This window comes from Parafrankia sp. BMG5.11 (genome assembly GCF_004337455.1).
This window is the reverse complement of record NZ_SJXI01000078.1, coordinates 1-57671: the sequence shown is the minus strand read 5'-3', so window position 1 is coordinate 57671 and position 57671 is coordinate 1. Positions and strand designations below refer to the sequence as shown.

Below are 57671 nucleotides of genomic sequence, written 5' to 3'. Positions count from 1 at the left end.
ACGCGCGGCGTCGGCCGGATCGGGTGTCGTCTCGGCCACCTCGAACGCGCCGAAGATGCGCCCGCGCAGCTCCAGCGCGTCATCGATGCTCTTCATACCGGGTGCGTGCTCGGCGAAGTGGTCGTTGCCGAAATAGGACTGACCGGCGCCGGCCGCGACGATGAGACTGTCATAGTGCTGTACGTCCGTGCGCCCGAGCAGGTTGGACGTCACGGACTTCGTCGCGAGGTCAATGGACACGACCTCGCCGAGTTCCACCTTCACGTTCTCCTGGCGGCGCAGTACCTCACGCGTGGTCGGGGCGATCTCCCCCTCGGACAGGATGCCCGTCGCGACCTGGTACAGCAGCGGTTGGAACAGGTGATGTGTGGTCTTCGCGACGACAGTCACCTCGACGGGCTCGCGCCGCAGGGCCTGCGCGGCGAACAACCCGCCGAAACCCGAGCCGATGATCACGACCCGGTGCTTTTGGTGTTCGTCGCTCGTAGCGGTCACAATCGCTCCCCACGTGCCGATGGGTGTCTGACGGAAGTGGTGCACGGTCCGTCCGCCTCTCCATCTTCCGCCGTGAAGCCGGGGGGAGATCGTGTTGATACTCACGTCACGACGCGCGGCCTTCCGGACGGCCGGCGGCACACTCGTCCTGAAGTGTTGTGTCTATCCGGGCCGGGCTGGTGGCCGACGGCGTCAGGCAGGCCTTTCCGGACAGCCAACGGCGAGCATCAGGTCGGGAGATATCCCGGCAGACCGCCCGGACGGCGCCGCCGGCGTAGCACCACTCGGCGGGTCCCATCGGGGTAGATGCGGGAGCGTTCGAGCTCCCAGTCCCCGAACTCGGCGTGCAGGGTGAGGATCGCGACCGCGGTCCGGCGGTCGGTGCCCGGCGGCATCGTCAGCCGCTGGTACTCGAGCTCCCTGTCGGCCAAGGCACATGCACCTCCTGGTCGCCGGCCCGGTGTGCCGGCCGCCCTGCCGCCCCCGCGCGGCTTCGTCCGGCGGCCGTCATCCGGTCGCCAGCCGGCTCGCGCGGGCGCGGACCTGTTCCGCGAACCCGCGCCCACCTTGACGAACGACGGGTGTCCCGTGGGAAAACCTTGGCGTAACGGCTCATCGAGCACAAGCCATCATCAGCCGCGGGCCCGGCTTGGACGAGGCGGAACCGGTCAGCGAACGCGGGAACGGTCAGCGAACGCGGGAACGGTCAGGGAACATAGGACAGCGTGAACGCCAGTGTCGCGTACACGGTCATCGCCGCGGTCGAGACGGTGATCACCAGCATCCACACCTCGCGCCGTGCCGTCACCAGCGCGGCGACGAGCAGGAACGGGAAAGCCCCGTACAGGTATCGCTCCGACGAGTCGAGGTTGCTGCCCGTCAGCACCGCGGCGAGCACCAGGGCCGACCACACGGAGTAGGACACCGGCAGGGCACGGGCCATGACGACCAGCGCGACGAGCGCCAGCAGCAGCCAGGGAACGTGCAGCGCGGTGCCGAGCTCGCCGTGCAGGGCGCCCTTCGCCGCGTCGATGACGGTCAGCAGCGGATTGGCCGTGCTGCCGTGGCGGGCCGCGTCCCGCTGCATGGTCAACGGAGCGAGGCCGTCGCCGTGGATGGCCGCCGACCACAGCAGGTAGATCCCCGCCCCGGCCACGGGCGCGGCGACCGCGCACAGCCGCGCGAGCGCCTCCCGTGCGGCGGCGCGCGGTGCCGACGGGGCACCGAGGTCTTCCGGCTCAGCCGGACCGAGGCGGTCCGGCTGCGGGGCACCGAGGCGGTTCGGTGGTGGGGCGCCGAGACGCCGGGCCAGGGGTAGCGGCAGCCCCCGCGCGGCCTCGATCGCGACGGGGACGGCGAGAAGCAGGCCCAGCGGCCGGCACAGGCCGCCGAGCAGGCCGGCGACCACCGCCAGCTCCCAGCGCCGCGTCCGCGCGCCCAGGAACGCCGTGACGGCCAGCAGCCCCGCCAGGGCCTCCGCGTAGCCCATCACCAGGACGAACGCCGGGGGGGCCAGCGCGGAGATCCAGATCACCCGTCGCACCGTGTCGTCGTCGAACCCCTCGACCCGCGCGATGCCGACCAGAGCGAGGGCGAACACGACAGCGATCAGGTTCACCAGGACGAGCAGCACCTGGCCGCCGTGGCCGCCCAGGCCGGGCAGGGCGGTGAAGAGCCGGACCAGCAGGGGGAGCAGCGGGAAGAAGCGGCGGCTCTCGGCGCCGGCCGCGTCGTAGCCGTTGTCGGCGATGTTGAGGTACCAGCCGGCGTCCCAGCCGAGCAGGTCGGTGGTGTCCAGCGTGGCCCCGTTGTCACCGGCGACGGTGTCCGCGACGAACCTGGTCAGCGCCAGCGCCGCGCCCACCACGGCCCGCGCCGCGATCCAGGCGATGAGCACGTCCCGCAGGTACCAGCGCTGCGCCCAGGCCATGGCCGCCTGGGCTCGGGTCGGCGTGCCCGCGGATGTCGCCGGCCGGCCGTCGGTGGCGCCGTCCGGGCCGCGCGCGGACCTGCGCCGGCTGCCGCGGGCGTAGAGGCGTTCCTGGAGCGGGCCGGTCCGCCCGACCGGATCGAGGGCCGGCCCCGTAGCAGTCTCGAGCGGTTCCGGGGCTGCTGTGGCCGGTGCCGGTGCCGGTGCCGGTGTCGGTGGTATCGGAGCCGACGGCTCGGACGGCTCCGACGGCCGCGGGGACCACCGGTCAGACGTCCACCGGTCAGGGGCCCATGAGTCCGGTACCCATGCCGTCGCCTGTGGGCCCGGTCCCAGCGGGTCCAGTGCCTGCGGGTGTGGTGCCGGCGGAGCTGCCGCCCACGGACTCGCTGTCCACGGACTCGCCGCTGGCTCGTCCGCGATTGGCGGTCCCGCGGACGCCGGCTCCGGCGACTGGCCCGGCTCCGGCGAGGCGGGGGTCGGCGTCGACGGGGTGGGCAGGTGCAGCGCCGGGTAGCTGGGACGTCCCGGCTCGAACCAGGAGCTCCCGGAGGTCGGCGCGTCCGCCCGGTGCGCCGCCGGCGGGACGGAGTACGCGGGCGGTGCGGGGTGCGTGGGTGGCGCGGTGGGCTCGGCGGGCCGTGTGGGTTCCGCCGCGCCGGACGAGGCCTCGTACGCCGGCCCGGCGAGGTAGACCGGGCCGATGCGGGGGCCGTCACCGCTCCCGGCGCCCCCGGCCGGCCCCGGTGGGGGCACCGCCGGCCCTGGCGGGAGCACGGCGGGCAACGCCGCCGGGCCCCCCTCCGGGTGCGGCGGGCCAGCGGCGTCCGCCTCGCCCGGAGCGGGCTCGCGCCGGCCCGGATCCGGTCGACGTCCGCCCGGGTGCCAGCCGCGCGGGGTGGTCACGACGCCCGGAACCGCAGCAGGGCGTAGTTCTCGTAGACCTGTGCCGGCAGACCCTGCTCCATCACCTCGTCGGCCACCGGCCGCTGCGTCTGCAGTGTCGCCCGGACCTGGGTGCACAGCTCCTCGTAGGTCCGGTAGGCGCCGGAGCCGGCCATGAACACGGTGTTCGTCCCGGCCTCCGCGATCGCCCGCTGGGCGATCGCCACGCCGTTGGCGGACTCGTTGCGCTCCTCGTAGTCGACCCAGTCGACCCGGTCCGGGGCGGCGTAGGTCGGCACCACGTACACCTTGAGCCAGGACGGCACGGTGCGCGCGAGGCCCGGCCCCAGCTGGTCCGGGCACACCAGCAGGATGTCGCCCGGCCTGGACAGCCGGGTGAGGACGTCCGCGGCCTCGCCGGCCTGGGACCGTTCCCGCCGGACGTCGCTCGTCCCGGCGATGACACCGACGAGCGCAGCGACCGCGACCACGCCGTGGAACACCCGGCGGTCGGCCAGCATCGTCGCGCCCAGTCCCACCACGAGCAGGAACGGGACGAACGCCGTCGCGGTGTACCGGTCGGCCCACGCGTTGCCCACCAGCTTGCCGGCCGCCACGGCGACGATCAGCGTCCCGGTGGCCAGGAGGAACAGCGTGCGGCCCGGCTCGAGGCCCTTCAGGTCGAGCAGGACGAACCGCCCGCCCAGCGGACGGCCGGCGATCCCGGCGGCGACCAGGCCGGTGATCAGGAACAGCAACAGCCGGCCGAGGGTGGTCGGCCCACCGGCCCACTGCCCGTACGCGTGGCTGACGGCGGCGAAGCTCGCCGGCTCGCCCCAGGGCGTCCCGGTGTGGGCGAGCTGGGAGCGGAAGTTCGGCAGCCACGGAGCGAACACCAGGCCGCCGGCGATGATCCCGATCATTCCGGCGAGCGGGCCGCGGGGGTGCCAGGTGGGCACGGCCCGCCGCGCGCCGCCGGCGGCGTCGGCGAGCAGCTCGGGCGCGGCCGTGGGCTGCTCGGACGCGTCCGCCGGCGCCGGCGCGGCCGGACGGCGCCCGCCACGCGAGTGTGCCCCGGACCGCCCGGCGCGGCCGCGCCGGGCGGTCCGCGCCGCCGCCACCCGGGGCCGGACGACGACGAGCCCGACCAGCCACGCACCCACGGTCACCAGCAGGTAGAGACACCAGTAGTGGGTCAGGGCCAGGCATCCCGACGCCACGGCCAGCAGCACCATGTTCTTCACCGACGGCACCCGCAGCACCCGCTCCAGGGCCAGCCCGCCGAGCGCCGTGAGCAGCACGATCAGGCTGTACATCCGGGTCTCGGTGCCGAAGTACAGTGCGAACGGCGAGGTGAGGTACAGCACCACCGCGACCTTCGCGCCGCGGTCACCGACGAGCCGGCGTCCGAGATAGAACACCGGCACCGCGGAGCCCAGGTTGATGACGGCGGACATCCCGCGCACCGACGCGGTGCCCTCGCCGAAGACGCTGATCCACAGGTGCAGCAGGATGTAGTAAAGGGGCGGCGAGCCGTCCTGGAGGAGCCCGTCCCACATGGTGGGCGCCGCACCGGACAGCGGCAGGCGGGCGATCGCCACGCTCTGTGCCTCGTCGAGCCACAGCGGCTGGCGTGCGATGAAACGCACCACCACCGCCGCGGCGATGATCAGCACCAGCGCGCCCCGGAAGATCCGGTGCTCGCGGTCGGGTCGAGCTCCGACCCTGTCGACCGGCTCGGGGGTGTGTTCCGCCGGCCGCACCGCGACGTCGGTCACGGTCAGTCCCTTCGGTACCGGGGGCACGACTGCGACGGCGAGGTCCGCGGGTGCGGACGCCCGGCGCGTGTTCGCGCCCGTTGCTGCAGGTGAACGCGGACACGTCCACGGGTGAAGCCTGGTCTTGACCGGTCCCGCGGCGGCCGCGCCGGCCGGGCCGGGACCACGCGCTCCAGGACGCTCGGGGGACGGAGCGCTGTCGGGACGGCATGTTCCTGGAACAGTGCACTGTCTGGGACGACCCGCTCCGGATCCGTGGAGTCGGGGACCGCGCGGCCACTGCCCCCGCCGCCCGCCCGTCCCGCGCCGGGTGGGCGTGGGACGGGGCGGACGGGGCGGACGGGGCGGAGGGTCGTGACGCGGAGCGGGAGAGGGCGGTGGACGGCGGGTGTCAGGGCCGGGAGGCCGGCCCCGCTACGACCGGCCCGGGGAGGAGACCTCCTCGTGGTAGTCCTCCTCGACGTTGACCTCCCACACGTCGTGGCTCTTCCCGTCGATGATGTTCTCGACGGTGAGCATCGCGGTGAGCATCGAGTGGTCCTGGTTGTTGTAGCGGTGCATTCCGTTACGGCCGACGGGGTGGACGTTGGGAGCGTAGTCCTCGAGCCAGCCGCGGATGATGTCGACGTTCTTCTTGTAGTCCATGTCGTAGTACGGGTACGCCTTGGGCATCCGCACGACATAGCCGCGCTCGACCTGGTCCGCCTGGACGAGGCCCAGCTTGGCGAGCTCCTTGGTGCCGAGCGCGATCAGCTCCTCGTCCGAGGAGTTCCACATCTCGTCGCCCTCGAAGACGAAGTACTCCAGGCCGAGACAGGTCCGGCCGTCCTTCACCAGGAACGGCGACCAGGACGCGAAGTTCTGGATGCGGCCGACCTTGACGTCCGGCGCGTGGATGTAGATCCAGTTGTCCGGGAATCCGGCCGATTTGGGAACGACCAGCGCGACGGTGAGGAAGTCGCGGTACTTCAGGGCGTTCGCGGCGGCCAGGACGCGCGCCGGGACCGGCGGGTCCATCACGCGCACCAGCGACGAGAACGACATCGAGGAGATGAAGTGGTCGCCGGTGTACTGGTACTCGGTGCCGAGGTCGTCCCGGGACGACTCCGGCGCGCCGGCGCCCGGCCCGTAGCCGCCGGTGACCACTGTCGTGACACCGGTCGCGCGGCCGTTCTCGTGATGGATCTTGCGGACCTTCTCCTCGAAGACGATCCGGCCGCCCTGCTTGACGATCTTGTCCGCGGCCGTCTCCCACATCATTCCCGGCCCGAACTTCGGGTACTGGAACTCCTCGATGAGAGAGGTGATGTCCTTCTGGTTCCGCTTGGGCAGCACCGCGTTGGTGATGGCGTTCATCAGCGAGAGGCTCTTGATCCGCTGGGCCGCCCAGTCGGACGGCATATCGCTGACCTTCACACCCCAGAGCTTCTCGGTGTAGGTCTTGAAGAAGGTGCGGTAGAGCCGCCAGCCGAACCGGGCGACCAGCCAGTTCTCGTAGTTCGACTGGTCCTTCGGCGGGCGCAGCTTCGCCAGCGCGTACGAGCCGATGCAGCGTGCCGCCTCGGCGACCCCGAGCCCGCCGAGGGCGTTACCGGCCTTCAGCGGGTAGTCGAAGAACTTGCCGTTGTAGTAGATGCGGCTCGACCGCGGCCGGAGCAGGAAGTCCTCGTCCGGCAGGATCTCGTGCCACAGCTTCTCGACCTCGGGGACCTTGGTGAAGAAACGGTGGCCCCCGATGTCGAAACGCCATCCGTCCCGCTGGGCCGTACGGCTGATTCCGCCGACCACCGAGTCACCCTCGATAATCGTCACGGGGATCTCCCGCTTCATCAGCTCCCAGCCGGCGGAGAGACCGGCCGGCCCGGCTCCGATGACGACTACCTCTGGCTTTTCGGTCACTGTGCCGGACCTCTCCTCAACGACAACGTCCGTGGTCTGTAGGGGGGTGTGCGCGCGGCGAGATTTCGCGCCCGCGACTGGCAGGACCCCTCCCGGTGCCGGAACCTTCGCATCCGGCCTCGGGGGGCAGTCTCGCATGACAGTTACCGTCGCTTCACCGGACCCCCCGGCGCGGACGCCGCGCCGGGTTCGGCGTATGGCGTCCCGTCACCGTGACCGCATGTGGCCCGTTGGCGCCGACCTGGCCGCCGGCGGGGTGCGCGCGGGCCGGCGTGACGGCCGCTCTGGCATCGTGCGGGCATGTCCTGCGCCCTACCCGACTCCCCGGAGTCGAAGTCGGCCGAGCCGGGCCGGTCGCGCGACCACCCTCCCGGGGGGACCGCCGCGCCGGCCCGTGCATCAGGCGCCGGGGGCGTGGCGGGGGCCTCGCCCGGCACGGTGGCGCTCCTGCTGGGCTGGTGTGGGGTCGCCGTGGGGATCAGCCTCTCCGACGGCCGGTACAGCCCGCTCGCCCTGGTCATGGTGCTCCTGGGGTGTCTCGCGGTGGCCGTCGCCGTCGCCGTCGCCGTGCCGAGCGGCTGGGGTGGCCGGGGTGGCCGGGGCGGCCCGCGGGCCCGGGCCGGCCGCGGCCGCCCGCGGGGCCTTCCGCTGCGGACCGCGGGCGTTCGGCTGGCCTGCGCGTCGTGCGGGATCGTGGTCGCCGCCGGGCCGATCCTGCGGCACCCGCGCTACTACGCCCACGGCCCGGCCGCGACCGCCGCGGACGCGCTGGCCGCCGCCGCCGGTCTGCTCGCCGGCCTGACGCTCCTGCGCTGCGCCGTGCCACCCGGCGGACGGTGGGCGTACGGGCCCGCACACGGGCGGGCGGCGGGCGGCCGGGTGTTCTGGGCCGTGCTCGGCCTCGCGCTCGCGGCGGGTGTCGCGACTGTCGCGGCCGCCCCGCAGCCGCGGATCGACGTGTTCCATCTCCTCCAGGTCTCCACCTCCGGGCTGGCCCGGGGCACGAACATGTACCGCCAGCAGTGGGCGCCGGATCGGGCCGGCTACACCGCCGGCGGGCTGTTCGACGTCTACCCGTACCTGCCGGGGACGTCCCTGCTGCTCGCGCCGTTCCGGTGGGTGCTGGGGGACGTCCGCTACGGGCTGCTGGCCGCGCTCGCCCTGGCGGCGGTGGCCGGCCGCGCGCTCGTGCGGCGGCGGGACGTCGCCAGGGTCGACGCGGTGGCCGGCCACGGCTCCGGCGTCGAACCCGACAGGTGCGTCGAACCCGACACCGACCCGGATCTCCGCGTCGGCGATCCCGGCTTCGGTGTCGGGGGGCATGGCGGGGCGGCGGTCGCCGCCGGTCTGCTCCCACTGCTCGTCGTCGTGTTACCGGAGTCCATGTACGCGCTGCAGCAGTCCTGGACCGAGCCGCTGCTGGTCGCGCTGCTCGCGGTGATGGTCTGGGCGGTCGCCGCGGGCCGGACGGCGCCGGCTGTCGTCGCGTTCGCGCTGGCCCTCGCGAGCAAGCAGCACGTGGCGTTGCTGGTCCCGCTCGCGGCCTGCTGGCCGGCGTTCGGCCCGCGCCGCACCCTGGCTGCCGCCGGTCTGGGGGTGGCCGTCGTCGCGCCCTGGGTCATCGCGGCTCCGGGCGACTTCGTCGACGACGCCGTGCGCACCAACCTCGGCTACGAGGTGCTGAACCACTCGCTGTCCATACCCGGCTGGGCGCACCATTTCGGGATCACCCTCGGCTTCGGCGCGACCGCCGTCGTGCTGGGCGCGGCCTACCTGCTGGCCTGGCGAGCCCGCGGCGGGGCGGCCGGGTTCTGCGCGGGGTCTGCGCTGGTCCTCCTCGCTCTCGACGTCATGAACAAGCAGACCTTCTTCAACCACTACACGCTGCCGATGGGGCTGCTCGTGCTGGCGGTGGCCGCGGGCGCGGCGGCCCCGCCTCAGCGCAGGGTGGAGAACCGCTCGAGGGAGGCACCCTCGTAAAGATCGCGCTTCTCGACCTGCAACGCCCGGTCCCGCAGGGACGCCAGCTGGTCGGAGAGCACCGCGCACGCGCCCTCCAGAAAGCGGTACCCGTCCGCCCGGACGAGCAGGACGGCGTGATCGGGCCCGGCCAGGTCGTTGACCTCGGCCGCGAAGGCCGCCCCGTTCGCGCGCTTCATCCGGTCGGCGTAGTCGACCCAGTCGACCAGCGCCGGCCCGGCCTCGTCGGCGTAGACGATCTCCCGGATGTCGATGTCGCCCCGGCGCTGGATCGCCCGGTGCACGGCCGGGCCGAGCTGGTCCGGGCAGTAGGCGACGACGTCCCCCGGCCGGGCGAGGTCGGCGATCCGGTTGGCGATCTCGCCCGCCTGGGTCCGCTCCGTCCGGGCGAGCTGGTACCCACCGAGCAGGCCGCTGATCGAGGCGACCACGACCACCGCCACGAACGCCCGGTGCACCGGCAGCTGCGCTATCCCGAGCGCCGCGAGCAGCAGGCAGGCGGGCAGCGCGATCCCGGTGTAGCGCTCCGCGTAGGCGCTGCCGCCGAACATGTTGACGAAGTACGCCAGCACCAGCGGCGCGAGCCAGATCGCGGCGAGGTACCTGCCCGGCGCCCGCCCGGAGATCTTGACGTGCAGCTCCCCGCCGAGCGGACGGGCCGTCAGCCCGATCAGCGCCCCGCCGAGCAGGATGATGCCCAGCAGCGCGCCGGTCGACTGCGGGCCGGCCCAGTCGAAGACCGTGTCGAGCAGCACCTGGGCCTGCACCCGGGGTGCCCAGGGTGTCCCCGTGTGCAGCATCTGGAAGAGGAACACCGGCATCCAGGGCGCGAACAGCACCGCCGAGGCGGCCATCGCGACGAACGCCCGCAGCGCCGGGCGGCGGTAGTGCTCCCGCCGCCGCGCCTGCAGGAGCAGGAACGCCGCCACGGTGAACACCACCAGGAACGTCCAGTAGTGCGTGTAGACCAGGGCGGCCGTCGCCAGCGTCAGCGCGGCGAGCCGTGGCAGGTCCGGCCGGTTCAGCGCCCGGACGGCGGCGAAGCCGAACACCAGCACGAGCAGGACGACCAGCGAGTACATCCGCGTCTCGCTGCCGTAGCGGATCGCGTACGGCGAGCAGGCGAACAGCAGGAGCGCGGCGAGCCCGACCCGCTGCTCGGCCGACGGCCCGCCGTTGCCGAGGGCGGTCGCCGCCCGGCCCACGTACCGCCCGGCGAGCCAGGCCAGCGGGAGTGTGGCGAGGGAGAGCACGCCCGACAGCGCCCGGACGGCGATGTCCCCGTCACCGAACACGCTGATCCAGACGTGCAGGAGCAGGTAGTACAGCGGGGGTGACCCGTCGTGCCGCAGCGCCTGCAGCAGGTCCGGCACCGGCCGGGACGCGATGCCGACGGTGAGCGACTCGTCGAGCCACAGGTGGCTCGGGGTGGCGAACCGCAGCACGGCACCGGCGGCGACGGCCAGGAGTGTCCCGGCCAGGAAGAACTGGTACGAGGCCGCGACGGTCCAGTCCCGGGCCCGGCGGAACCGGGCGATCAGCCGCGCCGGCTCGGCCCGCGATGGGTAATCGGTCCGCTGGGCGGGCACGGTCTGCTCACCCGGCTCCGCCTCCGCGGCGGGCGGCGCCTCCGCGCTCGGCTCGGTCTCCGCAGCGGTCATGGTCTGCGCGTCCGGCTGGGTCTGCGCGTCCGGCTGGGTCTCCGCGGGCAGCCCGGTGCGCGGGAGCCGGCCGGTCAGCACCGCATGGTCGTTCGGTGGGTCCTGCGCCGACCGCGGCCGAGGCGCCACAGCCGCGGCTCCCGGCCCCGAGGCTGCCGGCTCCGCGGTAGTGCCCGTGACCTGGCCGGTCGGCAGGTCGTCTGCGCTCACCATCCGCACGCTACCCATCCGCACGCTACCCATCCGCACGACGCACGATCTTGCCGTGGTGTCGTGTGCGGGTTGTCAAGGGGGTCATGGTCTGACCGGTTCCTTCGTGGCCGGCGCGAGAACGGCCGCCCCGGCGGTGGCACCGTCAGCGAGGCCGGCGCCGAAGCCGGCCTCGCCGGGTTGGTCGTCGGTGTCGTCCATCGGCCCGAATGGCTCCGCGGACTCGCCGGCCAGCAGCGCCGGGAGGAGGGTCGCCCGCCGCCGGCCACCCGCGTCGCGGACCGCGGCCCGCAGCGCCGGGCCGTTCACCGACACGACCGACAGGTGGCTGCGTGCCCGCGTCATCGCCGTGTAGATCAGCGGCCGGGTAAGCATCCGGCCGGCCTCCGGTGGGAAGACGCCGACCACGGCGGCCCACTCGCTGCCCTGGGCGCGGTGCACCGTGACGGCCCACCCGTGGCGCAGGTCCACGACGCCGTGCGAGGGGACGTCGAGCTCGCCGCCGGGGAAGGCGACCCGCAGGCCGCCCCGTTCGCCGAGCGCGACGACCACGCCGATCTCACCGTTGGCGAACCCCAGGTCAAGGTGGTTCGCGGTGGCCACCACCCGGTCGCCGACGTCGAAGCCGGAGACCTCGCCGCGGCCCGGGTTGAGCGCGTTCTTCAACGCCGCGTTGAGCGCGCCGGTGCCGGCCGGCCCGCCGTGCACGGGCGTCACCACCTGCACGTCCTCGGTGGGTATGCCCAGGGCCCGCGGAATCGAGTCGGTGACGAGCTGGACGACGCGGTGCGCGGCCTCGCCGGAGGAGCGCGCCGCCACGACGACGACCTCACGGCCCGAACCGGGTGGCGGCAGCTCACCGCGGCGGACCGCCGCGGCCATCGTGGCGATCGCGCCGCCGTCGGCCTGCCGGTAGAGCCGGGTCAGCTCGGTGACCGGCGCGACCTCCGCCTCCAGCAGGTCGGCCAGGACCTGACCCGGTCCGATGCTGGGGAGCTGCGCAGGGTCGCCGACGAGGAGCAGGTGGGTGCCGTCGGCGCAGGCGTCCAGCAGGGCGGCGGCGAGTTCGGCGTCCAGCATGGACGTCTCGTCGACGACGACCAGGTCGGCCTCGATGGGGTTGTGCTCGTCGCGGGCGAACCCGCCGCCGCGGCCCTGCGCGCCGAGCAGCCGGTGCAGGGTGCTGGCCGGCGCGCCACACAGCTCCTCGAGCCGTTTCGCCGCCCGGCCGGTCGGCGCGGCGAGCGCCACCTCGACGCCGGCGGCCTCGGCGAGCCGGACGACCGCGGCGACGGTGCGGCTCTTGCCCGTGCCGGGACCACCCGTCAGCACGCTCACGCCGACCTCGAGCGCGGTGCGGGCGGCTTGGAGCTGGACCTCGTCCAGCCCGGCCACGGCGCGGTCGGCCGCCGCGCCCGGTTCGGCGCCGCCGGGGACCGTGCCCGCGCCGCCGCCAGCCGCATCGGACCCAGCCGCGTCGTAGGCGGAGCCGGCCGCGTCGTTGCCGGGCGGCTCGTCGTCCGGTGCGTGGTCGTCCGGTACGTCGTCGTCGAACATCGACGTCGGCGCCGGCGGTTCGGGTGGCGTGGCGACTGCCGGCCGCTCCTCGCCCAGTCCGCTGCCGGCGCGCCGCCGGGCCCGCCGCCCACCGGCCTCGGGCCGGAACGGTTCGGCGGTCGCGAGCAGGCGCTCCACCCCGTCCGAGATCGCCTGCTCGGCCATCGCGTACCGCTCGAGGGCGAGACGGTCGTCGACCTGGATCACCCGGCCGGAGTCGAGCGCGGCGGACAGCGCGTCGAGGGGTTCGGTGACCCCCTCGCGGACCGCGGCCCGGGTCACCTCGGCGACCGGGGCGGCGGTGTCGCCGGCGCGGCTCGCCGCGCGACCGAGCAGGTGGATGAGGACCGCCGGCCCGCGGCGGGGGTCCGCCCTGTCCAGCCCGAGGTGGCGGGCGAAGCGATCGGCGTCGCCGAGTTCGGCCTCGCCTCCCTCGAGCAGCGACCAGGGGTCCGCGCGCAGCGCCTTGGCCACCGTGGGGCCGAGTGCGTCGGCCAGGCCGCGGGCAAGCCGCGCCGGCAGGCGCGCCGCGACCAGCATCTCCACCGCGGCGTAGGTGGGTTCCGCCGCGCGGAACGTGTCGAGCAGGCGGCGAGCCCGCGGCCCGGAGACACCCGGCACCGAGGAAAGGCGGTGCAGGTCGACGTGTTCGCGGTGTTCGATGCCGGCCTCCTCCAGCCGGCCCGCCGTCGTCCGGCCCAGGCCCGGCCACAGGCCGGCGCCGCAGAAGGCCTTGAAGACTACGGCGTCGTCCGGGGTTGGTCCCAGGCCGGACGACGGCGGGCCGGCGGCGCGGTCCTCGACCGCGGCGGCGGTCCGAAACGGGGAGTCGGCGGCGTCTTCGGGCATGGCGGAAGCGTAACGACGCCGGCCGCCGCCCCTAGCCCGCCCGCTCGGTAGCGTGGTGGGGCGGGTGGTCCGTGGGTAGTCCGATCGCGCATTTCGGTGCCAGCCGCCGAACGATCGAATCCAGGCGTTCGGCCAGGTCAGCGGGCCTGGCCCGGCCGGGTCGACCGGGCCGCGCGCGCCCCGGCACCCCACTTGCGGGCTGGCTGGTGTCGCCTGGTGGTACGCACCCGCAGGCCGGCCTGCCGCCACACCACGAAGGGAAGGTCCGAAGTTGACCACCGTCCTGCTGGTCCGGCACGGCCTCACCGCGGTCACCGGCAAGATCCTGCTCGGCTGGACCCCGGGCGTCGGGCTCGACGAGCGGGGCCGCCTGCAGGCCGAGGCGCTGGCCGGGCGGCTCGCCGGCATCCCGCTCGCCGCGATCGTGTCCAGCCCGCTCGACCGCTGCCAGCAGACGGCCGCGGAGATCGCCCGGCGCCGCCCGGAGGGCCCGTCCGCGCCCGCCGGGGTGCAGAAGATCGACACCGACGAGCGGATAGGGGAGTGCCACTACGGCGACTGGACGGGGCAGGAACTCGCGACCCTGGCGAAGGAACCGCTGTGGAAGGTGGTGCAGGCCCAGCCGAGCGCGGTGACGTTCCCCGGCGGGGAGGCGCTGCGTGACACCCAGTCCCGCGGCGTCACGGCGGTGCGCGAGTGGAACGAGCGCCTCGGCCCGGACGCGACCTGGCTGCTGTGCTCGCACGGCGACGTGATCCGGACCGTCCTCGCCGACGCCCTCGGCATGCACCTGGACATGTACCACCGGATCACCGTCGACCCGTGCTCGCTCACGGTCGTCCGCTACGGCGACCACCGGCCGTTCGTGCGCCGCGTCAACGATGTCGGCGGAGCCGTCGCCGACCTGCTGCCCGTACCGCCGTCGCCGGCGGGCGACGGGAAGCGTCCCCGCGAGGACGAGGTCGTGGGAGGTGGCGCCGGCGCCGAGCCGCCCGTGGACGGTGCCCGGCCGGGCACGGTCTCCGAGGCGGCCGTGCCCGGATCGGGCGGGGCCACCTCCCCGGTCGCGCCGCCGACGTCCAAACTGGAACCGTGAGCCTCTCCGCGGCCGGTGCCGACCCTGGGCGGCGTGCGCCGCTGGACCCGCTCGACAGCGGCGGGCTGGGCGTGAGCGAGGCGTTGGCGCTCCTGCGCACCGGCGAGCTGGAGATCACCGGGCGGCTGGTCGACGCCAGCAACGCCACGCTGCTGTGCGAGATCCGGGCCGACGAGCTCTGTGGGCGGTGCGTGTACAAGCCGGTGCGCGGCGAACACGCCCTGTGGGACTTCCCGGACGGGACGCTGGCGGCCCGTGAGCTGGCCGCCTACGAGGTCGCCGAGGCGATGGACCCGGGCATCGTCCCACCGACCGTCATGCGGGACGGCCCGTTCGGCGCGGGGATGGTCCAGCTCTGGATCGACGTCGACACGACCGTCGACCTCGTCGCGCTGACCCGGTCGGACGACCCGCAGCTGCGGCGTATCGCGCTGTTCGACGCCGTCATCAACAACGCCGACCGGAAGGGTGGCCACCTGCTCCCGGCGCCGTCCGGGCGGGTGCACGGCATTGACCACGGCGTGACGTTCCACACGGACGACAAGCTGCGCACGCTGCTGTGGACCTGGCGGGGCCAGCGGCTGGACGCGGCGGAGACCATGCTCCTGCAGGGCGTGCGCGACGCGCTGGGCGCGGATCTGGGGGAGCGGCTCGAGCCGCTGCTCACCACGACCGAGCTACGGGCACTGGGAGCCCGGGTCGACCGGCTCCTGGCCGAGGGCCGTTTCCCGTTGCCCTCCGGGGACTGGCCGGCCATTCCCTGGCCGCCGTTCTGAGCCGGCGGACGCGGCCCGACGGGGCCGCCGGCCGCGACACGCCCGGGCGGGGGTTGTGCCCTGCTCGTCGCCGGCCTGCCCGGCTTGTCCCGCGGCCGGCCCGGCCCCGGTTACCCTGACACGCATGCAGGCGTGGCCCTTTCCTCAGCTCCCCAAGCTTCCCGGACAGGGTCGCAACCTCCGCGTTCTCGACACGGCGCACGGCGGAGTGCGGACTCTGGACCTCGGGCCGACGGTCCGGCTCTACGCCTGCGGGATCACCCCGTACGACGCCACCCACCTCGGGCACGCCTTCACGTACCTCACCTACGACCTCGTCCAGCGCGTGCTGCGGGACGCCGGCCACGAGGTGCGGTACGTGCAGAACGTCACCGACGTCGACGATCCGCTGCTCGAGCGGGCCACCCGTGACGGCATCGACTGGCGCGACCTCGCCCGCCGCGAGATCGACCTGTTTCGGGCCGACATGACGGCGCTGCGCATCCTGCCTCCCGACCACTACGTCGGCGTCGTCGAGGCCGTCGGGCTCATCGTCGACATGGTCTCCCAGCTCGTCGAGCGCGGCGCCGCGTACTCCGTCGACGGCGATCTCTACTTCTCCGTCGCCGCGGCGCCGGACTTCGGCCAGGTGGCCCACCTCGACCCCGCGCAGATGCTGGTGTCCTGCGCCGAGCACGGCGGTGATCCCGGCCGGCCGGGCAAGAAGGACCCGCTCGACCCGCTGCTGTGGCGCGCGGAGCGGCCGGGGGAGCCGTCCTGGCCGTCGCCGTTCGGCCCGGGGCGGCCGGGCTGGCACGTGGAGTGCTCCGCGATCGCCCGGCACTATCTCGGCGCCACGATCGACATCCAGGGCGGCGGGAGCGATCTCGCCTTCCCGCACCACGAGTGCAGCGCCGCGCACGCCGAGGTCGCGAACGGCGCCCGGCCGTTCGCCCGCGCCTACGTCCACACCGCGCTGGTCAGCCTGGACGGCCACAAGATGTCGAAGTCGCGGGGGAACCTCGAGTTCGTCTCGAGGCTGCTCGCGCGCGGAGCGGACCCGGCCGCGATCAGGCTTGCCCTGTTGCAGCATCATCACACCGTGGAGTGGGAGTGGACCGCGGCCGCCATGCCGGCGGCAGTCGAGCGGCTCGACCGGTGGCGCGCCGCCGTCGTGCTGCCGTCCGGCCCCGACTTCCGGCCGGTGCTGGCCGAGGTCCGGGACCGGCTCGCCGACGACCTCGACGCGCCTGGAGCGCTCGCCGCGGTCGACGCGTGGGCGGCGGCCGCACTGGCCGCTGGCAGCGGCAGCGGCAGCGGCGAGGCGGACGATCAGGCGCCGGCCACCGTCCGCGACACCGTCGACGCACTGCTCGGTGTCGACCTTGGGCCTGTCCTACCGAGAGGAACCTAGCCGATGGGGGCGCACCACCGCCGGGAGTCCCCCGGCGCCGCCATGGACCGGCCGACCTTTGATGAGGCACCGCAGGGATACGACCCCCGGCAGGTCGACGAGTACCTCGGGGTCCTGTGGCGGTACGCGAGCGAGGTGACCTCCCGGGCGGCCGCGGCCGAGGCGGCGCTGCGCCACGAGCGCGACCGTCGGGAGGCCGAGGCCCGCCTCGCCGAGGGCCTGCCCGCCCAGGCCGGTGGGCGCATCGGGCTGATGCTCGAGATCGCGCAGCGCGAGGCCGAGGACATCATCGCGGGCGCCCGCCACCTCGCCGAGTCGGCGCTGGAGGAGGCGGTCGCGCAGGCGGGGGCGAACCATCCGATCGTCCGGGAGGCCCGGGAACAGGCCGAGAAGCTGATCCTCGACGCGGTTGAGGAGAGCCGGCGGCTCGCGCTGACCCGGCACGAGGACCTCGAGGCCGAGATCGTGCGCGGGACGCACTCGCTCGAGGCACTGCGGCGCCAGCAGGGCGAGATCATCGGCGCCGTTCTGCGGTTGCGCCGGCTGCTCGGCGGGGACGAGATCGACCGGGCGGTGACCGACCTCGCCCGCGCGGGCGTGTCACCCGATGGCGTCGCCGCCGACAGCGGCCTGGACGGCCGGCGCGGCGGCCGGGCCGACGCCGGTGCTCCGGCGGGCCCGAACCTGGCCGGAGCGCCGTCGGTGGATTCGTCGGCGGCCCCGTTCACGCCGGGCCGGCCGGCGGCGGGTCCGGGCCACCCGGCCGCGCCGGAACAGCCGGGTCCACCAGGGCAGCCCGGCTCGCAGCCGCAGCCGGGCGGGGCGGCGTCGAGCCTGCACTTCCCGGCTTCAGACCACGCCGGTCACACCGGGGGCGTCGACAGCACGGGTGACCCCTTGCGTGGTCCGGGCGGCACGGGCCACGCCGGCACCGGTCAGGCCGGTGGCGTGGGGCCGGGCGGCAGCGCCTACGCCGCGGCCGGGTACGCGGCGGGGCACGCCGCGGCGAGCCCCGCCGGCACCGGTCACCTCGGCACTGGTCACACCAGCGCTGGGCACGCCGGTACCGGACACACGGGCACGAGCCACCTCGGCGCCGGGTCCGTGGGCGCCGGGTCCGTGGGCGCCGGGCACGTGGGGGCCGGGCATGTGGGAGCGAGCCGCGCCGGGGCGACGAGCTCCGGGGGGAGCACCGGTGGAACATGGGCCGCCTCGTCCCGGCTTACCGCCGAGACGGGCCCGGCGGCGCCCTCGGCCGCCGCAACCGTGGGCTCCGCGACCGTGGGTGCGCGGCGCGGCCCGGGGCGCCATCGCCAGCAGCAGCGGGACGTCCCCGAAGCCGAGCCCTACCCGACCGACCTGGCCGGCGGCTTCGTCCCCGGCGGGCCGGCCGCCGGGGGAGCCGGAACCGGCCCGGTACGCATGCCCGCCGCGGGCTACCGCCCCGCCGCCGAGGAGGACATCCTCGACGCGGAGATCGTCGAGGAGTAGACCTCGCGCGCGGGCGCGGTCACTCCCCCCGGCGGCGCAGGTAGCGCTCGAACTCCCGGGCGATGGCGTCGCCGCTGGCCTCGGGCAGCGCCGTCTCCGGTTCGCGCGACTCCAGCGAGCGGACGTACTCGGCGACCTCGGTGTCCCCGGCGGCGAGCTCGTCGACCTGCCGCTCCCACGCCTTGGCCTTGTCCGGCAGCTCGCCGAGCGGGATCTCCATGTCGAGAAGATCCTCGACCCGGCGGAGCAGCGCGAGGGTGGCCTTCGGGCACGGCGGGTTGGCGACGTAGTGCGGCACGGCGGCCCAGAACGACACCGAGGCCAGCTCCGCCCGCGAGCAGGCGTCCGCGAACACGCCCACGATGCCCGTCGGCCCCTCGTAGCGGGAGGCCTCGAGGCCCAGCCGCGCGGCGGTGGCCGGATCCCCGGCGGTACCGCTGATCGGGACGGGGCGGGTGTGCGGCGAATCCGCCAGCAGCGCCCCGAGCGTGATGACCATGTCGCTACCGAGTGCGTGGACGGCCTCGATGAGCTCGTCGGTGAATCCCCGCCAGCGCATGTTCGGTTCCAGGCCCCGTACGAGCACCAGGTCGGATTCGGACTTCGCCGGCCGCGCCACCGAGAGCCGCGTGGTCGGCCAGGCGATCTTGCGTGACGCGCCGTCCGCACCGCTGACCGTCGGCCGGTTGACCTGGAAGTCGTAGTAGTCGTCCGGGTCGATCGCGCCGATGACGCGAGCACCGAAGACGTTCTCCAGGTGTTCGACGGCCGCCGACGACGCGTCGGCGGCGTCGTTCCACCCCTCGAAGGCGGCCACGACCACCGGCGACCGCAGCTGGCCGACGCCGGAGAACTCGATCACCTACCACCTCCTGCCGCCCCGCGGCGGCCCCCTGCCCCCGTGACAGTGCAACCGTACGTCCTCCCGATCCGGGAGAACGCCCGCTGTCCAGTCTGCCGCGTGATCGCAACCTCCGCCTCAAGGGCATCGACGCCCCCCGTCCGTGACCGGTAGGCGGGCGGGGATCGATCCATCGTGTCCATCCCGTCGCAGAGGTTATGTCGGGCGGGACCTGTCAGGTCGATATCGGGTATGTGCCGCGTTCCACCGACGGCGGAACCGGGGTGCCCGCGCCCGTTGCGACCACCACCGCCGGAGGTCGCCGCGTCCGGCCCGGACCCCGGCCGCCGGCCCGCCCCGGCGCCCGCGGAGGGCCTTCCGTCCCACCCCGGTACCCTTTCAGGGTGCGTCCCCAGCTGCTCCCTGCCCCGGCCGAGCGGGCCCCCGCGGCCGTTGGCGCCGTGGGCGCGGTGTGGCCGTCCGCGGGCCGCTCCCCGATTGGTTCCCCGGAGGACGACACACTGTGAGCGACCTGCCGGCGGCGGTCCTGTTCGACATGGACGGGCTGCTCGTCGACACCGAACCGCTGTGGACGATCGCGGAGAACGAGGCCGCGGCGCGCCTGGGCGGGCGGTTCACGCCCGAGATGAAGCTTGCCATGATCGGCCACGGTATCGACACCGCCGTCCCGATCATGGTTTCGATGCTGGGGCGCCCCGTCTCGGACGAGCCCGCGACCACCGAGTTCCTGCTGCGCCGCTCCGCGGAACTGTTCCGGGAACCGGGTGCGGTCGTCGCGCAGCCCGGGGCGCTGGAGCTGTTGGGCGCCGTCACGGCGGCCGGGGTGTCGACCGCCCTGGTCTCCTCGTCCTACCGTGCGCTGGTCGACGCGGTGGTCGCCGTGCTGGGCGCGCACCACTTCACCGTGACGGTGGCCGGCGACGAGGTCGCCCGGCGCAAGCCGTTCCCGGATCCCTACCTCGCCGCGATCCGCCTGCTCGGCGCCGATCCCGCCGCCTGCGTGGTCCTGGAGGACAGCCTCACCGGGGCCGCGGCGGGCATCGCGGCCGGCTGTGCGACGGTCCTCGTCCCGTCGATGCCGATCGCGGCGGCCGATTTGCCCGGCCAGGTCGCGGCTCGGGTCGACAGCCTGCACGCGGTCGACCTGGCCACGCTCGCCGGGCTCGCCCACCGTCCGGACCCGGCCCGCGCCGACTCCGGCTGAGACCGGGCCGACCCCGGCTGAGGTCCGGCCCGCGTCCGGCGGCGGGCTCGCGGGTCAGGTCGTGGCGATCGCCCGCAGGATGTCCATCCTGGCGGCTCGACGCGCCGGGAAGACCGCGGCGAGCACGCCCATGATGGCGCCGGCGATCATCACGGCGATGATCGTTCCGACGGGATAGGCGAAGGTCGTCACCCCCTGGCTCTTCAGTGCCCCGGTCAGCGCCCAGCCGAAGAAGCTGCCGACCAGCACACCGAGCACCGCACCGAAGACCGAGATGATCATCGACTCGACGATGACCATCATCCGCATCTGTTGCCGGGTCATGCCGATAGCCCGGAGCATCCCGATCTCCCGGGTGCGTTCGATCACCGAGAGTGCGAGGGTGTTCACGATGCCGAACAGGGCGATCACCACCGCCAGGGCCAGCAGGACGTACACGAACCCGAGCAGCTGGTCGACCTGTTCCTCCTGCTGGGCCACGAACTCCGACTGGTCGCGGACCTCGACGCTGCCGAACGGCTTGATCACCTTGTCGATCTCGGCCCGGACCGCGGCCGGGTCGGCGCCGTCGGCCAGCTTGAGCATCACGAACAGGTCGAGGTTGTTGTTCGAGTGCTTCTCGAACTCGCTGGTCGCGATCATCGCGGGACCGGCGATCGCGCTCTTCTCGTAGGTGCCCACCAGGGTCAGCTCGGTCGGGCCGTCCGCGAACGTGACCGGGACGGGCGCGCCGACCCGCAGCCCCCGCTCGGCCGCCGTCACCTCGTCGACCAGGAGGGAACCCGCGCCGAGCGCGTTGACGTCGCCGTCCACCTGCTTGATGGAGAGGACCTGCAGCAGGCCAACCGGATCGCCCGCGAGGACCGACGAGTTCGTGTCGCCGATCTTGACCACCCCGCCCCGGATGCCGGTGGCGACCGCCACGCCTGGCTTGCCCTGGAGCCCCGCGGCCACCTGTGGGCTGAAGGGGGCCAAGTTGGATGTGGCGATGTAGAAGTCGGCACCCAGGCTCTCCGACACCGTCTCGCGTACCGACTCCTTGATGGACTGGCCGAGCACGGCGAACGCGCTCACCAGGGCCAGGCCGATCATCAGCGCCGACGCGGTGGAGGCGGTGCGCCGCGGGTTGCGGATGGCGTTCTCCTGGCCGAGCCGGCCGGTCGTCCCGAACATCGCGCGCAGCGGAATCCCCACGACCTGGGTGATCGGCGGGGCCAGCAGCGGCGAGAGGGTGGCGATGCCGAGGAAGACGAACGCCGCGCCGGCGCCGACCATGCTCGTGTTCGGATTCTCCCCGCGGGCCAGGCCCGCCACCAGGCAGATCACTCCCAGCACGGTCAGCGCGCCGCCGCCGAGCGCCCGGGTGCGCAGCGACCTGGTGGGCAGCACGTACGTCTCGCGCATCGCCGCCACCGGCGGCACCGACGCCGCCTTGCGGGCCGGCACGAACGCCGCGAGACCGGTGATGACCAGGCCGACGCCGTAGGCGAGCAGGAAGGTCCGAGGCTGGAAGACCAGCGGGCCGGACGGCAGCGAGATCCCGAACGCGCCGACGGCCGCCCGCAGCCCCATCGCCAGCAGGGCGCCCAGAGCGAGACCGACCGTGGCGCCGATGAAGCCGACGATCAGGGCCTCGATCTGGACCGAGAGCTGCACCTGGGCCCGGCTCGCGCCGATCGCGCGCAGCAGCGCCAGCTCACGGACGCGTTGCGCGACCAGCATCGTGAACGTGTTGAAGATGATGAAAGCGCCGACGAACACCGCGATGCCGGCGAAGACCAGCAGGAAGGTCGAGAACCCGCTGACGGCGTCCTGGATCGCGCTCGCGCTCTCCTCTGCGAGCTGGGTGCCGGTGATCGCCTCGACCCTGGTGGGGAGCACCGCGGCGACCCTGTCCCGCAGCTGCTCCTGCGAGACGCCGTTGGCGGCGGCGAGGCTGATCGAGGTGAACTGGTCGGGCGCGAGCAGCAGCCGCTGCGCCGTCGCCGTGTCGAACGTGGTGACGGCGGCGCCGCCGAGGCTGTCCTGCCCGCCGATGCGGAAGGTGCCGACGAGGGTGAACTCCTCGGGCTGGAGGCGGGTCTGCACCGAGATCCGCTGGCCGAGCGTGAGGTGGTGTTTGTCCGCGGTCGACTTGTCGACCGCGATCTCCTGGCCGTTCGGTGGCCGACCGTCGGCGATCTCCTCCGACCCCGTCGCGGTGCCACCGGTCCAGTTCGTTCCGATGCCCGGTGCGCCGCCGCTGTTGAGCGGGTCGCCCGACGCGGGGTCGATCAGGACCGCCTGGCCCCGGACCATCCCGGTCGCCGCGGTGACTCCGTCCACCTTGGCGACGGTGGGGACCAGGGCGGCGGGCACCGGCAGCCGGTCGGCCTGGTCACCCGTGCCGACCGCGTTGACGGCCCGCACGGAGACGCTGACGTTCTTGTTGATGTCGGTGAACAGGGTGTCGAACGTCCGGTTCAGCGTGTCGGTGAGGACCAGGGTGCCGGTGACGAAGCTGACACCCACGACGACCGCGAGCGCGGACAGGACAAGCCGTACCTTGCGGGCCAGCAGGCTCCGCAGTGTGGCGCGCAGCATCCGTCAGGCCCACCCGGTCGGATTCGCCCGGCCCGCGCCCCGGCCGGTGCCCCGCTCGTAGCCCCGGGTGCCACCGTGCCCGGACGCGTCGTAGGGCGAGCGGTCGTGGTCGTCCGGAGCCCGGTACCCGCCTCCGTGGCCGGGAGTGCCCGTGTGCCGCCCGGCGGAGCCGTACCGGTCATGGCCGAACGGGCCGGTGTCCGCCGGATCCGTGTACCGGCCGCGGGCGTCGATCTGGCTGGCGTCAAACCGGCCGGTATCGGACTGGCTGGACTCGAAGTGACTGGCGTAGCCGCCGGTGCGGGGGTCGCCCCGGTGCGGCCCGGGGCTCGGGTACTCCCCGGTGTGCGGCCCGCCGCCCGGGTAGCCCCCCGCGCCGTAGCCCGTGGACTGGCGCTCGTCCGCCGGCCCGGAGTAGTCCTCGTTGTGGTATCCGGCCGGTGGGTAGTGGTCGGCCGGGTAGCCGCCGGTGGCGTAGCCGCGGTCGTCGTACTCGGGGCCGCGCGGCTCGGGCGGCTCCGGCGGCAGGTCGTCGTAGTCCGCTTCGGGCTCCGGTACGGCCTCGCCGCGCACGAGCGCGTCCAGGTTCTTCATCCGGTCCAGGACGGCGTCCGGTGTGGGCTCGGCCATCGCGTCGACCAGCCGGCCGTCGGTGAGGAAGATCACCTCGTCGGAGTACGAGGCGGCCGTCGGATCGTGGGTGACCATCACGATGGTCTGGCCCAGCTCGCGGACCGAGTCGCGCAGGAACGACAGCACCTCCGCGCCCGACCGCGAGTCGAGGTTCCCGGTCGGCTCGTCGGCGAAGACGATCTCCGGGCGGGTGACCAGGGCCCGGGCACAGGCGACCCGCTGCTGCTGGCCGCCGGACAACTCGGGCGGGCGGTGGTTCAGCCGGGGCGCGAGGCCCACGGCGTCGACGACCATCCGCATCCACTTCTGGTCGGGCTTGCGGCCGGCGATGTCCAGCGGCAGCGTGATGTTCTCGGCCGCGGTGAGCGTCGGCAGCAGGTTGAACTGCTGGAAGATGAAGCCGATCCGGTCCCGGCGGAGCTGGGTGAGCTGCCGGTCGTTGAGCCGGGACAGGTCGACGTCGCCGATGAAGACCCGCCCCGTGGTCGCGGGGTCCAGCCCGGCGAGGCAGTGCATCAGGGTCGACTTGCCTGAGCCGGAGGGGCCCATGATCGCGGTGAACCGGCCGTAGGGGAAGGTCAGGTCGATGCCCCGCAGCGCGGTGACGGCGGTGTCACCCGAGCCGTAGACCTTGGTGAGTCTGGAGGCCCGCGCGGCGGACCCCCGGCCGCGCCGTGGACCGCCGCGGGCACCGTCGCGGTCCGATGCGGTGCGTCGGGCCATGCGTTCCTCCAACTGTCGCGAACTACCTCACCGATCGGCGGCCGGCTCCCGCGGAGCGCCGGGATCCAGGCCCCGAAGGGACAACGCCGGAGAGGTGATCCGCATCCTCCCGCCGCCCACGTCCGCCGCCGACGGTAACCGCCCCCGACACCACCCGGGACGCCGGATCTTCCCCACCGGTGACCGCCCGGGCACGCCGATGCCGGGCCCGCCCGCGGGGCCGCCGTCCGAAGGTGCCCTCGGGTACCCGAACGGGTACCCCCACGTCTGGTGCGCCACGTTGCCGGTGGCCAGGTCGGGACCCATGCGCCGCGATTCGATGGACGGTCGGGCGGCTCAGCCGTCCGCCTCGCAGACGGTGGGGGCGGCGTCGTCGACGGGCAGCTCCGCGCGGTTCTCCGGCAGCGGGGGAGGGGTGCCGCCGAATGCCGGGCACCTCGACTTGTGATCGCACCAGTCACACAGCCGGCCCGGCGTGGCCCGCCAGTCGCCCGTCCGGTGCGCCCGGGCGATGGCCGCCCACAGCGCCTCGATCCGGCGCTCGGTGGCGCGCAGCTCCGACTCCTCCGGCGTGGCACGCAGCCAGGTTCGGTCACTCAGGTAATACAGCCGGAGCTCGCGCGGGATGACGCCACGCGAACGCCACAGCACGAGCGCGTAGAACCGCATCTGGAACATGGCCGCGCCCTCGAACGCCGGGCCGGGGGAGCGGCCCGTCTTGTAGTCGATGACGCGCAGCGCGGTGCCCTGGGGGGTCTCGGCCGAGTCGAGGCGGTCCACGTAGCCGCGCAGCCGCAGCCCGGAGGCCAGGACGTGCTCGACGTAGAGCTCCCGGGCGGCCGGGGCCAGCCTGGTCGGGTCCTCGAGGGTGAAGTAGCCGGCGAGAAGGTCACGCGCGCTGTCCAGCCAGGAGCGCAGGGCGCCGTCGTCGTCGAACAGGCCACCGAGCGCCGGGTCGCGGGCGAGCAGGTCGGCCCAGACCGGCTCGACGAGCTCGGTCGCGGCCGGCTGGGTCCGGCCCGGGGCGGGCAGGTCGAACAGCCGCTCGAGCACGCCGTGCACCACCGTGCCCCGCGTCGCCGCCTCGCTCGGCGCTTCCGGCAGCCGGTCGACCACGCGGAAGCGGTAGCGCAGCGGGCAGTTGACGAAGTCGGCGGCCCGGGAGGGGGATAACGACGCCGTTATCGGCGGCGCCTGTGGCGCCGCGGCCTGTGGCGTCGGCGGCGAGGCCGGGGCCGCCGCGGGGTCGCGGCCCTCATGCCAGCCGGGCCCGACCTGGACCGGCCCGGTCGGGCAACCTTCGGCGGCCGAGCCCGGGGCCTGGGCAGGCGTTGTGGTCATGGCGTCGACCCTAGAACCCGCCACCGACACGATCGGCGCCCGCCTCGGGGCACCCACGGTGTCCCGATGTGCCTCCCCCGCCGAGGGTCCGGGCTCCGCCCCGGGCGGATTTCCGCAGACCTGACCCCGGCCGTCGGCTCCGAGAACAATCATGGCGGCTGAGTGATCTCATAGACGCGCTCAGTCGCCACACATCGTCTCGGCCGGCCTGGCGGAGGCTGGCCTGGTTTCCGGATCCGGGTTTTCGGGGGTTCGACCTCTGGAATCGGGCCCCTGAGGCCCGGGGGGCGGGGCCCGTTCCTGAGGTGGAGTCCTACAAGCCTGATCCCAGCCGGTGACCCCCAGCGCAACCGTGGCGGCGTGACGGGCCTCGAGCCGCGGGCGCCCTGGCCGCCTCCTCGGGCCGTGGGCCCTGGCCGCGTCCTGGGGCCGTGGCCGGGCCTCCGTGGCCCCCGAACAAGCCCGCTGCCGGCCAGATGACAGCGCAATCCGTAGCGGGAGCGCTATCCGCGGCGGACACCACGGAGGATGGTCCGTAGCATCTACACCTATGGAGGATCAGCCCGGCGCGGCGCGACACGGCGTCCCCGGCGGAGTGGAGCCGCCGGAGCGGCGGCCGGCGCCGCGTCCGCCGGGTATGCGGGTCGGGCACGTCCGCGGCGCCCCGATCTTCGTCTCGCCGCTGGCCGTCGTCTTCGCGGCGTTGGTCGCGTCCCTGCTCATCGACCCGATCCGGGACCATCTGACGATCGCCGCGACCGACGGGCATGTGCTCGTACTGTCCCTGCTCGTCTCGGCGGGGTTCCTCCTGTCGCTGCTCGCGCACGAGATCGGGCACGCGCTGACCGCGCAGCGGTTCGGGCTGCACGTCCGGTCGGTGACCCTGCACGGCTTCGCCGGTTTCACCGAGTTCGAGCCCGAGCCGGCCACCGCCGCCCGCGAGTTCCTGATCGCCTTCGTCGGGCCCGCCGTCAACGGCGTGATCGGGGGGCTGTGCTTCCTGGGCCTGCTGGCCGTGCCGGATCACGGCAGCGTCGGGGCAGTGCTCTTCTTCATCGGCTTCACCAACGCCGCGCTGTTCGTGTTCAACCTGGCGCCGGGTCTGCCTCTCGACGGCGGGCGGGTCGTCGTCGCGGCGGTGTGGGCCATCGGGCACGACAAGCTGCGCGGGCTGCGGGCCGGCGCCTACGGCGGCTTCGTCGTGGCCGGTGCGCTGGTGGTCTGGGGCGCGACGAAGAACTCCGATGGTTTCGGCGCGCTCTACTCCTACGTCCTGGCCGGGTTCGTCGCCTTCGGCGCCTACCAGTCGCTGCGGTCGGCCAAGGTCCGCGAGCGGCTGCCCGGGCTGTCGGCGGGCCGACTCGCCCGCCGTACGCTGCCGGTGGAGGCTGCGGTCCCGCTCGGTGAGGCGCTGCGCCGGGCCCAGGAGGTGGGCGCCACGGCCGTCGCGGTGATCGACCGGGACGGCACCCCTGTCAAGATCATGAACGGCGCCTCCGTCGACGCCCTGCCGGAGCACCGCCGGCCGTGGATGGCGGTGGACGAGGTCAGCCGGAGCATCGGCCCGGGGATGACCCTGCAGGCCGAGCTCGAGGGCGAGGACCTGCTGGCGGCCGTCCAGCGGGCCCCGGCCGCGGAGTACCTCGTGGTCCAGCGCGGCCGGCCGGTCGGCGTGCTGGCCATGGTCGATCTCGTGGCCAGGATCGATCCGGCGGCCGCGGCCCGTATGGTCTCCCATCGGTGACGTTCGTTCGCCGCTGACGGCCGCCGGGCCCGGCCCGGCCCTGACGCACCCGGCACGCGTCACCCGCACGCCCCCGTGCGACCAGCTTCCAGCGGACAGGGCGCGCGCCGGCCGTGGACGGCCTCGGGGCGCGCGCCGAGAGGACGACGAGATCAGTACTGACCCGACCACGCCGGACGCGGTCGCGTCCCGCCCGCCCCTGCCGGACCTCGCGGAGCTTCCGCCCCTGCCGGACCCCGCGGACCCCGAGGCGCCGGAGATGCCCGAGGCGCCGGAGGTGTCCGAGGTGTCCGAGGTGCCGCGGCCGACCGGCGCGGCGCGGCGCCGCGGGACGTTCACCAAGGGCGACCGCGTCCAGCTGACCGACCCCAAGGGCCGACGGCACACGGTCGTCCTCGAGCCGGGCCGGCAGTTCCACACCCACCGGGGGGCGATTCCGCACGACGACCTGCTCGGCCGGCCCGAAGGCGTCGTCGTGAGCAGCACCGGGGGCACCGACTACCTGGCACTGCGGCCGCTGCTGGCCGACTTCGTGCTGTCGATGCCGCGCGGCGCGACCGTCGTCTACCCGAAGGACGCGGCGCAGATCGTCATGTACGCCGACGTCTTCCCCGGCGCGCAGGTGCTGGAGGCCGGTGCCGGTTCCGGCGCGCTGTCCTGCGCCCTGCTGCGGGCCGTGGGCGACGGCGGCCGTCTGGTCTCCTACGAGCGGCGTCCCGACTTCGCGGAGGTCGCCCGGCGCAACATCGAGACCTTTTTCGGCGGACCACATCCGGCTCATACACTGCATGTCGGTGATCTGGCCGAGTCGGCCGAGCGGGGCATGGACCGGGTGATCCTCGACATGCTCGCCCCGTGGGACGTGCTGCCCGCGGCCGCGGCGGCGCTCGTCCCCGGCGGCGTGCTGTGCGCGTACGTCGCGACGACCACCCAGCTCTCCCGGACGGTCGAGGCGCTGCGCGAGTTCGGCTGCTTCGCGGAGCCCGCGGCGTGGGAGACGATGATGCGCGACTGGCACGTCGAGGGCCTCGCCGTGCGCCCCGGTCACCGCATGGTCGGGCACACCGGTTTCCTGGTGACAGCGCGCCGGCTGGCGGACGGCGTCACTGCTCCACCGAGGCGGCGGCGCCCGGCCAAGGGCTCCTATCCGGAGCCGGCGACCGCTCCGGAGCCGGCATCCGCCGACCGCCCGGCCGAGCAGGGTCAGCCGGCGGGAGCGGGCAGCTTGCCGGGCCTGTACGGCCAGCCCGATCGCCAGGTCATCGCGGAGCCTCAGACCGAGCCGGAGCCTCGAGTCGACGCCGGCTCCGACGGCTGACGCGATGCCGGGCGCGGCCGGGCGATCCGCGGGGGCGCCCGCTCAGGCGAGCCCGCCGGCGGCTCCCCGGCCGTGCCGGGTGGCCGCCACCGCTGTGGGGCGGGCCCGCCCCACCCGGGGCAGGACGGCGCCCGCGCGGCGGGCCCGGGCGCCGGACCCCACGGGTGGGGGCACGGCGGGGGCGCCGGGGTGGGCGGTTCTCACTCCTGTGGGCCGCCGACCTCCAGCGTCCCGTCCGGGTGCTCGACGTAGATGCAGGTGCCGGGGCACTGCTCGGCGGCGTCGCGGATCTCGGTGAGCAGCGGCAGCGGAACCGGCACGTGGGTCCCCGGTGTGGTCTGAAGCTCACCGTCGGAGTTCTTCACGTAGGCGAGCCCGTCGATGTCGAACTCGAACACCGAGGGTGCATACTGGACGCACAGACCGTCGCCGGTGCAGGAGTCCTGGTCGATGCGGACCCGGAGTCCGGGCGAATCGCCCGGCTTCGTTGGTGTTGCCACAGGGCTCCGATCTTCTGTCACCATGGCACCGTAACCCGCTGTTTACGGCAAACCTGGGTCGTCCTCGCGCGACCGGCCTGCCAGCGGCGGTCACAACGGTAGTGTGGGTGCGTCCCGGTCAGCACGGGGGAGGTGGAGGCGCGGTGTCCGGTCCCCGTTCGGGCTCTGGCTCCGGTGGGAGCACGGGTCGTCCTGGTGACGCCGATTCTCAACGGTCGGCGTACGAGAAGGAAGTACACGAACTCACGACTCAGGTCACCTTCCTGGAGGAAGAAGTGGCCATGCTGCGGCGGAGGCTGTCTGAATCGCCCCGACAGGTACGTGTCCTGGAGGAGCGACTAGCCCAGGTACAGGTGGAGCTACAGACCGCCACTGGGCAAAACGACAAGCTCGTCGCCACCCTTCGGGAGGCACGTGACCAGATCATCTCGTTGAAGGAGGAGGTCGACCGGCTCGCGCAACCGCCGAGCGGGTACGGCGTCTTCATCCGTGGCTACGACGACGGCACGGTCGACGTGTTCACGCAGGGCAGAAAGCTCCGCGTGACGGTGTCGCCGAACGTCGAAGCCGACGTCCTGCAGCCCGGTCAGGAGGTCATGCTCAACGAGGCGCTCAACGTCGTGGAGGTTCGCGCGTTCGAGCGGCAGGGCGAGATCGTCCTGCTCAAGGAGGTCCTCGAGAGCGGTGACCGGGCGCTGGTGATCGGTCACACCGACGAGGAACGGGTCGTCATGCTGGCCCAGCCACTCCTCGACGGCCCGATCCGAGCCGGCGACTCGCTCCTCATCGAGCCACGGTCGGGGTATGCCTTCGAGCGGATCCCCAAGTCCGAGGTCGAGGAGCTGGTCCTCGAAGAGGTCCCAGACATCGGCTACGAGCAGATCGGCGGCCTGAAGGGCCAGATCGAGTCGATCCGCGACGCGGTCGAGCTGCCGTTCCTCTACAAGGAACTGTTCCTGGAGCACAAGCTCAAGCCACCGAAGGGCGTGCTGCTCTACGGCCCGCCCGGGTGTGGCAAGACGCTGATCGCCAAGGCCGTGGCGAACTCCCTGGCCAAGAAGGTCGAGGCACAGACAGGCCAGGGCTCCGGCCGGGCCTTCTTCCTCAACATCAAGGGCCCGGAGCTGCTCAACAAGTACGTAGGCGAGACCGAGCGGCAGATCCGGCTGGTGTTCCAGCGGGCGCGCGAGAAGGCGTCCGAGGGCATGCCGGTGATCGTGTTCTTCGACGAGATGGACTCGATCTTCCGGACCCGTGGCTCGGGTGTCTCCTCGGACGTGGAGAACACGATCGTCCCGCAGCTGCTCAGCGAGATCGACGGCGTCGAGCAGCTCGAGAACGTGATCGTGATCGGCGCGTCCAACCGAGAGGACATGATCGACCCGGCGATCCTGCGGCCGGGCCGGCTCGACGTCAAGATCAAGGTCGAGCGTCCGGACGCCGAGGCGGCCAAGGACATCTTCGCCAAGTACGTCATTCCCGAGCTCCCGCTGCACGCCGACGACCTCGCCGAGCACGGAGGCAACCGGGAGGCGACCTGCCAGGGCATGATCCAGCGGGTCGTCGAGCGGATGTACGCCGAGAGCGAGGAGAACCGCTTCCTCGAGGTCACCTACGCCAACGGTGACAAGGAGGTCCTGTACTTCAAGGACTTCAACTCGGGCGCGATGATCGAGAACATCGTGGCCCGGGCGAAGAAGATGGCGGTGAAGGACCTCATCGAGAGCAAAGTCCGCGGCCTGCGCATGCAGCACCTGCTGTCGGCGTGCCTGGACGAGTTCAAGGAGAACGAGGACCTGCCGAACACCACGAACCCGGACGACTGGGCCCGGATCTCCGGCAAGAAGGGTGAGCGGATCGTCTACATCCGCACACTCGTCACCGGAACCAAGGGCACCGAGGCCGGGCGGTCGATCGACACCATCGCGAACACCGGCCAGTACCTCTAGGCCGTTCGCGGGGCGGGGGCCAGCCGCCCGCCGTGGTCGCCACGCGGCGGCCGTCTCGTTGACGAGGCGGCCGCCGCGTCGTGGTTCCACGGGCCCGGTGACCCCCGGCCGTGCCCACCGGCTGCCCGCCAGCCGGTCCGCGAGCCGTGCCCGCCGGCTGGAGCCGCCGGTCGAGTGGCCGTGCCGTCGGGTGTCGCACTGCCCAAGATAGTCAACGATGTTGACGCCCATCCTTGATCGTTTTGATCTTCAAAACGGGCTTGTGGTGGTCTCCTGCCGTCGCTGTGAGAAGACGGACACGCAGCCCAGTGGCCGTCGAACAGGCTGACGGGCCGCCACGTCGCCGATCACCCGAATGCCGGCACCCGCGGGGCTGTCGGCGTGGCGGGGGAGGTCTCCGGGCGTTCCCGAAGCTTCCCGGCAAGAGGTTCGGAACGACCAAGGGCGGCGTCCGGCCGACCCGGCGGCCCGCCAGCACCTACGCTTGCAGAGTGAGCGTGCGCCGGATCATGGGGACCGAGACCGAATACGGCGTGTCCGTGCCCGGTCAACCCAACACAAACCAGATGCTGGCTTCGTCGTTGGTCGTGAACTCTTACGCCAACAGGGCCGCCACCGGGGGCAGTCGAGCTCGGTGGGACTTCGAGGAGGAGTCCCCCCTGCGAGACGCCCGCGGCTTCGAGCTGCCCAGAGAGCCGGTGGTCGATCCTGGCGCGCCCGCGAACGAGGACGACCTCGGGCTGGCCAACGTCATCCTGACCAACGGCGCGCGCTTCTACGTCGATCATGCGCACCCCGAGTTCTCGACCCCCGAGGTGACGAACCCGCGCGACATCGTCCTCTGGGACAAGGCGGGGGAGCGGGTGATGGCAGAGGCGGCCCGCCGTGCGCTGACTGTCCCCGGCACGATGCCCGTGCACCTGTACAAGAACAACACCGACAACAAGGGTGTCTCCTACGGCTGCCATGAGAACTACCTCATGGCGCGGGCGACCCCGTTCGGGGAGATCGTGCGGCACCTGACGCCGTTCTTCGTCTCCCGCCAGGTGATATGCGGCGCCGGCCGGGTCGGCATCGGCGTGGACGGGCGTGAGTCCGGGTTCCAGATCAGCCAGCGCTCGGACTTCTTCGAGGTCGAGGTCGGACTGGAGACCACCCTCAAGCGCCCCATCATCAACACCCGGGACGAGCCCCACGCCGACCCGGAGAAGTACCGGCGTCTGCACGTGATCATCGGTGACGCCAACATGAGCGAGATCGCCACCTACCTCAAGGTGGGGATGACCTCGCTCGTCCTGGCCATGATCGAGGAGGGCTGGCTCCAGGTCGACCTGTCGGTGGACGCGCCGGTCGCGACGCTGCGGGCGATCTCCCACGACCCCTCGCTGCGGTATCTGCTCACCCTGCGCGACGGCCGGAAGATGACCGCCGTGCAGCTCCAGATGGAGTACTTCGAGCAGGCCCGCAAGTTCGTCGAGGACAGGCTCGGCACGGACGTCGACCCGCAGACGGCCGACGTGCTCTCCCGGTGGGAGTCGGTGCTCGGCCGCCTCGAGGTCGACCCGATGACCTGTTCCCGGGAGCTCGACTGGGTGGCCAAGCTGTCGATCCTCGAGGGCTACCGCTCCCGCGATGCCCTGGCGTGGGACTCGCCGCGGCTGCAGCTCGTCGACCTCCAGTACCACGACGTTCGGCCGGAGAAGGGCCTCTACAACCGCCTGGTGGCCCGTGGCCGCTTCGACCTCCTGCTGAGTGAGGAGGAGGTCACCAGGGCGATGACGGAGCCTCCGGAGGACACCAGGGCGTACTTCCGGGGACGCTGCCTGGAGCTCTACCCGCAGCAGGTGGCGGCCGCGTCCTGGGACTCGGTCATCTTCGACATCGGGCGGGACTCGCTGCAGCGGGTGCCGACCCTTGAGCCGCTGCGTGGCACCAAGGCGCACGTGGGCGAGCTGCTCGCCCGCTGCCCCACCGCCGCCGACCTGGTGGACGCCCTGTCGGGTAACTGACAGCCGGCGGGGTCTCGCGGTGGTCTCCCGAGACTTCACGCCGGTACGGCGTGAAGTCTCGGTGCGCCGGTGGTACCACCATCGACCAGCACATTTTGCGCCCTCGGCGGACGAGGCGACGTCGTCGGGTGTTCGTGATGGAGTGGACCTCGTACCGATCCACCGGAAGCAGTCGGCGGAGCGGGATAGTGTCGCCCCAGGCGATCGAAGGAGGCTCCCATGGCCCAGAGGGACACCGGTGGCGGGCAGCAGCGCACCGGCCGCCGTGATGACGAGACCGCCGAGGCCGAGGTTGAGGAATCGGGCGCCTCGGATCTCAAGGAAAGGCACGAGAAGCTCTCGGAGGACGTCGACTCCCTGCTCGACGAAATCGACGACGTTCTCGAGGAGAACGCCGAGGAGTTCGTGAAGGGATACGTCCAGAAGGGCGGTCAGTAGGGTCTGACTCCCCGCGGCCGGTTCGGCCGGACGAGCCACATGCGCCCGTTCGGCCGGTCGCCGGGGGAGCCAACGCGGCGACCGGTGCTGCGGGAGGCCCCGCTGCCCGACGCGTCCCGGGGCCGTGCCCTGGATCGCGATGCCCGCGCCCGGGGTGTGCCCGATGCCCAGGGTGTGCCCGATGGCGGTGGGCGTCGTGTGTGTGCGTCGGCACGTGGATCGCTCAGCTGTCCTGGTGTCTCCCGCCGCGAGCGAGGTCGGTGCCTGGGGGCGTCCGTGCGGGCCGTCCAGGCGCCGTGCCGCCCGCGGGGCTTCACAGGGGCCTACCGAGGGGCTCACAGGCCCGCTGAGGCCGCCGAGTGCCACCGCGGCGGTGCGCCCGGGACCGCGACTTGGGACCGCGACTTGGGACGGAGCGGGACCACGGCCACCCTGCCGGCCCGGCACGTGGCATGTTGTGCATCACCCGGAGCCTTGGGCTGGGCCGCCTCGGACCATCCTGGGCCGCCGGCTCACGATCGACTATCTGAAGGGGGATGCGTGCCCGATCCAACGGGTGTCGCCGGGCGTCTACCGGCTGTGTTCATGACACCGGGAACGTCGTCGTTCACCGATTTCCTGTCCGTCGCGGCTCCGGACCTGCTTCCGGGCGCCCGGGGCCCGCTGCCCGCTCCGGTGACCGATGCGGCTCACGGCACCACCATCGTGGCCGTGACGTTCCCCGGTGGCGTGATCATGGCCGGCGACCGCCGCGCGACGCAGGGGCACATGATCGCCCAGCGTGACGTCGAGAAGGTCCACCACGCGGACGAGTTCTCCTGCGTCGGCTACGCCGGCACGGCCGGTGTGGGCGCCGAGCTGATCCGTCTGTTCCAGGTCGAGCTCGAGCACTACGAGAAGATCGAGGGCTCTACGCTGAGCCTGGACGCGAAGGCCAACCGGCTCGCGTTCATGGTCAAGGGGAACCTGGGCATGGCGATGCAGGGCCTCGCGGTCATCCCGCTGTTCGCCGGCTTCGACACCGAGACCGGCGAGGGGCGGATCTTCTCCTACGACATCGCCGCGGCGAAGTCCGAGGAGCGCACCTACGAGTCGATCGGGTCGGGCTCGGTCTTCGCTCGCGGCTCGCTGAAGAAGCGCTATCGGGCCAACCACAGCCAGGACGACGCGGTCCGGATCAGCGTCGAGGCTCTCTACGACGCCGCCGACGACGACTCGGCGACCGGTGGGCCGGACCTCATCCGCAAGCTGTACCCGATCGTCGCCTCGGTGACCGCCGACGGATACCGTCGCCTCACCGATGACGAGGTCGGCCCGGTGGTCGACTCGATCATCGCCGACCGCGCGCAGAACTCAGGAGGCTGACGTGACCATGCCGTTCGGCTACGCAAGTCCCGAACAGCAGGTCCGGGACAAGTCCGAGTACGCGCGCAAGGGCATCGCGCGCGGCCGGAGCGTGGTCGTCCTCACCTACGTCGACGGCATCCTGTTCGTCGCCGAGAACCCGTCGACGACCCTGCACAAGATCAGCGAGATGTACGACCGCATCGGCTTCGCCGCGGTGGGGAAGTACAACGAGTTCGAGAACCTCCGCACGGCCGGCATCCGGATCATGGACACCCGCGGCTACATGTACGACCGGCGGGATGTCACGAGCCGGGCGCTCGCGAACGCCTACGCGCAGACCCTCGGCGCGATCTTCACCGAGAGCATCAAGCCCTACGAGGTGGAGATCGTCGTCGCCGAGGTGGGGCACACCGCCGCGGATGACCAGATCTTCCGTCTCACCTACGACGGCTCGATCGCCGACGAGCGTGGCTTCATCGCGATCGGCGGTCAGTCCGAGCAGGTGCTGACCTCCCTGCGGGAGCACCACACGGAGGGCCAGCCGCTCGCCACCGCGCTGCGCGTGGCGGTGGACGCGCTCACCGCCGGCGCGCCGCCCGGGGCGCAGAACGGGGAGCGCACGCTGACGGCCGGGAACCTCGAGGTCGCGATGCTCGACCGGAAGCGCTCCCGGCGGTTGTTCAAGCGGATCGTCGGTAGCCAGCTCGACGGACTGCTCGAGGAGACCGCCCCGCCCGCGTCCTGACGCGCGGGTGTCGGGAGGTCCCCTCGTCCGTCGTCCTTTCCGGGTCTCCCGGGTTCGATCCGTGGCCTCCAAGGGGCACTGAGTCCCATCGAGAGGCCACGGATCGTCGGCCTTGACACGGCCCCCGGCGGCCGGATGCGGCCGGCGCGACCCGGCCGACCGGACGTGGTCGGCCGGGTCGCGCCGGGGGCCTGCTCAGCTCGGGCGCGGGCGCAGGACGAAACCCATATAGCCGTAGTCGGCTCCGTGGGTCCGCCGGAGCGTGATCTCGGCCCGACACGAGTCCAGCGCGGCTCGGCCGGCCGCCGTCCCGAGACCGGTCCGCTCCGCCTGATCGAGGCGGGCGCTCAGCGGGTCGTAGTACTCCGCCCACCAGTCGCTGTCCGGCTGCTGGAATGTCGCCGCCACCTCGTAGCCCGCGGCGCGGGCCACGTCCGCCGTCGCCGCGACCGTCCGCAGCGGGTAGACCGCGTCCCAGAACGCCCTCGCCGGCGGCGCAGGATCATCGACCGTCCAGACCGGCTCGGACACCACGAGCACCCCGGCCGGAGCCAGTAACCGCCGCCACGCCCGCAGTGCGGCGGCGAAGCCCATGATGTACGCCGAGCCCTCTGCCCAGACGAGGTCGAAGGCGCCGTCGGGGCATGGCAGATCGGTCATCGACGCGAGTACGGGACGGATCCACCCGCCCAGCCCCGACGCCGCGGCCGAGTGTCGCAGCTCCGCCAGGAAGGGGTGGTGCAGGTCGACCGCGGTGACGTCCGCGCGGGCGACCCGCGCGAGCACCAGTGACGCGCGCCCCGGACCGCATCCGATGTCGAGGGCGCGGGGCCGGTCGGGCAGCAGGCCGGCCAGTTCCAGCAGCCGGCGTGTCGTTGCGTCCGACCCGGCGGACTGGCGCGGCAGTCCTTCGTGCAGCGCCCAGAACACCCGAGTGATCTCACGCGCGGTGTCCGTTCCGTCCGTTCCGTCTGACCGGCCCGCTTCGCCTCGCCCGGTCACCGCTGGCGCCCCTGCCGCTCGCGGCCGGTGTAGAGGCGCCGCTGTTCCCTGCGGATGGCCTTCCAACGCGCCCGCTCTTCCGCGGCCAGGCGGGCGTCCCCGCGTGACTGGATCCAGGCGTTCTCGCGCCGCAGTTTGCGGTAGCTCCGCAGCCGCCGCTCGGGCAACGAGCCGTCCTCGACCGCGGCGAGCACCGCGCAGCCGGGTTCCGTGTCGTGCGCGCAGTCCGCGTACCGGCAGGCCACGGCGAGATCGGCGATCTCTGTGAAGGTCGCATCGAGCCCCTGCTCGGCATCCCACAGGCCCACGCCGCGGATCCCGGGCGTGTCGATCAGAATTCCGCCGGAGGACAGCGCGATCAGCTCCCGTCTGACGGTTGTGTGCCGCCCCTTCCCGTCTGCGGCGCGGACTCGCCCCACCGCCAGCCGCTCCTCGCCGAGCAGAGCGTTGACCAGCGTTGATTTGCCGACGCCGGAGGGCCCGACCAGCACCGCCGATCGGCCGGGCGGCGACGTCCCGGCGAGTGCGGCGCGCAGCGCGTCCATGCCGGTGCCGTCCAGCGCGCAGACGGTGAGGATGTCGGTTCCGGGCGCGGCGGCGGCCACCGCGTCGAGCGTGGACGGGCCGAGTCTTTCCGTGTCCTCGCGTGGCACCAGGTCGGCCTTGGTCAGGACGATCAGCGGCTGGGCGCCGCTCTCCCAGGCTAGTGCGAGCAGCCGTTCGAGCCGGGCGAGATCAGGCGCGGCCGAGAGCGCGGCGACGATCACCACGAGGTCGATGTTCGCCGCGAGCACCTGCCCGTCGGACCTGCGCGAGGCCGAGGAGCGGACGAGAGCGCTGCGTCGCGGCAGCAGCTCGGCGACCACCAGATGTGCTGCTCCGGTGCTCGGAATGGACGGCGTGGGCACGGAGGCTCCGACGGCCACCCAGTCGCCCGTGCACGGCGACAGATCCGACCCGGCGGGAAGTGCACGACCGATCTCGGCACTCACCGGGCCGTGCTCGGTGATCAGCTCGCAGCGTCCCCGGTCGCGCCGGAGGACCCGTGCGGGTGCCAACCCGGCGTCGCGGCGGGGCGCGAACCCCGCCTCGTCGCCGTCGGTCCAGCCATGACGGACCAGATCGGAACCGGTCGTGCCGGTCCTCCCCGGCGAGGGCGCCGTGGGAGTAGGGGGAGCCGCGGTGTCGGGCGGTGGCGGGTCGAAGGACGGGGATCGCCGGCCCGACTGGACCCGTGGAGAACGTGACAAGTGTTGAGAAGACAACGTCGAGACCCTTGGAACGGGGGCCCCACTGGACGCGCGCCACCCATGGCGTGCGAGGAGACCACGCGGCCGAAACCGGGTGGTGGGGTGGGCGACGTCAGTCGGTGGCCCGGTGGAGGCGGCGGAGCAGTGCGTCTTGGGCAAACACCGTCTGCGCGGCCATGGCCCACCTCCTGCGTGATCTCGGCGGCCCGGCGGCTCTGTTCCCAGGCCGACTCGGGCTGATCCGTTCGTGTCGGCGGGACGTTACACCGTCCGCGTGCGCGCCACCAACGAGTTTTCCGTCCGGCTCGCCGAACACGCCGTTCCCCCTGTCGCGCCGAGGGCGCCGTCCCGGCGGGCGGCCTCCCTGCGAGGTGTCCCGGCCCGTCCGGGTACGGCGCGGACGGCTCACATCGGCCCCGCGGCCACCAGGGTCAGGACGGGCGTACGCGCCTGTCGAGGAAGGCGAGGGTGCGCTGCCACGCGTCGGCCGCCGGCCCGGGGCGGTGTACGGCGGATCGGTCGTGGCTGTGGAAGGCGTGGCCGGCGCCCGGGTAGCTGACGAGTTCCGTCGGCTGCCCCGAACGGGCGGCGGCGGCCCGCAGGCCGGTGACGTCCGCCATGGGGATCATCGTGTCCTCCTCGCCGTAGAGACCCAGCCAGGGCCCGCGCAGCGACGGCGCGACCTCGAGCAGCGCCGGGACGCCCGGCCACGCCGGCGAGCTGACGGCTCCGCCGTAGAACGACACGGCCCCGGCCAGCGGCGTCCGCGTCGCGGTGAACAGCGCGACGGTGCCGCCCATGCAGAAGCCCACGATCGCGGTCTGCCCCGGCCCGAACCCGGCGTCGGCCAGGTGCCCCACGCAGTCGTCGACGTCGGCGGAGATCCCGGCGCCGGTCAGCGTCGCCATCTGCGGCAGCGCACCGGCCCACGAATCCGCCGGGTCGACCTCGGCGATGCCGTCCCGGTGGTAGAGGTGCGGCGCGATCGTCAGGTAGCCCGCCTCGGCGAGGTCGTCGCAGACGGACAGGAGGTAGGGGGTGATCCCGCGGGCGTCCTGGATCACGACGACGCCGCCCCGGGGCGGGTCGTCGGCGGCGGGCGCGATCACCGTCGCCGGGGTACGGCCGCGGGCGGACACGTCGGTCCGCAGGTGACGGGTTCGCTGCTCGTTCGTCTCGGCTGTCATGGCCGCCATCTTTCCCCCGGATTACCAGTCCCATCACCATCCGGGCCGAGCGCTCACGAGTCGGGTCACCTCCGGGCACGCGGGTACCCGGGTACCCGCGTGCCCGGGTACCGGGGGCGGTGGGTGGTCTGGGCCGGACACGCCGCCTGCGGCCCGCCACCGCGCCGTCGCACCGTGATCTGAGCGACGCTGCACGTCGCTCACCTTCGGTGTCTGAATGGCGACGGATCCCAGTGATCGTAGTGGAGGGCCGATGGATCTGACGGCGGAACACGGGCGCTGGCACCGCCTCCGAGCCGCGGCGGGCCGCGCCACCGGACCTGTGCGCCGCACGGCGGTGACGGTCGTCGGGATGTCCGTCCTGCTCGGCCTCGTCGTCTGTCTCTACGGCTCCACGGTCACCTCGGTGCGTCCCCGTGGGCTTCCCGTGGTCGTCGCCGGCCAGCCGCAGGGCGCGAAGGCCCTCACGGAGGCGGTCGAACGGATGTCGCCGGGCGCCCTGCGCATCGGTGTCGTCCCGGACGCCGCCGCCGCCGACCGGGTGCTGCGCGACCGGAAGGCTTACGCCGCGTTCGTCATCACCGACGACGGGCTCGCGCTGCGCCTCGCGTCCGCGGCGAGCCCCGCCGTGGCCGAGGCGCTGGTCCGCGGAATGTCGGTGACGTTTCCCGATCTGCGGATCCCCGTCGTCGACGTCGTCCCCAACGCCTCCGCCGATCATCAGGGTGGCGGGGTGTCCGCCGGCTACCTGCCGCTGGTGCTGATCGCGGCGGCGGCGGGCGTGCTGCTGGCGCGCGCCGCCCGGACGAGGCAGGCCCGTCTCGGTGGCCTCGTCGGCTTCATGGTGGCCGCCGGGGTGGCCGGCACCCTGGCCCTCGGTGGGGGTCTCGACGTGCTGCCCGACACGTTCGGGAGCAGCGTGGTCGTCCTGGCGATGGTCGCCGGGGCCGTGGTGGCACCCGTCCTCGGGCTGGGCGCGGTGGCCGGGGGGCGCGGGCTCGTCGCGGCTGTCGGCGTGACCGTGCTCGGCGCGGCCCTCTCCGGCGCGTCGTCGGCGCCGGAGATGCTGCCGACGCCGTGGGGCGGCCTGGGTCAGCTGCTGCCGCCCGGAGCGGGGGTGACCCTGCTGCGGTCCACCCTGTACTTCGGTGGCGCCGGTGGCGGGCGTGGGGCGGCCGTCCTGGCGATCTGGGCGGTCGCCGGGATCGTCCTGATCCTGCTCGGCCGGGAGCGCGCGGGCGGCGCCGGGACGATCGCGGCCGGGACGTCGGTTCCGAGCGAAGCCACCGCCGCGCCGGCGGCGGCCGCGGTCGCCGCCGGGCTGGTCGTGCGCCCCCGGGAGGCCACAGCTGAGACCAGCCCGAGCGTCTCCCCACGCGAAGGCGGGTTCCGAGCATAGGGTCGGTCTCGTGGATCGCCGCATCTTCGGGCTGGAGAACGAGTACGGCGTCACCTGCGTGTTCCGCGGGCAGCGAAGGCTGTCGCCGGACGAGGTGGCCCGTTACCTGTTCCGACGCGTCGTGTCCTGGGGCCGTAGCAGCAACGTGTTCCTCAAGAACGGCGCCCGGCTCTACCTGGACGTCGGCAGCCACCCGGAGTACGCCACCCCCGAGTGCGACTCCGTGCCCGATCTGGTGACGCACGACAAGGCGGGCGAGCGGATCCTCGAGGGCCTGCTCGTCGAGGCGGAGCGCCGGCTGCGCGAAGAGGGCATCGCCGGGGACATCCACCTGTTCAAGAACAACACCGACTCGGCGGGGAACAGCTACGGCTGCCACGAGAACTACCTCGTGGGGCGGCACGGCGAGTTCAGCCGCCTGGCGGACGTGCTGGTCCCGTTCCTGGTCAGCCGGCAGATCCTGTGCGGCGCGGGCAAGGTCCTGCAGACCCCGCGCGGGGCGGTGTACTGCATCTCCCAGCGCGCCGAGCACATCTGGGAGTCGGTGTCGTCGGCGACGACCCGCTCGCGTCCGATCATCAACACCCGCGACGAGCCGCACGCGGACGCCGAGCGCTTCCGTCGGCTGCACGTCATCGTCGGTGACTCGAACATGAGCGAGACGACGATGCTGCTCAAGCTGGGCTCCACCGACCTGGTGCTCCGCATGATCGAGGCGGGGGTCGTCCTGCGCGACATGTCGCTGGAGAACCCGATCCGGGCGATCCGCGAGGTGTCCCACGACATGACCTGCCAGCGTCGGATCAAGCTGGCGAACGGCCGTGAGGTGAGCGCGCTGGACATCCAGCGCGAGTACTACTCGAAGGCGGTCGAGTTCGTCGAGCGGCGCGGCGGGGACGCCGTGGCGAAGCGGGTGCTCGACCTGTGGGGCCGCACCCTGCTCGCGATCGAGACCGAGGACCTGGAGCTGGTCGCCCGGGAGATCGACTGGGTCACCAAGTTCGTCCTCATCGACCGCTTCCGGCTCAAGCACGGGCTGTCGCTGGCGTCGCCGCGGGTGGCCGAGCTCGACCTGAAGTACCACGACATCCACCGTGACCGCGGGCTCTACTACCGGATGGAGCGGGCCGGTCTGGTCGAGCGGGTCACCCGCGACCTCGACATCTTCGAGGCGAAGTCGGTGCCGCCGCAGACCACCCGGGCCCGGCTGCGCGGGGAGTTCATCAAGCGGGCGCAGGAGAAGCGGCGCGACTTCACCGTCGACTGGGTGCACCTCAAGCTCAACGACCAGGCCCAGCGCACGGTGCTGTGCAAGGACCCGTTCCGGTCGGTGGACGACCGCGTCGACAAGCTGATCGCGAGCATGTAGGCCGCGCCGGCCCGGCCGGCCGGTGTCGTGCCGAAGAGCGGAGGCTTGTCCTCTACAGTCTGACTCCACAGGTTCAGGCAGCTCGAGCGCGTGGCGCCGGCCGGCGGCCCCGCGTGCCGCGGCGGCGGTGCCGCGCAGTATCCAGAGGATCTTTGCTTCCGTGATCTCTTCGCTTCGTGGTGTCATCGCCCGCCGCCGTCACCGGCTGGCCGCCCTCGCCCTCCCCGCCGTCCTGCTGGTGCCGCTCGCCGCGTGCAGCTCGTCGGACACGCCCGACGGGACGGCCGCCGCGCCGGTCCCGTCCGCCGCGCAGGACGCCGGTGCGCGGGCGGGCGGCCCGCCGGCCGTCGAGAACGCCGTGGACCTCACCCAGAAGCCCGTAGCCGCGGCGGGCAGGGGCCTGGCCCCGACCGACCTGGTCACCCAGGATCTGGTGACCGGTGAGGGCGCGGCGGCCAGCGCGACGAGCACCGTCCAGATCCAGTACGTCGGCACCATCTGGAAGACCGGCAAGGAGTTCGACTCGAGCTGGGAGCGGGGCGCCCCGGACACCTTCTCCCTGCTCCGGACGGTCCCCGGCTTCGGTCAGGGCATCGACGGGATGAAGGCGGGCGGCCGCCGGCTGATCGTGATCCCGCCGGAGCTCGGCTACGGGCCGATGGGCGGCCAGCCGCCGATAATCATGGCTGATGACTCGCTGGTGTTCATCGTCGACCTGCTCGAGGTCGTGCCGGCCGGCGCCGAAGAGGGCACGTCGCAGGGCACGGCCGATCCGGGGGCCGGGTCTCTCTGACGCGTCGCGTCGCCGCCCCGGCCGGGTAGGTCCTGGCCGGGGCCACGACGGTCCTCGCCGCCCCGCGGCGGCGGCGGGGCGGTTACCACGTTGACGTCGAGTGCGGCTAGCCTCATCCGATGTGTCCCGCCGACGGCTGGAGCGCCTGCTCAACCTGACGATGTGCCTGATGGCGACATCGCGGTTCCTCACCGTGTCCCAGATCGGGGAGATGGTGGAGGGGTACGACCCGGGGGAGTCGGAGGAGGCGCAGGAGGCCTACCGGCGCATGTTCGAGCGTGACAAGCAGTACCTGCGCGAGCTCGGTATCCCGGTCGAGACCGGCCAGGATTCAGCGTTCAGCGACGAGCTCGGCTACCGCATCCGCCGCGGCGACTACGCGCTCGGGGAGATCTCCCTCGACCCGGACGAGTTCGCGGCGCTCGCGCTGGCCGCCTCGCTGTGGTCGAGCGCGACCCTCGCCGCCCCGGCCGCGAGCGCGCTGCGCAAACTGGCAGCCGCCGGTGCCCCGGTGCGCCCCGCCGGGCTGGGCGGGGACGATCTCCTGGCGGGACCCTCCTCGGCGCTTGGGCCCGGCGGGTTCGAGGGCTTCGAGCCGCGGGTCGACACGGCCGAGCCGGCCTTCGAGGCGGCGCTCGCCGCCGTCCAGGCCGGCCGGGTGGTGCGCTTCCCCTACCGCCGTCCCGGGCAGACCGAGGACACCGAGCGGCACGTGCAGCCGTGGGGGGTGCTGTCCTGGCGGGGCCGCTGGTACCTGGTCGGGCACGACCTGCGGCGGGCCGCGCCACGGGTGTTCCGGCTCTCCAGGGTGACCGGCGGAGTGCGTGCGGTCGGCCCGCCCGGCGCGTTCACGGTCCCCCCCGATGTGGACCTGCGGGCGATGATCTCCTCGACGGAGCCGCCCGAGCACACCCGCAGCGCGTTGCTGCGGGTCCGGCGCGGGTGCGGGCACGCGCTGCGCCGCCGGGCCCGCCCGGCGGAGGCGCCGGGTCCTGACCTGCCCATGAGTCCGGTGCCGGACACCGACCTGCTGAACGTCGACTTCTCCGACGTGGAGCGATTCGCCCACTGGATCGTCGGCTACGGGCCTGACGTGACCGTCCTCGGTCCCGCGGACCTGCGCGCCGAGGTCATCCGCCGGCTGCGGGCCACCCTGGAAGCCACGGCGCCCGAACGCGGCACCCGGCTCGCCGGATGGCTGGCGAGGACCGGGCCGCGGTGAGCGGCTCCACCGACCGTTTCAGCAGGCTGCTGGCCCTTGTGCCCTGGCTGCGGGCTCATCCCGGCGTGTCACTCGAGGCCGCGGCCGCGGAGTTCGACGTCACGGTGCGCCAGCTGCGCGACGACCTCGACCTGCTGTTCGTCTGCGGGCTGCCCGGCGGCGCGCCCGGCGACCTCATCGACGTCAGCTACTCCGGCGACCAGGTCACCGTCGTTGACCCCCAGACGCTCGACCGCCCGCTGCGGCTGTCTGCGGACGAGGCCACCGCGCTGCTCGTCGCCGCCCGGGCGCTCACCGACGTCCCCGGCCTGGTCGGGCGCGAGGCGCTCGACCAGGCACTGCGCAAGGTCGAGGACGCCGTCGGCAACGAGCCGGCCGGGCATGTGCGCGTCGCGCTCGACACCCACGACGAGGTGCTCGCCATCCTGCAGGGGGCGATCAGGGACCGTCGGCGCGTCCGGTTGCGTTACCTGGTGTGGTCGCGGGACGAGATGACGGTGCGCGACGTCGACCCGATGCGGGTGCTCGTCCGGGACGGGCACTGGTACCTCGAGGGATGGTGCCACCGAGCGTCGGCGGTGCGGCTGTTCCGGCTCGACCGCATCGACGGTCGCGGTGGGGCCGTCGTCCTGGACGTCGTCGCGCAGCCGCCGCCGACCGCGACGCCGCGCGACACCGCGGACGGCGTGTACCGGCCGGGGCCGGACGACATCCCGGTGCGCCTCGACCTGGAGCCGCAGGCCCGCTGGGTCGTCGACTACTACCCCGTCTCCGACGTGTGTGAGCTGCCCGACGGGGGAGTGTCGGTGCTGCTGCGGGTCTCCGAGCCGTCGTGGCTGAACCGGCTGGTCCTGGGCCTGGGTGCGCAGGTGCGGCGGGTCGAGCCGGCCTCGGTGGCCGCGCGGGTCCACGAGCTGGCCGATCGTGCCCTCGCCGCCTACGCCGAGGAGCCCATAGGGTGACCGGTGTGCTGCTGCTGTTCGCTCACCTCGTGCTCACCGTCGGTTCGCTCGGCGTGCTCGTGCTGTGCGCGCTGCGCCTGTGGGGCAAGGTCCGCGCGACGAAGAACGCCGCGATGGACCTCAAGGACCACGCGGCCGAGCTGGCCACGAAGGCCGCGGAGCTGGCGGGGCGGCTGGAGTCGACCGAGGTCTCCAGCCGGCTCGCGAGCCGGGCCGGCTGACCTGCTGACCTGCTGCGCGGTGGGAGCCCTGCTGCGCGGTGGGAGCGCCTTCGGGCCGGACGTGAACCGGACGACAGTCACCATCCGATGTGGTGAGATAGCCGATCATCTCCACGTTGCGTACACGTCACCTGTGGGATACCCGGTTACGGTCTATCCCCTCCTAGGCTGACCGACGTAGCATCGATCGCGCACCGGTCTCCCGACCGGACCGGCAATCGGAGGACGCCTGCCATGCCAAACCTGGGCACGACCGAGATCATCATCATCGCGCTGGTTGTTCTGGTGCTCTTCGGCTCGAAGAAACTGCCAGACGCGGCGCGTTCCTTCGGCCGGTCGCTGCGCATCTTCAAGGCGGAGACGAAGGGCCTGCGCGACGACGACACGAGCGCCGCTCCGGCCGCCCCGGCTCCGGCCGCGCAGCCCGTCGCCCCGCTTCCGATCGAGAGCCGCCCGGCCGCTCCGGCCGCGACCAGTCCGTCGGTCAACGGCGTGGCGCCGGTCGACGCCGAGCGCCGCTGACCGTCCCAACACGGCCCGGGCAGTTGCCCCAGGCCGGCTGACCTGCGGCGGATCGTTCCCACCGCGGGTCGACAGGCCTTCCGCGGGCGGGTCACGTCCATCGCTGACGGCGGTCAGGTGCTCGGGCGCGGCGCGCGCCCGACCGCTGTCGGGGTCGGCTGCGTTCCCGTCCCGAGTACCCGGCGGGGGCACGGCCATGATTGTGGGCCGTTCGCCCACCGCCTGTATTCGTCGTCCCGTCAAGTCGATCGTCCCGATCGAGTGCCGTCCACATCGAGCAGGAGCCTCAGCCCGTGCCACGGTTGCCCAACCCGCGCAGGCTCGCCACGTCTGTGCACCATCGGCGCACACGCACGGTCGAGGACAGTCGGATGCCCCTCACCGAGCACCTGCGCGAGCTGCGGAACCGGCTGGCCAAGGCGCTGATCGCCTTCGCCGTCGCCACGATCGTCTGCTTCATCGTCGAGCCGGATATTTTCCAGTGGCTGATCGATCCGTACTGCGCCCTACCCGCGGACAAGCGCGGTGACTTCAGCGGCGGCGACGGTTCGTGCCGGCTCTACTTCTTCGGCATTCTCGACGCCTTCACGATCCGGCTGAAGATTTCGATGATCTCCGGGGCGGTGTTCTCGGCACCGGTCTGGCTCTACCAGCTCTGGTCCTTCATCACCCCCGGCCTGCACCGCCACGAGCGCCGGTGGTCGCTGACGTTCGTCTGCTCGTCGCTGGTGCTCTTCGCCGCCGGTGGCTTCTTCGCCTACGTCACGCTCGAGACCGGCCTGAACTTCCTGCTCGGCTTCGGCGGCGACGGCCTCGTCAGCATCCTCGACGGCAGCAAGTACCTCAGCTACGTCATCGCGATGCTGCTCGTGTTCGGGCTGTCGTTCGAGGTGCCGCTGCTGGTCACGATGCTGAACCTCGCCGGTCTCGTCACCACGGCGAAGCTGCGGTCCTGGCGGCGGGCCGAGATCTTCCTCGTGTTCGTGTTCGCGGCGGTGGTGACGCCCAGCCAGGACCCGTTCACCATGCTCGCGCTGGGCCTGCCGATGGTCATCCTCTACGAGGTGGCGCTGATCATCGGTTGGCTCAACGACCGGCGCAAGGCCCGCCGGGGGGACACGTCCCCCTACGCCGGCCTGGGCGACGACGAGACCTCCTCCCTCGACTTCGACGAGTCCGCGGGCGAGCGGGTCCCCCCGGCGCCGCGTACCGCCGACCCGCGGGCCACCGCGCAGGGCGACGCGGTCGCGGCCGGAGCCTCCGGCGCCGCGACGGCCGACGGCTCCCACGGCGACATCACCTGACCGGCACAACCCGGGTCCTGCGCTGCTCCCGGGCAGCGTAGGGTGAGCTTCGTGTCCTCCGCGCCCGGAGCCGTCGAGGAGTTCGCGGCCCGGTACCCGTTCGGGCTCGACCCGTTCCAGTCCGAGGCGGTCGCGGCGCTCGCGCAGGGCGAGGGTGTCCTCGTCGCCGCCCCGACGGGCGCCGGCAAGACCGTCGTGGGTGAGTTCGCCGCCCACCTGGCGCTCGCGACCGGCACACGCTGCTTCTACACCACCCCGATCAAGGCCCTGTCCAACCAGAAGTACGCCGACCTGGTCGCCCGGTACGGCGCGGCCTCGATCGGCCTGCTGACCGGCGACACCTCGCGCAACGGGGACGCTCCGGTGGTCGTGATGACCACCGAGGTCCTGCGCAACATGCTCTACACCGAGGCCGCGGGCAGTGCCCGGCTGGACTCCCTCGGCTACGTCGTGATGGACGAGGTCCACTACCTCGCCGATCGCCAGCGCGGAGCCGTCTGGGAAGAGGTGATCATTCACCTGCCCCAGCACGTGCGGCTCGTCTCGCTGTCGGCGACGGTCAGCAACGCGGAGGAGTTCGCCGAGTGGCTGGTCACCGTCCGCGGGCACACCCGGGTGATCGTCAGTGAGCACCGCCCGGTGCCGCTGTTCCAGCACCTCCTCGCGGACCGGACGCTGCACGACCTGTTCGTCGACCAGCCGTCCGGGCTGGATCCGGGCGTTCCGGCGTTCTCGCGTCGCGGCCCGGGGCCGAACGGGCGGGGCACCGCCCCAGGGTCCGTCGGGGGCGCCACCCCGGGCAGTCGGCCCGGCGCCCGTGCCGCTGAAGCCCGTGCCGGTGATATCGCCGGTGCCGGTGCGGCGGCCGGGGGGCGCGCGGTCAACCCGGACCTGCTCCGGCTCGCCCGGGAGGAGTCCCGCGCGGTGTACGAGCGTGGCCGCGGGCCCCGGTCGTCGCGGCCGGGCCGGCCCGGCGACGGGAACGGGGCCGGGAACGGGCGGCGCCGCTCCGGGCCGCCGAACCGGCCCGACGTCATCGTCCGGCTGGACCGTGCCGGCCTGCTGCCCGCGATCCTGTTCGTCTTCAGCCGGGTCGGCTGCGACGCCGCGGTGACGTCCTGCATCCAGGCGGGTCTGCGGCTGACGTCCCCCGACGAGCAGCGCGAGATCCGGGAGCACGTGCGGGCCCGCACGGCCGGGGTGCCCCAGGCCGACCTCGCCGTCCTGGGCTACTGGCAGTGGCTCGAAGGGCTGGAGCGGGGTATCGCCGCGCACCACGCGGGCATGCTCCCCACCTTCAAGGAGGTGGTGGAGGAGCTGTTCGTGCGTGGGCTCGTCCGCGCGGTGTTCGCCACCGAGACCCTGGCGCTCGGGATCAACATGCCCGCGCGCACCGTCGTCCTGGAACGGCTCACCAAGTTCAACGGCCAGACCCGTGCGGACATCACGCCCGGCGAGTACACGCAGCTCACCGGGCGGGCCGGGCGGCGCGGGATCGACGTCGAGGGCCACGCCGTCGTGCTGTGGCAGCCCGGGCTGGACCCGCTCGCCCTCGCCGGCCTGGCCTCGACCCGGACCTATCCGCTGAAGTCGTCGTTCCGACCGTCCTACAACATGGCGGTCAACCTCGTCGGCCGCCTCGGCGCCGAGCGTGCGCGCACCGTCCTGGAGTCGTCGTTCGCCCAGTTCCAGGCGGACAAGGCCGTCGTCGGCATCGCCCGCGCGGTGCGCCGCAACCAGACGGCGATCGAGGAGCTGACCGCCGCCCTCGAATGCGACCGCGGCTCGGTCACCGAGTACGACGGGCTGCGCCGCCAGATCCGGGAGCGCGAGGCCGATCTGTCCCGCGCGGGGACGGTGCGCCGCCAGTCCGAGGTCGCCGCGGCGCTGGCGAAGCTGCGCAGCGGTGACGTGGTGCGCGTGCCGGCCGGGCGGCGCGGCGGGCTTGCCGTGGTGCTCGACGCCGGTGTCGACGAGGGCTCGGCGGAAGGGCCGCGCCCCGTCGTCCTCACCGAGGACCGCCAGGTCCGGCGCCTGTCCATGATTGATTTTCCGGTGGCCGTCGAGCCGCTGGCCCGGGTCCGTATCCCGAAGTCGTTCAACCCCCGCTCGCCGCAGGCGCGCCGCGACCTGGCCTCGTCGCTGCGCAACATCCGGCTGCCGGAGGAGCCCGGCCGCCGCGAGCGGGCGCGTTCGCTGGCCGCGGACGACGCCGAGCTGGCCCGGCTGCGCCGCGCGATGCGGGCCCATCCCGTCCACGACTGCCCGGAGCGGGAGGCGCACCTGCGCTCGGCGGAACGCATCGACCGCCTGCGCCGCGAGACAGCCGGGCTCGAGCGCAAGGTCGAGGGGCGGACGAACACGGTGGCCCGGACCTTCGACCGGGTCCGCGACACGCTCGCCGAGCTCGGTTACCTGGCCGTCGGCGGCGACTCCGTCACCGACGCGGGCGCGATGCTGGCGCGCATCTACACCGAGCAGGATCTGCAGGTCGCGGAATGCCTGCGCACGGGAGTGTGGGAGGGTCTGACCCCACCCGCGCTGGCCGCCGCGGTCTCGACGCTGGTCTTCGAGCCACGCGGTGACGACGTCGCCGCGCCGACGATCCCCGGTGGGGGCGCGCTGCGCGACGCGCTCGCGGACATGGCGGGTGTCTACACCCGGCTGGGCGCCGCGGAGGACCATCACCGGCTCGGGTTCCTGCGTCCGCCCGACCTCGGCTTCGTGGCGGCCGCGCACGGCTGGGCCTGCGGGCGCGGGCTGGAGAAGGTCCTCGAGGACGCCGGCGCGGACCTGACGGCCGGGGACTTCGTCCGCTGGATGCGCCAGCTCATCGACCTGCTGGACCAGATCGCGCAGGTCGCCCCGGTCTACGCGGCGAAGACGGCCGTCAGGCCGTCCCCGGACGGGCACATCCCGGACTCGGACGGAAACACCCCGCAGGCGCACCCCGGCACCGACGGGATCCTCGGCGTCGGCCGGGCCGCCCGGGCGGCGATAGACGCGATCCGCCGCGGCGTGGTCGCCTACTCGATGTCCGTGTGAGACCGGCACGACCTGCCGGGCGATGGGCGGGGATGTGACAGGCGAAACTCGCTGTTGACGGTTCCTTAAGGAACCTCGTAGCCTGTCGAAGCTAGTCGTGATGTTGACAGGAAGCCGGTGAGATACCGGCACGGCCGCGCCACTGTGACCGCTGGAGCATTCCGTTTCCAGTCCGGAAGTCAGACCCGTTTCATCACGAATCCACCAGCCGGACGCGTGATCCCTGGGAGGTCTTCGCATGCCCGACTCCGCTTCTTCTTCGCCCGCCGCCACGCCGCTCGCCGGCGGTACCGCTCGTCCCCTGCCGTTGCCTCTTCCGCTGCGCGACATCGTCCCGTGGGCGGTGCTCGCCGGCGCGCTGATGCTGCTGGGCATCTACTTCGTCGGTTCCGAGGAGGGGGCGTTCTCCCTCATCGGCGGAACCTGGATGCACGAGTTCGTGCACGACGGCCGGCACCTGCTGGGCTTCCCCTGCCACTGACCGCCTGTCCCGGAGGATTCTCTCCGGCCTACGGCGGAGGCCGTTCCACATGATGCGCAGGCTGCTTGTCTTTGGCATGCTCGCAGGTTTCTTCGCCGGTCTGCTGGCTTTCGGGTTCGCGTCGATCACCGGCGAGCCCCAGGTGGACGCCTCGATCGCCATCGAGGAGGCGTCGGCGCCCCCGCCGGCTCCCGGTGAGCACGCCGAGGAGGAGGTCGTCTCCCGGAGCACCCAGAAGGGTCTGGGTCTCGCGGTCGCGACCGGGGTGTACGGCATCGCGATCGGTGGGCTGTTCGCGATCGCGTGCGCGGTCGCCTACGGCCGCATCGGCACCGGCGGGATGCGGCCCACCGCCGCGGTGGTCGCGGTGACCGGCTTCGCCGCGGTGGCCGTGGTGCCGTTCCTGAAGTACCCGGCGAACCCACCGGCGGTCGGCAACCCGGACACGATCGACCGCCGGACCGGCCTCTACGTCGTCATGGTCCTGGTGGCGGTGCTCGCCGCGCTCATCGCGGCCCAGGTCGGGCGCCTGGTGTCGGCCCGTCTCGGCACCTGGAACGCCGCTCTCGCGGCGGCGGCGGTGTTCGCCGTGCTGGTGACCGTGGCCGCGGTCGTCATGCCGGTGATCAACGAGGTGCCGGCGTCCTTCCCGGCCGAGCTGCTGTGGCGGTTCCGGCTGGCCTCGCTGGGCACCCAGGCGGTGCTGTGGGCGACGCTCGGACTGGTGTTCGGGCCCCTCGCCCACCGGGTGCTGAGCCCGGCGCCGGCGCCGGCGCGCCAGGCCGGCACCGTCGCCCGCGCGGACGAGACCCGCGCCTCCAGCCAGGCCACGGCGCCGTCGGCCGGGTGAGCCGCGCCCGCATGGTGGGGCTCGTCCTCGGCGCGGCCCTCGACGCGGTGCTCGCCGACCCTGCCCGTGGCCATCCCGTGGCCGGTTTCGGGCGGGTCGCCGGCGGCCTCGAGCGGGCCGTCCACCGTGACAGCCGGCTGGTCGGCGCGGTGTACGCCACGGTCCTAGTCGCCGGCACGGGCGCCGCGGCCGCCGGCGCGGAACGGGCGCTGGCCGGCCGGCGCCCGGGACGGCGGGCGGCGCTGGCCCGCGCGGGCCTGACCGCCGCCACGACCTGGACGGTGCTCGGCGGCACCTCGCTGCGGCGCCAGGGCCGGGCCCTCGGCGGCGAGCTGGAACGCCGCGACCTGCGCGCGGCCCGGAGGCGGCTGCCGTCGCTGTGCGGGCGGGACCCGTCGGCCCTCGACGCCGGCGGGCTCGCGCGCGCCGGGGTGGAGTCGGTGGCGGAGAACACCTCGGACGCCGTCGTCGCCCCGCTGCTGTGGGGGGCCGTCGCCGGGCTGCCCGGGCTGGTGGCCTACCGCGCGGCGAACACCCTCGACGCGATGGTCGGCTATCGCGACGCCCGGCACGGCCGGTTCGGCTGGGCCGCGGCCCGGACCGACGACGCGGCGAACCTGCTGCCGGCCCGGATGTGCGCGCTGCTCACCTGCGCCTGCGCCCCGGTCGTCGGCGGTTCCCCGGCGGAGGCGTTCCGGGTGATGCGCCGCGACGGCCGATCGCATCCGAGCCCGAACGCGGGCGTGGTCGAGGCCGCGTTCGCCGGTGCGCTCGGCCTGCGTCTCGGTGGTGAGCTGCGGTACCCGCACGGGGTCGAGCACCGTCCCGAGCTGGGGTCCGGGCGTCCGGCCGAAGCCGGCGACCTGGCGGCGGCGGCCCGTCTTTCCGGCGCGGTCAGCGCGGCCTCGGTCGTGGTGTGCGCCGGCGCGGTCGCCGCCCTCGACACGTTGCGGGCGCGCCGGGCGGGCTCCCGCGGCCCGCGGGAGGCGGGATGACGCGCCCGGCCGCGGGCGGGGCACTGCTGGTGGCGGGAACCGCCTCGGACGCGGGCAAGAGCGTCCTGACCGCCGGCCTGTGCCGCTGGCTGGCCCGCGAAGGGGTGCGCGTCGCGCCGTTCAAGGCCCAGAACATGGCGCTGAACTCGGTGGTCACCGCCGACGGCGCCGAGATCGGGCGGGCGCAGGCGATGCAGGCCGCCGCGGCCGGGGTGGAGCCCGAAGCCGCCATGAACCCGGTGCTGCTCAAACCGGGATCGGACCGGCACAGCCAGCTTGTCGTGCTCGGCCGTCCCGTCGCCGAGGTCGACGCGCTCGGGTACCGGCCGCACAAGGAGCGCCTGCTGGGCATCGTCCTGGACTGTCTCGCCGACCTGCGCGGCCGCTTCGACGCGGTGATCTGCGAGGGCGCCGGGTCACCGGCCGAGATCAACCTGCGCGCGACCGACATCGCCAACATGGGCCTGGCCCGGGCGGCGAACCTGCCCGTCCTCGTGGTCGGCGACATCGACCGGGGTGGCGTGTTCGCCGCGCTGTTCGGCACGCTCGCCCTGCTCGACCGGGCCGACCAGGCCCACATCGCCGGCTGGGTGATCAACCGGTTCCGGGGCGACGCGCGGCTGCTCGAACCCGGGCTGCGCCAGCTCGAGGGCCTCACCGGACGTCCCGTCCTCGGCGTGCTGCCGTGGCTGCCCGGCCTGTGGCTGGACGTCGAGGACTCCCTGGACCTGCGCTCCCACCCCGACCCCGAGGCGGACGGGTCGGGCGCGGCCGACACCGGCCCGGACCGGCTGCGCGTCGCCGTCGTCCGCTTCCCCCGGCTGTCCAACATCACCGACCTGGACGCCCTGCGCGCCGAGCCGGGGGTCTCCGTGCGGCTCGCCACCACCCCCGACGAGATCGCCGACGTCGACCTGGTCGTGCTGCCCGGGACCCGTGCCACCGTCTCCGACCTGGCGTGGCTGCGCCGCAGCGGCCTGGCCGGCGCCCTCGCCGCGCGCGCCGCCGCCGGCCTGCCGATCCTCGGCATCTGCGGCGGATACCAGATGCTCGGGGTGCGCATCGAGGACGAGATCGAGTCGGGTGCCGGCGAGGTGCCGGGGCTCGGCCTGCTGCCGCTGGTCACCCGCTTCGCCGCCGACAAGGTCCTCGGCCGCCGCCACGGCGTCAGCGCCGACGGGCATCCGGTGACCGGCTACGAGATCCGCCACGGCCGGCCCACGGTCGACGACGCCCTGCCCGGCACGGGCGGCGCCGCGGAGCCGTTCGCGGTGGACGGGGTGCGCCGCGGCGGCGTGTCCGGCACGAGCTGGCACGGCCTGCTGGAGAACGACGAGTTCCGGCGGGCGTTCCTCACCGGGGTGGCGGCGGCCGCCGGCCGTTCGTTCCACCCCGCCGTCACCTGCTTCGCCGACGTCCGGGCGCGCCGCCTGGACGCCCTCGGCGACCTGGTCGCCGACCATCTCGACATCGCCACGGTGCGCGCGCTGCTCGACCGCGGCGCGCCCGCCGGCCTGCCCTTCGTCCCCCCGGGAGCACCCTGAATGCCGAACACACCGCCGGGCGGCGTCCCGGCCGAGCCGGTGCCGGCCGCTGACCCGGTGCTGGCCCTGGTGTCCACCGCCGACACCGAGCTGCTCGCCGCGCGGGCCAGCGGCGTGCCCTGGCGGGTCGCCAACCCGGCCCGGCTCGACGCGGCGGAGGTGCCGGCGTTCCTCGCCGGGGCCGACGTGGTGGTGGTGCGCCTGCTCGGCGGCGAACGGGCCTGGCCCGAGGGCCTCGCCGCGACGGTGGCGAGCGGGCTGCCGGTCGTCGCCCTCGGCGGCGAGTCGACACCGGACGCGGCGCTGATGGCACGCGGCACCGTTCCGGCCGGCGTCGCCACCGAGGCGCTGGCCTACCTCTCCGAAGGCGGCGTCGGGAACCTCGCCGAGCTCTACCGCTTCCTCTCCGACACGCTGCTGCTCACCGGGCTGGGGTTCGCCCCGCCGGTGGAGCTGCCCGCGCACGGGCCGCACGGCGACCGGGTGGCCAAGCCGGACCGCCCGACCGTCGGTGTCGTGTTCTACCGGGCGCACGCCACCTCCGGGAACACGGCGTTCGTCGACGCGCTGTGCGACGCGCTCGAGGGAGCCGGGGCCAACGCGCGTCCGGTGTTCTGCTCGACGCTGCGGGGCGCCGCGGCCGGCGGTGTGCTCGACGACCTGGCCGGCGTCGACGCGCTCGTGGTGACCGTGCTCGCCGCCGGCGGCACCCGGGCGTCGGACGCGTCCGCCGGCGGCGACGAGGACGCCTGGGACGTCGGCGCGCTCGCCACGCTCGACGTCCCGGTGGTGCAGGGGCTGTGCCTGACCTCGTCACGGGCCGTCTGGGTGGACAGCGACGCCGGTCTGTCGCCGATGGACGCGGCGATGCAGGTCGCCATCCCCGAGTTCGACGGCCGGATCATCACCGTCCCGTTCTCGTTCAAGGAGCAGGGGGCGGACGGCGTCCCGGTGTACGTGGCCGATCCGGAGCGCACCGCCCGGGTCGCCGGGATCGCGTCCCGGCTGGCCGGGCTGCGGCACACCCCGACCGCCGAGAAGAAGATCGCGATTGTGCTCTCGTCGTACCCGACGAAGCACTCGAGGGTCGGTAACGCCGTCGGGCTCGACACCCCGGCGTCGGCCGTGCTGCTGCTCGACGCGCTGCGCGCCGCCGGCTACGACCTCGGCGACGGCTACCCGGGCGAGGACCTCCGCTCCGCCGACGGCGGGCCGGGGGACGTCAGGCCGGACGCCGCGGCCGGGGACGCCCTGATCCACGCCCTGATCGCCGCCGGTGGGCACGACGTCGAGTGGCTGACCGAGGAGCAGCTCGCCGCGGCGCCGGCGCGGGTGCCGGCGTCCACCTACGAGGGATGGTTCGCCCGGCTGCCGGAGTCGCTGCGCGGCGCCATGGCCGAGCACTGGGGCCCACCGCCGGGCTCCCTCTACGTCGACGACGGCGGCCTCGACGACGGCGGCCTGGACGGGACCGGCGCCGGGCGCGGACCGGGCGGGCCGGCGGCGGAGCCGGCGATCGTGCTGGCCGCGCTGCGGTTCGGCAACGTCGTCCTGATGATCCAGCCGCCGCGGGGGTTCGGGGAGAACCCGGTGGCGATCTACCACGACCCGGACCTGCCGCCGTCCCACCACTACCTGGCGGCCTACCGCTGGCTGGACGAGGTCTTCGGCGCGGACGCCGTCATCCACCTCGGCAAGCACGGGACGCTGGAGTGGCTGCCCGGCAAGGGCCTGGGGCTGTCCGCGGGGTGCGCGCCGGACGCCGTCCTCGGCGACCTGCCGTTCGTCTACCCGTTCCTGGTCAACGACCCGGGGGAGGGGACGCAGGCCAAGCGCCGCGCCCACGCCGTGATCGTCGATCATCTCGTACCGCCGATGGCCCGCGCCGACTCCTACGGCGACATGGCCAAGCTGGAGCAGCTCCTCGACGAGTACGCGACGCTCGCCGCGCTCGACCCGGCCAAGCTGCCCGCCGTACGCGCCCAGATCTGGACGCTGATCCAGTCCGCCCAGCTGCACCACGACCTCGGGCAGGCCGACCGTCCCAGCGACGCCGAGTTCGACGACTTCCTGCTGCACGTCGACGGCTACCTCTGCGAGGTCAAGGACACCCAGATCCGCGACGGCCTGCACATCCTCGGGATGGCCCCGGCGGGGGAGGCACGGACGAACCTGGTCACCGCCATCCTGCGCGCCAACCAGATGTGGGCGGGCAGGGCCGGGGCGGTACCCGGGCTGCGCGCGGCACTGGGCCACACCGAGGGCGACACCGAGGCCTCCCGGGCGCGGGTCGACGCGTTCGAGCAGACCGCCCGGTCGCTGGTCGCCGCGCTCGAGGACGCCGGATGGTCGCCGGCCGCCGTCAGCTCCGTGGTGGCCGGGCACCTGATCCCCGCCACCGACGTCGCCTCCCCGCCAGCGGAGGCGCTGGTCGGGGTGCCGGCCGGCGCGCGGGCCGAGGTCGAGCGGGTCCTCACGTTCGCCGCGACCGAGGTCGTTCCCCGCCTCGCCCGCACCCCGGACGAGATCGTCAACACCGTGCGGGCCCTCGACGGGCGGTTCGTCCCGCCCGGCCCGTCCGGCTCGCCGACCCGTGGGCTCGTCAACGTGCTGCCCACCGGGCGCAACTTCGCCTCCGTCGACCCGAAGGCCATCCCGTCCCGGCTCGCCTGGGAGACCGGCCGCGCGCTCGCCGACTCGCTGATCGAGCGCTACCTCGCCGACACCGGCGGCTACCCGGCCTCGGTCGGGCTGACCGTCTGGGGGACGTCGGCGATGCGCACCCAGGGCGACGACATCGCCGAGGTGCTCTGGCTGTTGGGCTGCCGTCCCACCTGGGACGACGCGTCCCGGCGCGTCACCGGCTTCGAGGTCGTCCCGGGCGCGGAGCTCGGGCGTCCGCGGGTGGACGTGGTGGTGCGGATCTCCGGATTCTTCCGGGACGCGTTCCCGCACGTCGTGGCCCTGCTCGACGACGCGGTGCGGGCGGTGGCGGTGCTCGACGAGCCCGACGACGTCAACGCGCTGGCCGCGCACGTCCGGGCCGACCTGGCGGCGCTCGGGGCCGTCCCGACGGTCGGCGGGCGCGGCGGCACCGCCGGCACGGCCGACCCGGCCGCGCTGCGCCGCGCGACGACGCGGATCTTCGGTTCGAAGCCGGGCGCGTACGGAGCCGGCCTGTTGCCGCTGATCGACTCCCGGCAGTGGCGCTCGGATGCCGACCTGGCCGAGGTGTACGCGGTCTGGGGCGGCTACGCCTACGGGCGCGGCCTGGACGGCGCCGAGGCCCGCGCCGACATGGAGACCGCGTTCCGCCGCATCCAGATCGCGGTGAAGAACCAGGACACCCGCGAGCACGACCTCGTCGACTCCGACGACTACTTCCAGTACCACGGTGGGATGGTGGCCGCCGTCCGCGCGCTCACCGGCACGTCGCCGGCCGCCTACGTCGGTGACAGCGCGCTGCCGGACGCCGTCCGCACCCGCACCCTGCAGGAGGAGACCCACCGGGTGTTCCGCGCCCGGGTGGTCAACCCGCGCTGGATCGCGGCGATGCGCCGTCACGGCTACAAGGGCGCGTTCGAGCTGGCCGCGACGGTCGACTACCTCTTCGGCTACGACGCGACCGCCGGTGTCGTGCAGGACTGGATGTACGAGTCGCTGGCCGCCTCCTACGTCTTCGACGCCGAGACCCGCGAGTTCCTGCGGACGTCCAACCCGTGGGCACTGCGCGGCATGACCGAGCGCCTGCTGGAGGCCGCGGAGCGTGGCCTGTGGGAGGCTCCTCAGGAAGCCACGCTGGCCGGCCTGCAGTCCACTTACCTTGAACTGGAAGGTGACCTGGAGGCCGCGGGCGACGGAGAGAGCGCCGGATAAGGCCCACCCGCGCGTGACCGCGGATGCCGGGGACGGGCGGGACGCATGGCCGAGTCGCTGACCGGCGAGGAGATCACGCACTGGCCGTCGTCTTCTTCGGGCCCACCGCCGCCGGCCGGCGTGGCCCCGCAGCGTTGGCGGCCGCGATGGGGCGTGCGGGGCGGAGCTGTGCCGTCGCCGAGTTCGGTTGGCCCGCAGCAGCTGAGCGTACCGCCGACCTCTACGCGAAGGTCACGCGGCGTGATCTCGCAGG

The 57671-nt window shown here is 73.5% G+C and carries 42 protein-coding genes and 1 riboswitch (1 of these 43 running past the window's edge); of the genes, 27 read left to right on the top strand and 15 right to left on the bottom strand.

What is annotated here, in order from left to right:
* The 5 genes from E0504_RS39530 to E0504_RS39510 all read right to left on the bottom strand — a co-directional run.
* A protein-coding gene (locus E0504_RS39530; RefSeq protein WP_020462384.1) for an NAD(P)/FAD-dependent oxidoreductase crosses the window boundary here: on the bottom strand, positions 1-495 show its beginning. It extends 1020 nt beyond the left edge of the window; the window shows 495 of its 1515 coding nt (coding positions 1-495); its start codon is at positions 493-495; the stop codon falls past the left edge of the window.
* A 227-nt stretch (positions 496-722) separates the two neighbouring features.
* Positions 723-926, bottom strand: coding sequence for a DUF5703 family protein (locus tag E0504_RS39525; RefSeq protein ID WP_018499906.1), 204 nt, complete (start codon positions 924-926; stop codon positions 723-725).
* Between the two features lie 275 nt (positions 927-1201).
* The gene (locus E0504_RS52705; protein ID WP_243657834.1) at positions 1202-3331 is read right to left on the bottom strand and encodes a mannosyltransferase family protein; all 2130 of its coding nucleotides are present in this window, start codon (positions 3329-3331) and stop codon (positions 1202-1204) included.
* Positions 3328-5088 carry a glycosyltransferase family 39 protein gene (locus E0504_RS39515; RefSeq protein ID WP_131626908.1) on the bottom strand — a complete coding sequence of 587 codons (1761 nt, stop codon included), beginning with the start codon at positions 5086-5088 and terminating at the stop codon, positions 3328-3330. The genes E0504_RS52705 and E0504_RS39515 overlap by 4 nt, the downstream gene beginning before the upstream one ends.
* Positions 5089-5502: 414 nt before the next feature.
* Positions 5503-6987 carry an NAD(P)/FAD-dependent oxidoreductase gene (locus E0504_RS39510; RefSeq protein WP_112106567.1) on the bottom strand — a complete coding sequence of 495 codons (1485 nt, stop codon included), beginning with the start codon at positions 6985-6987 and terminating at the stop codon, positions 5503-5505.
* 300 nt (positions 6988-7287) lie between these two features.
* On the opposite strand from E0504_RS39510, the gene E0504_RS39505 reads away from it, so the two are divergent.
* Positions 7288-8967, top strand: a complete 1680-nt coding sequence (locus E0504_RS39505) for a glycosyltransferase (RefSeq protein WP_243657833.1) — start codon at positions 7288-7290, stop codon at positions 8965-8967.
* Here E0504_RS39505 and E0504_RS39500 read toward each other — a convergent pair.
* A complete protein-coding gene (locus E0504_RS39500; protein ID WP_112106583.1) occupies positions 8925-10841 on the bottom strand; it encodes a glycosyltransferase family 39 protein in 1917 nt (638 codons plus the stop codon). The genes E0504_RS39505 and E0504_RS39500 overlap by 43 nt on opposite strands.
* 81 nt (positions 10842-10922) lie before the next feature.
* Entirely contained in the window at positions 10923-13244 is a 2322-nt protein-coding gene (locus E0504_RS39495; protein ID WP_112106568.1) for an AAA family ATPase, read from the bottom strand.
* A 271-nt stretch (positions 13245-13515) separates the two neighbouring features.
* Between E0504_RS39495 and E0504_RS39490 the strand changes: the two genes are divergently transcribed.
* The 4 genes from E0504_RS39490 (at position 13516) to E0504_RS53720 (ending at position 18000) form a co-directional block, all read left to right on the top strand.
* Complete coding sequence (locus E0504_RS39490) at positions 13516-14340, top strand: histidine phosphatase family protein (RefSeq protein WP_131626907.1); 825 nt, start codon at positions 13516-13518, stop codon at positions 14338-14340.
* Entirely contained in the window at positions 14337-15116 is a 780-nt protein-coding gene (locus tag E0504_RS39485) for an SCO1664 family protein (RefSeq protein WP_131626906.1), read from the top strand. Before E0504_RS39490 ends, E0504_RS39485 begins: the two co-directional genes overlap by 4 nt.
* 124 nt (positions 15117-15240) lie before the next feature.
* The gene (gene mshC / locus E0504_RS39480) at positions 15241-16509 is read left to right on the top strand and encodes a cysteine--1-D-myo-inosityl 2-amino-2-deoxy-alpha-D-glucopyranoside ligase (protein WP_165938755.1); all 1269 of its coding nucleotides are present in this window, start codon (positions 15241-15243) and stop codon (positions 16507-16509) included.
* Positions 16510-16512: 3 nt separating this feature from the next.
* A complete protein-coding gene (locus E0504_RS53720; RefSeq protein WP_131626904.1) occupies positions 16513-18000 on the top strand; it encodes a DivIVA domain-containing protein in 1488 nt (495 codons plus the stop codon).
* A 19-nt stretch (positions 18001-18019) separates the two neighbouring features.
* Here the strand turns inward: E0504_RS53720 and E0504_RS39470 are convergent, their stop codons facing one another.
* A complete protein-coding gene (locus E0504_RS39470; RefSeq protein WP_020462373.1) occupies positions 18020-18862 on the bottom strand; it encodes a PAC2 family protein in 843 nt (280 codons plus the stop codon).
* Between the two features lie 502 nt (positions 18863-19364).
* On the opposite strand from E0504_RS39470, the gene E0504_RS39465 reads away from it, so the two are divergent.
* Complete coding sequence (locus E0504_RS39465; RefSeq protein WP_112106573.1) at positions 19365-20066, top strand: HAD family phosphatase; 702 nt, start codon at positions 19365-19367, stop codon at positions 20064-20066.
* Positions 20067-20120: 54 nt separating this feature from the next.
* Here E0504_RS39465 and E0504_RS39460 read toward each other — a convergent pair whose 3' ends face one another.
* The 3 genes from E0504_RS39460 to E0504_RS39450 all read right to left on the bottom strand — a co-directional run bounded on the left by E0504_RS39460 (position 20121) and on the right by E0504_RS39450 (position 25346).
* Positions 20121-22649, bottom strand: a complete 2529-nt coding sequence (locus E0504_RS39460; protein ID WP_112106574.1) for an ABC transporter permease — start codon at positions 22647-22649, stop codon at positions 20121-20123.
* 3 nt (positions 22650-22652) lie between these two features.
* Entirely contained in the window at positions 22653-24005 is a 1353-nt protein-coding gene (locus tag E0504_RS39455; protein WP_131626903.1) for an ABC transporter ATP-binding protein, read from the bottom strand.
* Between the two features lie 336 nt (positions 24006-24341).
* Positions 24342-25346, bottom strand: coding sequence for a PD-(D/E)XK nuclease family protein (locus E0504_RS39450; protein WP_112106576.1), 1005 nt, complete (start codon positions 25344-25346; stop codon positions 24342-24344).
* Positions 25347-25896: 550 nt separating this feature from the next.
* Here E0504_RS39450 and E0504_RS39445 point away from each other — a divergent pair.
* Entirely contained in the window at positions 25897-27090 is a 1194-nt protein-coding gene (locus tag E0504_RS39445; protein ID WP_112106577.1) for a site-2 protease family protein, read from the top strand.
* A 259-nt stretch (positions 27091-27349) separates the two neighbouring features.
* Positions 27350-28408, top strand: a complete 1059-nt coding sequence (locus tag E0504_RS39435; protein WP_112106579.1) for a tRNA (adenine-N1)-methyltransferase — start codon at positions 27350-27352, stop codon at positions 28406-28408.
* Between the two features lie 200 nt (positions 28409-28608).
* Here the strand turns inward: E0504_RS39435 and E0504_RS39430 are convergent, their stop codons facing one another.
* Entirely contained in the window at positions 28609-28932 is a 324-nt protein-coding gene (locus E0504_RS39430) for a ferredoxin (protein ID WP_020462366.1), read from the bottom strand.
* 119 nt (positions 28933-29051) lie between these two features.
* Here E0504_RS39430 and arc point away from each other — a divergent pair, with 119 nt between their 5' ends.
* The 5 genes from arc (at position 29052) to prcA (ending at position 35396) form a co-directional block, all read left to right on the top strand.
* Complete coding sequence (gene arc / locus E0504_RS39425; RefSeq protein ID WP_071063560.1) at positions 29052-30857, top strand: proteasome ATPase; 1806 nt, start codon at positions 29052-29054, stop codon at positions 30855-30857.
* A gap of 491 nt (positions 30858-31348) precedes the next feature.
* The gene (gene dop, locus E0504_RS39420; RefSeq protein ID WP_368672109.1) at positions 31349-32866 is read left to right on the top strand and encodes a depupylase/deamidase Dop; all 1518 of its coding nucleotides are present in this window, start codon (positions 31349-31351) and stop codon (positions 32864-32866) included.
* Between the two features lie 219 nt (positions 32867-33085).
* The gene (locus E0504_RS39415; protein WP_018499886.1) at positions 33086-33304 is read left to right on the top strand and encodes a ubiquitin-like protein Pup; all 219 of its coding nucleotides are present in this window, start codon (positions 33086-33088) and stop codon (positions 33302-33304) included.
* 540 nt (positions 33305-33844) lie between these two features.
* Entirely contained in the window at positions 33845-34669 is an 825-nt protein-coding gene (gene prcB, locus E0504_RS39410) for a proteasome subunit beta (protein ID WP_200835423.1), read from the top strand.
* A gap of 1 nt (position 34670) precedes the next feature.
* Complete coding sequence (prcA, locus tag E0504_RS39405) at positions 34671-35396, top strand: proteasome subunit alpha (protein WP_071063554.1); 726 nt, start codon at positions 34671-34673, stop codon at positions 35394-35396.
* A 195-nt stretch (positions 35397-35591) separates the two neighbouring features.
* Here prcA and E0504_RS39400 read toward each other — a convergent pair whose 3' ends face one another.
* From E0504_RS39400 to E0504_RS39390, 3 genes are all read right to left on the bottom strand, one after another.
* A complete protein-coding gene (locus tag E0504_RS39400) occupies positions 35592-36398 on the bottom strand; it encodes a cyclopropane-fatty-acyl-phospholipid synthase family protein (protein ID WP_243657830.1) in 807 nt (268 codons plus the stop codon).
* Complete coding sequence (rsgA, locus tag E0504_RS39395) at positions 36395-37519, bottom strand: ribosome small subunit-dependent GTPase A (protein WP_373693989.1); 1125 nt, start codon at positions 37517-37519, stop codon at positions 36395-36397. The genes E0504_RS39400 and rsgA overlap by 4 nt, the downstream gene beginning before the upstream one ends.
* A 560-nt stretch (positions 37520-38079) precedes the next feature.
* Positions 38080-38844 (bottom strand): dienelactone hydrolase family protein, encoded by a 765-nt coding sequence (locus E0504_RS39390; RefSeq protein WP_112108225.1) that lies wholly within the window; start codon positions 38842-38844, stop codon positions 38080-38082.
* 244 nt (positions 38845-39088) lie between these two features.
* On the opposite strand from E0504_RS39390, the gene E0504_RS39385 reads away from it, so the two are divergent.
* The 14 genes from E0504_RS39385 to cobN all read left to right on the top strand — a co-directional run bounded on the left by E0504_RS39385 (position 39089) and on the right by cobN (position 57418).
* On the top strand, positions 39089-40234 hold the full coding sequence (locus E0504_RS39385) for an ABC transporter permease (protein ID WP_112108224.1): 1146 nt from the start codon (positions 39089-39091) through the stop codon (positions 40232-40234).
* Positions 40235-40244: 10 nt separating this feature from the next.
* Positions 40245-41603, top strand: coding sequence for a Pup--protein ligase (gene pafA / locus E0504_RS39380; protein WP_018499881.1), 1359 nt, complete (start codon positions 40245-40247; stop codon positions 41601-41603).
* 160 nt (positions 41604-41763) lie between these two features.
* The gene (locus E0504_RS39375) at positions 41764-42396 is read left to right on the top strand and encodes an FKBP-type peptidyl-prolyl cis-trans isomerase (protein ID WP_071063545.1); all 633 of its coding nucleotides are present in this window, start codon (positions 41764-41766) and stop codon (positions 42394-42396) included.
* A 169-nt stretch (positions 42397-42565) separates the two neighbouring features.
* Positions 42566-43618 (top strand): WYL domain-containing protein, encoded by a 1053-nt coding sequence (locus tag E0504_RS39370; RefSeq protein WP_235014550.1) that lies wholly within the window; start codon positions 42566-42568, stop codon positions 43616-43618.
* Complete coding sequence (locus E0504_RS39365) at positions 43615-44580, top strand: YafY family protein (protein ID WP_071063861.1); 966 nt, start codon at positions 43615-43617, stop codon at positions 44578-44580. The genes E0504_RS39370 and E0504_RS39365 overlap by 4 nt, the downstream gene beginning before the upstream one ends.
* Positions 44577-44801 carry a hypothetical protein gene (locus E0504_RS39360; RefSeq protein WP_071063543.1) on the top strand — a complete coding sequence of 75 codons (225 nt, stop codon included), beginning with the start codon at positions 44577-44579 and terminating at the stop codon, positions 44799-44801. Before E0504_RS39365 ends, E0504_RS39360 begins: the two co-directional genes overlap by 4 nt.
* A gap of 234 nt (positions 44802-45035) precedes the next feature.
* Positions 45036-45323 carry a Sec-independent protein translocase subunit TatA gene (gene tatA, locus E0504_RS39355; RefSeq protein ID WP_071063541.1) on the top strand — a complete coding sequence of 96 codons (288 nt, stop codon included), beginning with the start codon at positions 45036-45038 and terminating at the stop codon, positions 45321-45323.
* Positions 45324-45616: 293 nt separating this feature from the next.
* Complete coding sequence (tatC, locus tag E0504_RS39350) at positions 45617-46627, top strand: twin-arginine translocase subunit TatC (protein WP_112108222.1); 1011 nt, start codon at positions 45617-45619, stop codon at positions 46625-46627.
* A gap of 51 nt (positions 46628-46678) precedes the next feature.
* Positions 46679-49672 (top strand): RNA helicase, encoded by a 2994-nt coding sequence (locus E0504_RS39345; protein ID WP_207974659.1) that lies wholly within the window; start codon positions 46679-46681, stop codon positions 49670-49672.
* Between the two features lie 109 nt (positions 49673-49781).
* Positions 49782-49857, top strand: a riboswitch (cobalamin riboswitch).
* A 53-nt stretch (positions 49858-49910) separates the two neighbouring features.
* A complete protein-coding gene (locus E0504_RS39340; protein ID WP_071063537.1) occupies positions 49911-50153 on the top strand; it encodes a CbtB-domain containing protein in 243 nt (80 codons plus the stop codon).
* 49 nt (positions 50154-50202) lie between these two features.
* Positions 50203-51003 carry a CbtA family protein gene (locus E0504_RS39335; RefSeq protein WP_131626900.1) on the top strand — a complete coding sequence of 267 codons (801 nt, stop codon included), beginning with the start codon at positions 50203-50205 and terminating at the stop codon, positions 51001-51003.
* Positions 51000-51998 (top strand): cobalamin biosynthesis protein, encoded by a 999-nt coding sequence (locus E0504_RS39330; RefSeq protein WP_112108219.1) that lies wholly within the window; start codon positions 51000-51002, stop codon positions 51996-51998. The genes E0504_RS39335 and E0504_RS39330 overlap by 4 nt, the downstream gene beginning before the upstream one ends.
* Positions 51995-53542 (top strand): cobyric acid synthase, encoded by a 1548-nt coding sequence (locus E0504_RS39325; RefSeq protein WP_112108229.1) that lies wholly within the window; start codon positions 51995-51997, stop codon positions 53540-53542. Before E0504_RS39330 ends, E0504_RS39325 begins: the two co-directional genes overlap by 4 nt.
* A complete protein-coding gene (gene cobN, locus E0504_RS39320; protein WP_200835421.1) occupies positions 53543-57418 on the top strand; it encodes a cobaltochelatase subunit CobN in 3876 nt (1291 codons plus the stop codon).
* The last annotated feature ends 253 nt before the right edge of the window (positions 57419-57671 follow it).

Excerpts from the sequence above, each read along its gene's own strand:
- mshC (WP_165938755.1), top strand. The coding sequence starts at position 15,241 with ATGCAGGCGTGGCCCTTTCCTCAGCTCCCCAAGCTTCCCGGACAGGGT.
- E0504_RS39495 (WP_112106568.1), bottom strand. The coding sequence starts at position 13,244 with ATGCCCGAAGACGCCGCCGACTCCCCGTTTCGGACCGCCGCCGCGGTC.
- E0504_RS39450 (WP_112106576.1), bottom strand. The coding sequence starts at position 25,346 with ATGACCACAACGCCTGCCCAGGCCCCGGGCTCGGCCGCCGAAGGTTGC.
- E0504_RS39430 (WP_020462366.1), bottom strand. The coding sequence starts at position 28,932 with ATGGTGACAGAAGATCGGAGCCCTGTGGCAACACCAACGAAGCCGGGC.
- E0504_RS39445 (WP_112106577.1), top strand. The coding sequence starts at position 25,897 with ATGGAGGATCAGCCCGGCGCGGCGCGACACGGCGTCCCCGGCGGAGTG.
- E0504_RS39415 (WP_018499886.1), top strand. The coding sequence starts at position 33,086 with ATGGCCCAGAGGGACACCGGTGGCGGGCAGCAGCGCACCGGCCGCCGT.
- tatA (WP_071063541.1), top strand. The coding sequence starts at position 45,036 with ATGCCAAACCTGGGCACGACCGAGATCATCATCATCGCGCTGGTTGTT.
- E0504_RS39505 (WP_243657833.1), top strand. The coding sequence starts at position 7,288 with ATGTCCTGCGCCCTACCCGACTCCCCGGAGTCGAAGTCGGCCGAGCCG.
- E0504_RS39340 (WP_071063537.1), top strand. The coding sequence starts at position 49,911 with ATGCCCGACTCCGCTTCTTCTTCGCCCGCCGCCACGCCGCTCGCCGGC.
- E0504_RS39435 (WP_112106579.1), top strand. The coding sequence starts at position 27,350 with ATGCCCGAGGCGCCGGAGGTGTCCGAGGTGTCCGAGGTGCCGCGGCCG.
- E0504_RS39385 (WP_112108224.1), top strand. The coding sequence starts at position 39,089 with ATGGATCTGACGGCGGAACACGGGCGCTGGCACCGCCTCCGAGCCGCG.
- E0504_RS39460 (WP_112106574.1), bottom strand. The coding sequence starts at position 22,649 with ATGCTGCGCGCCACACTGCGGAGCCTGCTGGCCCGCAAGGTACGGCTT.
- cobN (WP_200835421.1), top strand. The coding sequence starts at position 53,543 with ATGCCGAACACACCGCCGGGCGGCGTCCCGGCCGAGCCGGTGCCGGCC.
- E0504_RS53720 (WP_131626904.1), top strand. The coding sequence starts at position 16,513 with ATGGGGGCGCACCACCGCCGGGAGTCCCCCGGCGCCGCCATGGACCGG.
- E0504_RS39390 (WP_112108225.1), bottom strand. The coding sequence starts at position 38,844 with ATGGCGGCCATGACAGCCGAGACGAACGAGCAGCGAACCCGTCACCTG.
- E0504_RS39335 (WP_131626900.1), top strand. The coding sequence starts at position 50,203 with ATGATGCGCAGGCTGCTTGTCTTTGGCATGCTCGCAGGTTTCTTCGCC.
- E0504_RS39455 (WP_131626903.1), bottom strand. The coding sequence starts at position 24,005 with ATGGCCCGACGCACCGCATCGGACCGCGACGGTGCCCGCGGCGGTCCA.
- E0504_RS39325 (WP_112108229.1), top strand. The coding sequence starts at position 51,995 with ATGACGCGCCCGGCCGCGGGCGGGGCACTGCTGGTGGCGGGAACCGCC.
- E0504_RS39500 (WP_112106583.1), bottom strand. The coding sequence starts at position 10,841 with ATGGTGAGCGCAGACGACCTGCCGACCGGCCAGGTCACGGGCACTACC.
- E0504_RS39370 (WP_235014550.1), top strand. The coding sequence starts at position 42,566 with ATGGCGACATCGCGGTTCCTCACCGTGTCCCAGATCGGGGAGATGGTG.